We start from the raw sequence: 56,420 nt of genomic DNA, 5'->3' as shown, positions 1-56,420 counted from the left end.
GTGGACCTCTCCACCCGCCTGGACACCCTCGAGGACGCGATCCGCGTGGCCCTGGACCGTGAGCGCGAGGAGGCGAAGGCCCACAAGGCGGAGCAGCTCGCGCGGCGCACCGCCATCGTGGAGGAGGCCGAGAAGGTGGCCGGCCAGGATCCGGAGAAGACGCAGTGGAAGCACTCGTCCTCCCGCATGGCCGAGCTGTTCTCGCAGTGGCAGGAGCACCAGAAGTCGGGCGGGCGGCTGTCCAAGGCGGACGAGGACGCCCTGTGGAAGCGCTTCCGCAAGGCGCGCACCACGTTCGACCGGCACCGCAAGGCGTTCTTCTCGTCCCTGGACGAGACCAACGCCAAGGCCAAGCGCGTCAAGGAGGCCCTGATCGCGGAGGCCGAGGGGCTGTCCTCGTCCACGGACTGGGGCGAGACCGCCGGGAAGTACCGCGAGCTCATGGACCGCTGGAAGCAGGCCCCGCGCGCGTCCCGCAAGGACGACGACGCCCTGTGGGCCCGGTTCCGCGCCGCCCAGGACGTGTTCTTCGACGCCCGCACGGCCGCGAACGAGCAGATCGACAAGGAGTTCGAGGGCAACCTGAAGGTCAAGGAGCAGCTGCTCACGGAGGCCAAGCAGATCCTGCCCGTGAAGGACCTGGCCGCCGCCAAGAAGCAGCTCGCGTCCATCCAGCAGCGCTGGGAGGAGGCGGGCAAGGTTCCCCGCGCCCACATGCGCCGCGTGGAGAACGAGCTGCGCTCCGTGGAGGACGCCGTCAAGAAGGCCGAGGACGAGAAGTGGCGGCGCACCGACCCCGAGACCAAGGCCCGCTCGAACTCCATGCTGTCCCAGCTGGAGAACAAGATCGCGGACCAGCGGGCGGCTGTGGAGGCCGCCCGGGCCGCGGGCAACGAGAAGAAGGCCGCGTCCCTCGAGAAGGACCTCGCCACGAGTGAGCAGTGGCTCGCCACGCTGCAGGCCTCCGCGTCCGAACTGGGCTGAGCCCCGTCTCGACCTCGCATCACCAGCGCCCCCGCACCGTTCGGTGCGGGGGCGCTGCCCGTCCGTTCTCCACAGGTCCTCTCGTTCCCTGCCGCGACAGCCCGCCGTGCGGTGGGATGGGGGCATGACGTCCCTCGCACCCCCGCCGCCCGCCCCCGGCACCCGGCACGACGCCGCGGTCACCGTGTTCCTCCCGGGCCACCCGTTCAGCCGGGCCGAGCTGCACGCCATGACCGCGGACGGTGTGCTGCGCCGCGAGCTGCTGGGCGCGCACGTGCACGCGTGGCAGCCCGTCTCGCCCGCCCTGCGGGCCGCGGTCCTGGGACGGGTGCTGCCCGGACACCTGCAGCGCCGGGGCGTCCTGGGCCGATTGGGGGCCGCGTGGTTCTACCGGTGCGCGTCGGAACCGGACCCCGTGCCCGTGCTCGTGGACAAGTCCGCGCGCACCACCACCACGGTGCCCGCCGGGATCGTGCTGCACCAGACGAGCTTCGCCCCGGAGGACCTGGTGGTCCACCACGGCATCACGCTCACCACGCCGCGGCGCACCGCGCTGGACCTCGCGCTGCACGTTCCGGGTCCGCCCGGCGACGCCGCCCTGCTGGCCATGCTGGGGCACGACCGGCTGTCGTGCTCGTCCACCCAGCTCATCCGTGACCTGGAGACGATGCCCAAGACCCCCGGCCGCCGCGCCGCCCTGGCGAGGGTGCGCAAGCTCGACCGGGCGCTCGGCGGGCGCGCCCCGGCGTGAGGTGCCGCGGCCTGCGGGGTGCGCTCATCAGGGTGCGGTCAACAGGTCCCTGTGCGGGCGACGCTGCACCGTCAGCACCCCACGGGGTGCGGGCGCCCACCGCGCGTCCCCTCAGGAGGCGACGGGACGGTGGCCCGACACGCGGTACACGTCGTACACGCCGTCGATGCGCCGCACCTGGTTGAGCACGTGGTCCAGGTAGCGGGTGTCCCCCATCTCGAACGAGAACCGGGAGATTGCCAGGCGGGCACGAGAGGTGTGCACCTGCGCGGAGAGGATGTTCACGTGGTTCTCGGACAGCACCCGGGTCACGTCGTACAGCAGGGACTTGCGGTCCAGCGCCTCCACCTGGATCTCCACGCGGAACAGGGAGGACTGGGTGGGCGCCCAGGCCACGTCCTTGACGCGGTCGTCGCCCTCGGGGATCACCTTCATGTTCGCGCAGTCCCTGCGGTGCACGGAGATTCCGGAGCCGCGCGTCACGAACCCCACGATCTCGTCCGGCGGCACCGGGGTGCAGCACCGGGCGATCTTCACGTACACGTCCGAGGCTCCCTGGACCACGACGCCCGCGTCCGTGGCACCGGCGCGCACGGGCTGGGTGACCCTGGTGTTCTCGGCCAGGTCCTCCTCGGTCCCCTCGGCACCGCCCAGGTGCTCCAGCAGCTTCTCGACCACCTGGTGGGCGCTGACCGCGTCCGAGCCGAGGGCCTCGTAGAGCGCGGCCACGTCCCCGCGGTTGAAGTCCTGGGCCACCGCCAGCAGGGACTCGCTCGTCACGGTGCGCTGCAGCGGCAGGTGGTGCTTGCGCAGGGCCTTGGTCAGCAGCTCCTTGCCGCGCTCGATCGCCTCCTCACGGCGCTCCTTGGAGAACCACTGCCGGATCTTGGTGCGCGCACGCGGCGAGCCCACGAACTTGAGCCAGTCCTGGGAGGGCGCGGCCTGCTCGGACTTGGAGGTGAGGATCTCCACGCGGTCGCCGTGCTGCAGCTGCGAGGACAGCGGGGCCAGCTTGCCGTTGACGCGGGCGCCGATCGTGCGGTTGCCCACCTCCGTGTGCACCGCGTAGGCGAAGTCCACCGGGGTGGAGCCCGTGGGAAGGGCCATGACCTCGCCCTTGGGCGTGAACACGTACACCTCGGCCGTGTTGATCTGGTACCGCAGGGAGTCCAGGAAGTCCGAGGAGTCCTTGGCCTCCTCCTGCCACGAGACCAGCGAGCTGAGCCAGTTCAGCTCGCCCTCCTTGGCCTTGGGCGTGGCGGAGTTCGCCTGGTTGACCTTGTCCTTGTACTTCCAGTGCGCGGCCACACCGTACTCCGCGCGGCGGTGCATCTCGTGGGTGCGGATCTGGATCTCCACCGGGCGCCCGTTCGGGCCGATCACCGTGGTGTGCAGCGACTGGTACATGTTGAACTTGGGCATCGCGATGTAGTCCTTGAACCGTCCGGGCAGCGGCCGCCATTTGGCGTGCAGCACTCCCAGCGCCGCGTAGCACTCGCGCACCGAGTCCACGAGCACGCGCGCGGCCTGCAGGTCGTGGATCTCGTCGAAGTCCTTCCCGCGCACGATCATCTTCTGGTAGATCGAGTAGTAGTGCTTGGGTCGGCCCGTGATGGTGGCCTCGATCCCGGAGCCCTCCAGGGCCTCCGCGATCTGGCCCCGGATCTCCGCGAGGTGGCGCTCCCGCTCGGGGGTGCGCTCCCCCACCATGCGCACGATCTCGTCGTACACCTTGGGGTACAGCGCCGCGAAGGAGAGGTCCTCCAGCTCCCACTTGATGGTGTTCATGCCCAGCCGGTGGGCCAGCGGGGCAAAGATCTCCAACGTCTCCCGCGCCTTGCGCCCCGAGGACTCGGAGGACACGAAGCGCCACGTGCGCGCGTTGTGCAGCCGGTCCGCGAGCTTGATGACCAGCACGCGGATGTCCTTGGCCATGGCCACGATCATCTTCCGCACGGTCTCCGCCTGGGCGTTCTCCCCGTAGTGGATCTTGTCCAGCTTGGTCACCCCGTCCACGAGCGCGGCGACCTCCTCGCCGAACTCCTCGCGCAGCTCGTCCAGGGTGTAGGGGGTGTCCTCCACGGTGTCGTGCAGCAGCCCGGCCACGAGCGTGGCCCCGGTCATCCCGAGCTCCGCGAGGATCGTGGTCACGGCCACGGGGTGGGTGATGTACGGGTCCCCGGACTTGCGCTTCTGACCCTCGTGGTGGGCGTCCGCCACCTGGAAGGCGCGTTCCAGAACCGTGAGGTCCTCGTCCGGGTGCGTGCTCTGCACCGTGCGCAGCAGGGGCACCAGGATGGGCGAGCTGGGCACGGACTCCCCGCTGAGCACGGACAGCGTGGACCGTGTGCGCTCGCTGCGCCCGGGGAAGACTGCGCGCCCGAAGACCGGCCGCGATGCCGGCAGCACGTAGTGGGTGCCCCCCGTGGGGGTGCTTCCCGCCGTGCGGGGCGGCGTCGGGGCGCGGAGCGGCTCGGAGGCGCGCTCCGGTGCCCGGTCCGAGGTGGCGTGGTCGTCGCTGGAGGCGGACACGTCCACCGCGGCTCGGTCGACCCGGGGATCGGACTGGCTGGACATGATCCGTCGCCTCCTTAGCGTGGCCGCGGTGGCCGAGGACGTGGTGGGCCTGATCTGCGCGGCTGATGGTCCAGTCTAAGGCCGTGGCCCCCGTGCGCTGCGCACGGGGGCCACGGTCACCGCGCTCGCGGCGTCGAGGGGTCGGGGCGGAGGCCCGGGCTCACGCGGAGACCGGGTCCGAGCTGATCGGGGGTGCGTCGGTGGTGCGCTGCTCGAGCACCTCCCGGCTCTGCTGCTGCACAGCGAGCTCACGGTCCCGCAGCCACGAGTACAGCGGCGCCGCCACGAACAGGGTGGCCAGCGTGCCCACGATGATGCCCACGAACAGTGACAGCGAGAGGTCCTTGAGCGTTCCCGCGCCCAGCAGGTAGGCGCCGATGAACAGGATGGAGCCCACGGGCAGGATGCCCACCACGGACGTGTTGATCGAGCGCACGAGAGTCTGGTTCACGGCCAGGTTCACCTGCTCCGCGTAGGTGCGCTTCTTCCGCTCCTCCGGTGCGGTGCCGTCCAGCAGGCCGGCGGTGTTCTCCCGCACCTTGTCGAAGACCACCACGGAGTCGTACAGCGAGTAGGAGAGCACCGTGAGGAAGCCGATGATCGCCGAGGGCGTCACCTCGAAGTCCACGAGCGCGTAGATCCCCGCGGTGATCACGATCGTGGTCAGCATGGCCGCGATCGCGGAGACCGACATCTTCCACGTGCGGAAGTACAGTGCCATCAGCGCCAGCGCCAGCGCCACGAACACGAGCAGACCCCACAGCGCCTGCTGGGTGACACCCTGGCCCCACGTGGGACCCACGAAGGTGGAGGTGACCTGGTCCTCGCCCACCCCGTACGCGTCCTGCAGCTCGTGCTTCAGCGCAAGGGTCTGGTCGTCGTCCAGCTGCTGGGTCTGCACACGAACGGTGCCCGGGGCGATGTTGGTCACGGTGGCCTCCTGCGTGCCCGCCGTGTCCGCCACGGCCTGCTCCCCCACGGAGACGTCCGGGTTCTCCACACCGGAGACCGTGAACTCGGACCCGCCCGTGAAGTCGATGCCCAGGTTGAAGCCGCCCTTGACCACGGGAATCAGGATGGAGATCACGACCAGGGCGAGGCTCACGCCCAGCCAGAGACCACGCTTCTGCACGAAGGGGTAGGACGTGCGACCGCTGTGCAGGTCGTTGCCGAAACGCGCGAGACGGTTGCTCATCGCTGGTCCTCCTGGGGGTCGGTGCGAACGGCGGAGGAACCCGCCCGGTCGGTGTCCTCGGTGGGCGACGCCGCGTCGGCCGTGGGCGCCCCGGCCTCAGTGCCGCTGCCCGCACCACTCGCGCGCGCGGCCTCGTCGTGAGGGTCCGTGGCGTCGGTGGTGGGGTGCGCCGCGGTGTTCGTGGCGCTGTCCTGCTGGGCCGCGCGGCGGCGTCGTTCGGCGATCGTGAGACCGTCCGAGTCCTCCGGCGTGCGGATCCTGCCGGCGCCGCGGTAGAGCGGAACGGCGTCGAGGGCCTCGGGATCGAGCCCCGAGTTCTTGGCGCCCGAGCCGAAGTACCGGGTGCGTGCCAGCAGCACCAGCACGGGGTGGGTGAACAGGAACACGACCATGAGGTCCGCGATGGCCGTGAGGCCCAGGGTGAACGCGAAGCCGCGCACGTTGCCCACGGCCACGAAGTACAGCACCACCGCGGCCAGCAGGTTCACGGCCTTGGAGGCGAGGACCGTCTGCCGGGCCCGCTGCCAGCCGTGGTCCACGGCCGCGGGAATGCTGCGCCCGGCCCGGATCTCGTCGCGGATGCGCTCGAAGTACACGATGAACGAGTCCGCCGTCTGACCGATCGCGACCACGAGGCCCGCCACACCGGCCAGGGACAGCCGGTAGTTGGCGCCCCAGCCCAGAAGCGTGATGGCGAGGTAGGTGATGACACCGGCCACCAGGAGCGAGGCGATGGTCACCAGCCCCAGCCAGCGGTACTGGAACAGCGAGTAGATGCAGACCAGCGCCAGACCGATGAGACCGGCGATGATGCCCATCTGCAGCTGGTTGCTGCCCAGGGTGGCGGAGACCTGCTGCTCCGATTCGATCGTGAAGGAGACGGGCAGCGCGCCGTACTTGAGCTGCTCGGACAGGAACTTGGCCTCGTCCTCGGTGAAGTCACCCGTGATCTGGGCCTTGCCGTCGGAGATCACGGAGTTCATGGTGGGCGCGGAGACCACCGAGCCGTCCAGGACGATCGCGAACTGCGAGCGCGGGTCCTGCTGGCCGCCCTGGCTGTAGCCGTATAGCCGCTCCGAGAGCTGCTTGAACGTCTCGGTGCCCTGCTCGTTGAACTGCAGGTTCACCGCGTAGCCGCCCGTGGGGTTGCCCTGCGAGTTCGTGGCCGGGGCGTAGGAGGCGTCCTCGATGTCCGTGCCGGGGATCTCCACCGGGCCCAGGATGTACTTGGCGTTGCCCTGGGGATCGCACGCCACGGTGGCCTTGTCCTGGGGCTGGGTCTCCCGGTCCTCCTGCGGCTGGGGCGCGCTGCAGTCGAGGGCCTCGTACTGCGTGAACAGCTCGGGGGTGATCCAGCGGGGGTCCGAGGAGTTCTCGGGGGCGGACTTGGCCTTGGGCACGTCCTTGGGGTCCGTGCGCTGCTCCTTGGGGGTGGCCTCCCCCGGGCCCGTGATGATGACCGGCCGGAACGCCATCTGCGCCGAGGTCTGGATCAGCTCACGGGTCTCCGCGGACGGCGTGCCCGGCAGGGACACCACGATGTTGTTCCCGGACTGGGTGGTGATCTCCGCCTCGGAGACGCCCGCGCCGTCCACGCGCTGGCGGATGATCTCCACCGCCTGGTCCAGCTGCTCCTGGGTAATCTCCTCGCCCGCCTGCTCCCCCTGCAGGGACGGTGTGAGCACCATCTGCGTACCGCCCTCAAGGTCGAGGGCGAGCTTGGGTGCCCAGCCGGTGCGGTCGGTGGTGACACCGTAGACCAGCAGGCCGGCCAGCAGGGCGATGACCGCCACCAGGGCCACGAGGGACCCGCGGGCCCTGGCCGCCGCCGCGGCGGCCCCGGTGCGGGGCTTCCTGGTCCGCGGTGACGACGTGGACTTCCGGGCGGGACCGGAGTCCTCGGCGGAGCCCTTGCGCCGCCGCCGGGATGACGTCGAGGCCTTCGGAGACTCCGAGGCCTCCGAGCTCTTCTTCTGTGCTGCCATTGCCGTCCTTCGAGGAGACCGTGACCGGACGCGCACGCCGGTCACCACATGAGAAACGGGCCGAGGTCCTCGGCCCGTTCCTCATCGGGGGGATGTCAGATGGTGGGGTTGCCGTTCTCGCCGCGGCCGCGGGGGTCGGTCCCGTTCCCGGGCTCGGGGTGCTCCGCGCCGTCGAGCGCGGAAGCAGAACCGTCCGTCACGGTGCCGTGGGACGGAGCCTCGTCGAGCGGAGTGTCGTGATCGACCGCGGTGGCGTGGGTGGGAGCAGTGTCCTGCTCGGCGTGGGCGGCGGTGGAGCCGTCGGCGGGGAGCTGAGCGGCGTCCTGGTCCGCGGCGTCGGCCTCCGGGGTCTCGTCCACGACGGTGGTGACGGTCTGCGAGTGGACGGTCACGAGCTGGCCCGGTGCAATCTCCAGGACAGCCTTGTTGTTCTCACGGTCCATCTCCTGCAGGGTCCCGAACAGCCCGAAGCTCGTCATCACCTGCGTGCCGGGGCCCATGCTGGCCTGCTTGGTCTTCATCTCGGCCTGGGCCTTCTTCTGGCGCCGCATGGGCAGCCACAGCAGCAGCACCATGGCCAGGAGCATCACGGGAAGGAACCAGGCGCTTCCGCCACCGGTGGCTGCCTGCTGGGTCTCTGCGAGGATGGTCACGGAGGATCCGTTCTGTCGAGGGATGAGGGTCTCGGGTGCACGGGCCCCGGGACACATCGGTGCCGATCCGGGCCCACACACCAATTCCCCCCAGCTTAGGGGATGGATCTGGTCACCCGCTGGATGCATCTCCCGGTGACGGGTCAGCGGCGAGGGCGGACCGCAGGGCGGGGTCCTTGAACGCGGCGTGCTCGGGAACCTCCAGGTCCAGGTGCTCCCAGGCCGCGGCCATGGCGATCCTGCCCCGGGGCGTGCGTCCGAGCAGACCCTCGCGGACCAGGAAGGGCTCCGCGACCGTCTCCACGGTCTCGGTCTCCTCCCCCACCGCGATGGCCAGGGTGGACAGGCCCACCGGACCGCCGTTGAACTTGCCCACCAGCGCGGCGAGCACGTTGCGGTCGAGCCGGTCCAGCCCGCGGGCGTCCACCTCGTACATGTCCAGGGCGGCGCCGGCCGCACGGGCGTCGATGCGCTCCACACCGTGCACGAGCGCCCAGTCCCGCACGCGGCGCAGCAGCCGGTTGGCGATGCGCGGGGTGCCGCGCGAGCGCGAGGCCACTTCCGTGAAGGCCTCGGAGGTCATGGTGAGGTCCAGCAGGCCCGCGGAGCGGCGCAGCACGAGCTCGAGCTCCGATACCGAGTAGAACTCCAGGTGCCCGGTGAAACCGAAGCGGTCCCGCAGCGGCCCGGGCAGCAGACCCGCACGGGTGGTGGCGCCCACGAGGGTGAACGGCGGCAGGTCCAGGGGAATGGAGGTGGCACCGGCTCCCTTGCCCACCACGATGTCCACGCGGAAGTCCTCCATGGCCATGTAGAGCATCTCCTCCGCCGGGCGGGACATCCGGTGGATCTCGTCCAGGAAGAGCACCTCCCCGTGGGTCAGGGAGGAGAGGATGGCCGCGAGGTCCCCCGCGTGCTGGATGGCGGGGCCCGAGGAGATCCGCAGCGGGACCTCCAGCTCCTCGGCGATGATCATGGCCAGGGTGGTCTTGCCCAGGCCCGGCGGTCCGGAGAGCAGCACGTGGTCCGCGGTGCGCCCGCGCAGCTTTGATGCCTCCAGCACGAGCGAGAGCTGCGCGCGAACGCGTTTCTGCCCCACGAAGTCGTCCAGCGTGCCCGGACGCAGCGACGCCTCCAGCTGCTGGTCGTCGTAGTCCCCCTCGGCGCCCACGAGCCGTTGCGGTCCCGCGCCCCCGCGCTCCTCCACGGCCATGCTCAACGCCTCCCGGTGGGCGCGTGCGTGGTGCCCTTGGAGGTCCCGAGCCAGGACAGCACGGCGCGCAGGATCTCGGCCACGTTGCCGGAGTCACCGAGCTCGGGCTGGGTCTGCAGGGCGTCCTCGATGCCGCGGACGGCGTCCTTCTCGTTCCACCCCAGGCCCGTGAGAGCATCGACCACCTGGTCCCGCCACACCGGCATCTGCGGCTGGGCGGCCTGCTGGACGGGGGGTTCGGGGAGCACGAGCTTGTCCGCGAGCTCCAGCACGATCCGCCGCGCGGACTTCGGCCCGATGCCCGGGACGGACGTGAACGCCTTGTCGTCGCCGGCCGCGATGGCCCGGCGAGCGTCGTCGGGCCCGAGCACGGAGACGGCCGCGAGCGCGGTGCGCGGCCCCACGCCGGAGACCCCCAGCATGACCGTGAAGATCTCCTTCTCGTCCGCCTGGGCGAACCCGAACAGCAGCGGGGCCTCGTCCTTGCGGGCGATGTAGGCGGTGTGCAGCCGGGTGGTGGCTCCCACCCGCAGCCCGGACAGGGTGTGGGGGCTCGCGTGGACCTCGATGCCGAAGCCCGAGACCTCCACCACGGCCAGGGTGGCGCCCACGAAGGCCACCTCACCGGTCACCGAGGCAATCACGGCTGCTCCCCTCTTCCGGCCGGAGCCGGGCTCGTGCGCCCACCGGTTCCGGGGGGCTGGATGGTACAGGGGCGGCGCCCCTGTGGTCAGGCGGACGGGGCCCGCCGCATTCGAACACGTGTGCGAATGGTCCTGGGCCACTGTACCAACGGGGGCAGCCCTGCGGGGCTGGACCGAGGGAAACGGGCCACGGGCGCCGGTGCGGGCCGTGGCCCACGGGCGGATCAGCACGGCTCCGGAGGAGGAGCGCCCGGCGGTTCCGGCGCCTGCGACCCTCAGCCGCGTCCGCGTCGTGCGGGGCCGCCGCCCCGGGACCCCGGAGCGCGCGAGGCGGACTCAGCCCGCCGCCACGCCTGCTGGGCCGGTGTCAGAGCGGTGGTCCCGGTGGACCGTGACGGACGGGACCCGGAGTGGGTGGAGGTGGCTGCCACGGCGTTCATCCCGGCCACACCACCGCGCCAGCCGTGGCACACGGCCAGCGCGAGGGCGTCCGCGGCGTCGGCCGGGCGGGGCGGGGCGTCCAGTTTCAGGATGCGCACGACCATCCGGTTCACGGACTCCTTGTCCGCGGAGCCGTCCCCGGTGACCGCGGCCTTGACCTCGGACGGGGTGTGCCACGCCACCGGGATGCCGCGCCGGGCCGCTGCCGCGATCACCACACCGGTGGCCTGGGCCGTGCCCACGACCGTGGGGGCGTTGTTCTGCGCGAACACGCGCTCCACCGCCACCACGTTCGGGTGGAAGCGCTCCATGAGCTCGTCCGCGGCCTCCATGATGGTCAGCACTCGGTGCTCGAGCGCCTCGTGGGCGCGCGAGCCGCTCACCTGGACGTGCACGAACGTGCCCGTGCGCTGGGCGGACATGTCCACCACCGCGAACCCGCACCGGGTCAGTCCGGGGTCCACCGCGAGCACGCGCTGGGAGCCCGCCGCCTGCGAACGGGCCACGGGCCTACTCGTCGTCCTCGAGCTGGGCCATCACGTCCGCGGGGATGTTCGCGTTGGAGTACACGTTCTGGACGTCGTCCAGCTCCTCGATCGCATCCGCGAGCTTGAGGAACTTCCGGGCGCCCTCGGCGTCCAGGTCCACGCTCATGGTGGCCCGGAACTGGGGGTCGTCGTTGTTGTACTCCAGACCAGCCTCGTCCAGTGCCGCGCGGATCGCGGGCAGGTCGGTGGCCTCGCTGACCACCTCGAACACGTCCGACTCATCCAGGACCTCGTCCGCCCCGGCGTCGAGCACGGCCATCAGGACGTCGTCCTCGGTGAGGCCGTCCGTCTTGGCCACCTCCACCACGCCCTTGCGCTCGAAGAGGTACGCCACCGAGCCGGAATCCGCCATGGTGCCGCCGTGGCGGGTCACGGCCACGCGCACCTCGGACGCCGCCCGGTTCTTGTTGTCGGTCAGGCACTCTATGTAGAGGGCGGTGCCCTGCGGACCGCGGGCCTCGTAGAGGATCTCGGTGTAGTCGATCGTCTCGCCGGTCAGCCCCGCACCGCGCTTGACCGCGCGGTCGATGTTGTCGTTGGGCACGGAGTTCTTCTTGGCCTTGGAGACCGCGAGCTCGAGTGCCGGGTTGCCGGAGGTGTCCGCGCCGCCCATGCGCGCCGCGACCTCGATGCCCTTGATGTACTTGGCGAACGCCTTGGCGCGCTTGGCGTCGATCGCCGCCTTCTTGTGCTTGGTCGTGGCCCACTTGGAGTGACCTGACATGGATGACCTCCTCGAAAGAGTGCGTCCGGCCGCGAACGGGCCGGACGCGATGGTGGATTGACTGCCATGATACCGAGCGCACCCGGTGCCCTGTCACACCGGGCGTCCACCGGGTCACGACGCCGCACGGCCGGCCGGGCACGACGCCGCACGTCCGGCTCCCGCGGGAGAGCCGGGTCGCGCGGTGTGGACCTCGGCGTCCGCGGCGACGAGCGGCGGCGTCGTCAGCGGGGGCGGGAGGCGGCGACCTCGCGCGCGCGCTCGGCCAGAGTGTCGTCGGGGCCGACCTCCGGCAGGGACTCCCCGCGCAGGGCGAGAGCCTGGCCCAGCAGGAAGTCCGCGACGCGCGGGTTCTTGGGCAGCAGGGAGCCGTGCAGGTAGCTGCCGAGCACGTTGTGGGTGCGGGCGCCCTCCGTGCCGTCCTCGCCGTTGTTGCCGGCGCCGGAAACGACCGTGGCCAGGGGCTCCTGCCCCGCTCCCAGGTGGGTGAGACCGGAGTGGTTCTCGTAGCCCACGATCCGGCCCAGCTCGGGGGACTCGGTGACGATGTTGCCGATCAGCCGCTCGGTGCCCGCCACGGTCTCGAGGTCGAAGATCCCGATCCCGGACAGGGTCTCCCCCGCCCCGGTGCGGAAGCTGCGGCCGAAGAGCTGGTAGAGACCGCAGATCGCGAGCATGGGCACGCCGCGCTCCACGGCCTCGTGCAGCCGCGGTGCCACGGCCGCGAGGTCCTCGGCCACGCGGAACTGCCCCGAGTCCTGGCCGCCGCCGCCCACGAAGAGGTCGGCGTGCTCGGGCCACGGATCGCCCGGATCGTAGTCCACGATCTCGGTGTCCAGACCGTAGCGCTCGGCGCGGCGCTTGAGGGTCAGGGTGTTGCCCCAGTCGCCGTAGATGTTCATGTCCCGGGGGTAGAGCTGCACGATGCGCAGCGGCCCGGAGGTGTTCTCAGCCACGGTGTTCTCCTAGATGGCGGCCACGTGCGTCATGCCGCCCAGGATCTTGCGCAGGGACAGCATGGCCGTGTAGGTGCAGAAGATGCGCATGGGGCGGTCCCCGGACTGTGCGACGAACTGCTTCAGCGCGTCCTCCAGGTCCGGTTCCACCCCGCCCACGCGCACGAGGTCGTAGTCCAGGCGCAGGGCCATGTCCCACGCGCGCACTCCGGAGACGAGGTCCACCCCGCCCTCCCTGAGGCTGTCGAAGTCCACGTCCCACAGCCAGGAGACGTCCCGGCCGTCCGCGTACTGGTCGTTGATCGCGATCATGGTCGCGTAGTCCTGAGCGGACGCGGAGGCCAGGGAGAGCCGGAAGCCCGCGGGGTTCTTCACCAGCAGCAGCTGCAGGGGCTTGCCGTCCACCGTGATGGTCTCGCCGCGCCCGAAGGCGGGCGTCACGTTGCCGAGCTCGGCCACCAGGGCGGGGACATCGGCGTCGTCGCCCAGCACCCGCAGGCTCACGGCCAGGGCGGCCGCGGCGTTGTACTGGTTGTAGACGCCGTACAGGTCCACCGTGGCCTCGTGGCTCGTGCCGCGCACGTCCAGCTCCACGCTGCGGGCGTTGACGGCCTCCAGCACGACGTCCGCGTCCGGGCGCCGTGCCGAGGGCACCTGGGAGTCCTTTTCGCCCGGGTCCACCTGGCGCAGGCCTTCGCGCATGTCGTCGTCGGACGGAAACATGGGGCGCAGCGCGTCCGAGAGCCCGAACCAGGACACGGCCGTGCCCGCGGAGAGGTCCTCGGCGAGCCCCGCGATCCGGGGGTCCTCGCGGTTGAGCACCACGGTCTCCGTGGTGGCGCGGGCCACCTGGCGCAGCATCCGGCGCGTGGTGTCGATCTCCCCGAAGCGGTCCAGCTGGTCGCGCATCACGTTCAGCAGCAGGCTGATCCGCGGCTGCACCTGCTTCACGAAGTGCACCGCGTGGGCCTCGTCCAGCTCGAGCACCGCTACGTCCGCGTCCAGGCGGCCGAACGCGTCCATCTCCGCGAGCAGGGAGGCGGCCACACCGCGCACGAAGTTGGAGCCCGTGCGGTTGGTGAACACGCGCAGGCCCTGGGAGCGCAGCAGCTGCACGGTCATCTTGGTGGTGGTGGTCTTGCCGTTGGTCCCGCTGATCACCACCACGCCGCAGGGCAGCTTGGCGAGCTCCTCGGCCACGAAGCCGGGGTGCAGCTTCTCCATGAACAGGCCGGGGAACGCGGAGCCGCCGCCGCGCAGGCTGGACGCCCAGCGCACCCCCTGGCCGAGGACGCGTACGAGTGGTCGGGACATGGTCTCCATCCTAGTGAGCGGGTGCGGGCACCCGGGTGGTGAACGGGTGCACGCACCCGCGGTCGCGGACCGGTGGGCCCGCGGCCGTCAGTCCCCGGGCCAGGCCGCGGCGATGTCCTCGCGCGTGGCCCCCAGGGTCTGGATCAGCGGTTTGGTCTGCGCGAGCACGGGCATGAAGTTGGCGTCACCGGTCCACCGGGGCACCACGTGCTGGTGCAGGTGGGCGGCGAGCGACCCGCCCGCCGCGGAGCCCAGGTTGAGCCCCACGTTGAACGCCGCGGGACTCGCGACCTCCCGGATCACGCGCACCGCCGTGCGGGTCAAGGTGTTGAGCTCCCACAGCTCGTCGTCCGTGAGCTCGTCCAGGTCCGCCACGTGCCGGTACGGGCACACCAGCACGTGGCCGGGGTTGTACGGGAACAGGTTGAGCACCACGAAGCAGTGCTCACCGCGGTGGACGATCAGCGAGTCCTCGTCGCAGCGCTGCGGCGCGGTGCAGAACGGGCATCCCGGCGGCTGCTCCACCGAGGTGTCCTCCCCCCGCACGTACGCGAGCCGGTGCGGGGTCCACAGCCGCTGGAAGCTGTCCGGGACCCCCGGGACCTCGAACTCGTCCCGGATCACACCGTCCCCGTCCGGCGCCGCGGCGCCCCGCCCGGTCACGGCTGCTCCGGCGCCCGGGTCTGCTCCGACGACGCCGCCGCGGCCGGCTCCTTGACCACGGTGGCGTCCACCTCGACCTCCTCGGCCGGGGCCGTGGGGTCCTCGTTGGAGCGTGAGGCCACGTGGCGGGTGATGAGCTCCACGGCGTCGGCCTGGCTCACGCCGTTGTGCTGGGAGCCGTCACGGAAGCGGAAGGACACGGTGCCCGCCTCGGCGTCCTCCCCGCCGGCGATGAGCACGAACGGGATCTTGTCCTTGGACGCCGTGCGGATCTTCTTGGGGAACCGGTCGGAGGAGGTGTCCACCTCCACCCGGATCCCGCGCTCGCGCAGGGACTGGGCGAACTCGTCCAGGTAGTCGTTGAACGCCTCGGCCACCGGGATGGCCCGCACCTGCACGGGAGCCAGCCACGCCGGGAACGCGCCCGCGTAGTGCTCCGTGAGCACGCCCATGAAGCGCTCCACGGAGCCGAACAGCGCTCGATGGATCATCACGGGCCGCTGCCGGGTGCCGTCCGAGGCCTGGTACTCCAGGTCGAAGCGCTCGGGCAGGTTGAAGTCCAGCTGGATGGTGGACATCTGCCACGTGCGCCCGATCGCGTCCCGGGCCTGCACGGAGATCTTGGGACCGTAGAACGCGGCGCCCGCAGGGTCAGGAACCAGCTCCAGCCCGGAGTCCTGCGCCACCTCCCGCAGTGTGCGGGTGGCCTCGTCCCAGATCTCGTCCGAGCCCACGAACTTGTTCGGGTCCTTGGTGGAGAGCTCCAGGTAGAAGTCCTCCATGCCGTAGTCCTTGAGCAGGGACAGCACGAAGTTCAGGGTGTTCGTCAGCTCGCCCTTCATCTGCTCGCGGGTGCAGTAGATGTGGGCGTCGTCCTGGGTCATGCCGCGCACGCGCGTGAGTCCGTGGATCACCCCGGACTTCTCGTAGCGGTACACCGCGCCGAACTCGAACAGCCGCAGCGGCAGCTCACGGTAGGACCGCCCGCGGGAGCGGAAGATCAGGTTGTGCATGGGGCAGTTCATGGGCTTGAGGTAGTAGTCCTGGCCCGGCTTGGTCAGCTCGCCCGTCTCCGGGTCCCGTTCCTCGTCCACGTGCATGGGAGGGAACATCCCGTCGCGGTACCAGTCCAGGTGTCCCGAGACCTCGTACAGGTGACCCTTGGTGATGTGCGGGGTGTAGACGAACTCGTACCCGGCGCGGGCGTGGCGCTCGCGCGAGTAGTCCTCCATCTCCTTGCGGATGATCCCGCCCTTGGGATGGAACACGGGCAGGCCGGAGCCCAGTTCGTCCGGGAAGGAGAAGAGGTCCAGCTCCACGCCCAGCTTGCGGTGGTCGCGGCGCTCGGCCTCGGCCAGACGCTCCTTGTAGGCCTTCAGCTCGTCCTTGGAGGGCCAGGCCGTGCCGTAGATCCGCTGCAGCTGCTGGTTCTCCTGGTTGCCGCGCCAGTACGCGGCGGCGGAGCGCATGAGCGCGTAACCGTTGCCGATGTGCTTGGTGTCCGGCAGGTGCGGGCCGCGGCAGAGGTCGCGCCACACCACGTCCCCGCTCTTGCGGTCCACGTTGTCGTAGACCGTGAGCTCGCCTCCGCCCACCTCCACGGAGGCGCCCTCGGCGGACTCCTCCACGGCACCGGAGCCCGGCCCGCCGGCCAGGTCGATGAGCTCGAGCTTGTAGGGCTCGTCGGCCATCTCAGCGCGCGCCTCGTCCTCGGTGACCGTGCGGCGGCGGAAGATCTGGTTCCTGTTGACGATCTTCAGCATCGACTTCTCGAGCTGCTTGAGGTCCTCAGGGGTGAACGGCTCAGCGACGTCGAAGTCGAAGTAGAAGCCGTCCGTGATGTACGGGCCGATGCCCAGTTTGGCGTCCGGACGCAGCCCCTGCACCGCCTGCGCCATCACGTGCGCCGTGGAGTGGCGCAGCACCTCGAGCCCCTCGGGATCGCTCACCAGCACCCGTTCCACGACGTCCCCGTCCTGCAGGGGCGTGGAGAGGTCCTTGAGGACACCGTTGACGTGCGCCACCACCACGTCCCGCTGCTCGGCGTAGAGCTCGGCGGCAGTGGTCCCCGGCTCCGTGGTGCGGGGCTGGCCGTCCACGGTGAGCTGCAGTGCTGGGGCATCCGTCATGGTGTGTCTCCTCGTCAGGTCTGTGTGTGCCCGCCCGTACCGGGGGCGCGCGTCCCACGGACGTGCCGTGCACGCCCGTGACCTCCCCGATGCTACCGCCCACCTGCCGCGAACGGCACGGGGCGGCGCGCCCTGCGGGGGGATGGTGAGGCCGCTCACGCGCTTGCGCCGCGGGCACGACGAAGGGTGTGCCTCGAGCCGGAGCCCGGGGCACACCCTTCAGTGCTCACGCGAGGTCACTCGCGCGGACGGCTTCAGCGGCGGGGAGCCTCGCCGTTGCGGCCGAGGTCGTCACGGCCCAGGCCGTCACGGTCGACATCGGTCTCCACGTCGACCTGTTCCTTCTGGACGTCGGCCTCGACGCGCTGGGTCTCGCGGACGGTCTGCTTGTTCAGCCCGACCTCCTCGACGGCCACGGCTTCCTTCTCGACGACGGGGCGCTCCTCGTGCAGAGTCACGTCCACCTCTTCCTCGCCGATCCGGCCGGTGCCCGCGTGGGCCTCGGTGCCGTTGAGCGGGGTCCGCTCCACGGTGACCTCTTCGCGCTCGACCGGGACGTCAACCGTCTCGTGATCGGTCACGACGTACTTGCGCAGACGGGCGTGGCCGGCCTCGCGCTCCTGGGTGCCCACGTTGAGGCGCTCCTCGTGACGGGTCACGGAGGCGTTCTCACCGGCGGCCACGTGGCGGTCCTGGTCCACACCGGCGCGGTCGCGGTCGGCGAGGTCGCGGTCACGGTCCGCAGCGAGACGGTCACGGTCGGCGACGTCGCGGTCGGCGTTCGCGTGACGGTCACCGGCGGCGGCGCCGGCCACACCGGCGGTGCCAGCGGCGGCGGCGTTGCGGTCACGGTCGGTGCCCGTGGTGCGGCCGTCGTCGTAGTTCATCTCGTAGTAGCGGTACAGCTCCTCCTCCTCAGCGGGGGACAGGTGCTGGTCCGCGTCGACCTTCGGAGCGTCCTTGATGACGTCCTTGGTGTAGGGAAGGACCACGCGGTCGCCGTCCTGACGGGCGCCCTTCACGGGAACGAAGTTCTCCTTGGCGCCGAACAGACCGGTGTTCACGGTCAGGAAGGTGGGCTCGCCGGAGTTGTCGTCCAGGAACACCTGCTCGACCTTGCCGATCTTGTCGCCGTCGGAGCCGTAGGCCGTGCTGGACAGAATTGCATTCACGTCGAACGTGGACATCGCATTAACTCCTCAGTAAGTCTCTGCTGCCGGCGCACGGGTTGTGCACCGGAGGCCGCCGCACCCGCAGTGGGTGTGCGGTCTGGCTTCGTGACACATATTACGGCCATCAGCACACTGCGCTACCGATTTCTCTCACGGAAAAACCGGCGCGCCGCTGCGCGTGCGCGCGGCGCACCTGTGGTGGCCGAGCCGGGCGGACAGCGCCTGCGGGGTCGCCGGGGTGCTGTGGGGCACAATGGGCAGGACCAACTGGTGTGAGTTCCCCGGAACCGTTCGGGCGATTCACACGGAAACGGCAGCGCAACAGAGGACGGAGCTCCGACGTGTGGGATGCACTGGTCACCAATCCATGGATCTTCTGGCTGATCATCATGCTGGCCCTGGCGGCCATCGAGATGCTCACCCTGGACTTCCTGTTCCTGATGATGTCCCTCGCGGCCCTCGTGACCGCCGGCGTGAGTCTCGTGGTGGACAGCTTCACCGTCCAGGTGGTGCTCTTCGCGGTCGTCTCGGTGCTGCTCATCTTCGTCATCCGCCCCATCGCGCTGCGCCGCCTCAACCGCTCCACACCCACCACGCGGTCCAACACCGACCGGCTCATCGGGTTGCCGGCCACCGTCCTCGAGCCCGTCACGCAGCACAGCGGACTGGTCCGGCTGGAGGGGGACGTCTGGACGGCCCGCTCGTCCGCGGGATCGTCCCTGCCGGAGGGCCGCGAGGTGTTCGTCTACCGCATCGACGGTGCCACTGCCGTGGTCTCGGACGTGGCCCCGGCCCACGCACCGGGTGCCGACGGCGAGCGCGGCACCTACCGCTAGGGCCACTGCCTCACCACGGCCCGGCCGGGCCCGTGAGCGCGCAGCTCTCGCGAACAGGCTGCCCGCTGACACGCTCGAGCCCCCACCGAAAGGACATCATGTCAATCGTCATCCTCATTTTGCTGATCGTGGTGGTGCTCGCCGCGGTCATCGCCCTGATCAAGGCGGTGCGGATCGTTCCGCAGTCCCGCGCCGGCATCGTGGAGCGGCTGGGCAAGTACCAGTCCACCCTCAATCCGGGGCTGCACTTCCTGATCCCGTTCATCGACCGGCTGCTGCCCCTGATCGACCTGCGCGAGCAGGTGGTCCCGTTCCCGGCACAGTCCGTGATCACCGAGGACAACCTGGTGGTGGGCATCGACACCGTGGTGTACTTCCAGGTCACCGATCCGCGGGCCGCCACCTACGAGATCACCAACTACATCCAGGCCGTGGACGAGCTCACGAGTGCCACCCTGCGCAACGTGGTGGGCGGGCTGAACCTCGAGGAGACCCTGACCTCCCGCGACAAGATCAACGCGGAGCTGCGCGGGGTCCTGGACTCCACCACGGGGCGCTGGGGCATCAGGATCTCCCGAGTGGACATCAAGGAGATCACTCCCCCGCCGTCCATCCAGGATTCCATGGAGAAGCAGATGCGCGCCGAGCGCGACCGCCGCGCCGCGATCCTCACGGCCGAGGGCGAGAAGCAGTCCCAGATCCTCACCGCCGAGGGTGAGCGCCAGGCCGCCGTCCTCTCCGCCGAGGGCGACGCGAAGGCCGCCATCCTGCGCGCGGATGGCGAGGCCCAGGCCATCGCCAAGGTGTTCGACTCGATCCACCGCGCCAAGCCCACCCAGAAGCTTCTGGCCTACCAGTACATCCAGACGCTGCCCAAGGTGGCGGAAGGCACGGCCAACAAGGTCTGGATGATCCCCGCCGAGCTCAGCACCGCCCTGCGCGGCGTGGGCTCCTACCTCAACCCGGGAGCCTCGGACTCTCCCGAGGACGACGCCTGGGAGGAGGAGAACGCCGCCGCCCACAGCGCGCGGCAGGAGGAGCCGATCGTGGCGCACGAGACCGTGAAGGTCACGGAGGAGGACCTCGAGCCCGATCTCACCCTCACCGACCCCAGCGAGTTCGAGATGCCCGACTCCCGCTACGCCTCCCCCATTGCCGAGCAGGCACGGGACCCGCACGTGGGTGAGACCCCGGCCTCCGACTCCCCGTCGGACCAGCAGCCGGGTTCCACGGCCCGCCACGCGCAGCCCGAATCCCCCGAGGATCCGCGCGCCGGGGAATGAATCGGACGGTCCAGCGGTTGTGGCTCGTGAAGAAGTCGATCCGGCCCCGGGACCGCGCGCTCGCGGAGGTCTCAGCCGGTCGGATGTCCGTTCGTCAGGAAGGATCGTTGCGTGAGTGATCGCAGCCTACGAGGCATGCGCCTGGGTTCCCAGTCCATGGAGACCGAAGCCGGTGTGGAGCCCGCCCCGCGCCAGCGCGTGGAGTACCGCACGGCGGACGGCGAGTCCGTCTCCGTGATGTTCGCCGCCGAGGCCGAGATCCCGCCGGTGTGGACCACCAAGACTGGCCAGGAGGCCATCCTGGTCAACGGTGAGAAGCCGGAGAACCCCAACGAGAAGCACCAGCGCTCGCACTGGGACATGCTGCTCGAGCGACGCAGCGTGGAGGAGCTGGAGGAGACGCTCCAGCAGCGCCTGGAGTTCTACAAGGAGCAGCACGCGCTCTGAGCCGGCACCCGTGCACGACTGTGGCCCCCGTCCTCCGACGGGGGCCACAGTCGTTCATGTCAGGCCACGGCGCAGTCCGACTCGGCAGCACAGGATCGGCGCGGGAGACGGAGCGCGGAGCAGACCGTCACGGCCGCGTCCTCGCCCGTTCGTGTGGAGCCGAGGAGACCGGGCGGAGACGTGGTCCGCGCACTGGTCAGATGACCGGCGCGCTGACCGGGAGTCCTCAGCCGCGGCGGCCGAGCTTGCGGGCGAGCGTCTGCGCGCGGGCGGTGAGCCCCCACTTCGCCACGTTCGTGGCCGCCTCGATGGTGACGTCGTTGCTCATCTTGGACACACCCTCCTCACGCTCCACGAACGTGATGGGCACCTCCACGATCCTGAACCCCAGGCGCTCGGCACGCCAGCCGAGGTCGATCTGGAAGCAGTAGCCGCGTGATCGCACGGAGTCCAGGTCCAGGGCACGCAGGGTGGTGTCGCGGTAGGCGCGGAAGCCGCCCGTGATGTCGTGGATGCCGGTGCCCAGCAGGATCCGCGAGTACAAGTTTCCGCCGCGGGAGATCAGCTGGCGCTGCAGCGGCCAGTTCTCGGTGCGCCCTCCGGGGACGTAGCGGGAGCCGATGGCCATGTCCGCGCCGCGCTCGACCGCGTCCAGCAGCAGCGGGAGCTGCTCGGGCTGGTGGGAGCAGTCCGCGTCCATCTCCACGAGCACGTCGAAGCCGTGCTCCAGCCCCCACGCGAAGCCGGCGAGGTACGCCGGACCCAGGCCCTCCTTGCGGGCACGGTGCAGCACGTGGATGTTGGCGTCCCGCGCTGCGAGGGAGTCCGCGAGGTCCCCGGTGCCGTCGGGGCTGTTGTCGTCCGCGATCAGGACGTGGGCGTCCGGCACCGCCGCTCGCAGCCGCGTGATGACCGTGGGCAACGACTCACGTTCGTTGTACGTGGGAATGATGGTGAGAACTCGCACCGGGCGTCCTTTCATGCCGCAGGTAGCCGGGCACCGGGCCCGGACAGACCACTGGGCAGGCCCATCCGCCTTCGGACCAGAGAGGACACGAGGTCGATCTCTGTTTTCTAAGGACGGATGGACCCACCCGGCAGTAAGAACTCAGTCTAACCTCAGGGGAGGTCAGGGCCAACACGGCACCCCCCTTTCTCAGGGGCGCGGCTCGTCCCCGCTCACCAGGGCCCCGGCGACCACCGTGGCCTCGCACCGGGGCAGCCGGGCGTCGTCGAGCGCGGGCAGCACGGGTGTGCGCGCCCGCGGATCCGTGCTCCACGAGGACCCGGTTCCCTGGGCCTGCTGCACCATCACGGACTCCGCGTCCCAGACCGCGAGGGTCGCCTCCGATCCCGGCGCGAGCTGCCCCGCCAGCGGGGTCTCCCCCGGCTGGACGCGCCAGGCGCCCCGGGTCAGCGCGAGGAACGCGGCCCGCGCCGAGGTCCGCAGCCGCTCGTGGGGTGCCTCCAGAGCGGCCTTCACGGCGGACCAGGGGTTCGCCGCGTCCGTCATCAGCGTCACGGGCACCCCCGCGCGGGAGAGTTCGCGCAGGGGCGCCACCCCGGCGTGGCAGGACACCGCGAGGCCCAGGGTCGCGAGCCGTTCGCACTGTACGTCGTCGAGTGCTCCCACCCCCACGAGACGGTGCCCGCGTGCCCGGAAGGCCCGCTGTCCCGTGCTCTCCTGTGCCTCGGCGGCCGCGTCCAGCAGTGCGTCCACGCGCGCCCCGGCCGACGACGCCGCCTCGCTCGCCGCCATCTCCCCCGGGGACTCCACCGGCCCGGGGCAGGACGGGAGAACGAGAACCGCCTGCAGCCCGGCACGTGTGCAGGCCACGAGGTGCTCCCGAGCGGCGGCGCGCAACGAGTCCGTGTCGTCCTGGGCCGCGGCGTCGAAGCCGAGTGAGGACGAGGGCAGGGTGGAGGGATCGAGGTCCTCCTGCGACGAGGCTGCCCTGACCAGGATGGGCAGGGGCCGGGCCCCGTCGGCCGTGACGCGTGCCGCAGCCTGGTCCAGTGCGCGGAGATCGCAGCTCACGAGCTCCACGGCTCCGTAGCCCTGGCAGGCCCGGGGCAGTGCGTGCGGGTCCGGGATGCCCTCGGCAGCTGGAAGGGCCGGGGCGCCCTCGGAAGCAGGGCGGGCCGGTCCACCCGCGCCGGTAGCACCATCGGCTCCGTTCCGACCGTCACTGCCCTGCGCGGCAGCACCTCCGGTGTCCTCCCCCCGGTCGTCCACGCCGGACGTGTCTCGCTCCAGCGGTGGGACGCGGTGGTGCCCCACGAACGCCGGGGTGACCACGGCCGCCCTCAGGTCCCCCGGGGTGGCGTCCGGGCCCGCCATGGCCCGGGCGGCGTCGTCGGAACCGACCCACGCCACGGTGGGACCGGAGATCAGGATGGCGGTGGCGAACGGGTCCGCCGGCGAGTACACCGAGCCGTTGGTCCAGACACGGGTACGGGGTTGTGGTGCGGTCACGTGATTCCCTTCGGAACGGCGCGGAGGGTGGCCCGGCGCCGGACGCTGGTTACTGTTCGAAGACGCTGTACTCGACCACGCCGCGGCGCACGGACTCGATGGCCTCGTGGGCCGTGTCCCGCAGCACGGGGTCCAGCCCGTGGACGCCTCGCAGCTGGTCCAGGACGTCGATGGTCTGTTTGGCCCAGCGGACGAAGTCACCGGCCGCGAGGTCGGTGCCCGTGAGGGTCCGCGTGAGGGTCGCGCCCCGGGCCCACCGGTACATGGCCTCCGCGAGTCCCAGCTCGGGGGCCGCGGTGACGGGCAGCCGGTGCTCGGCCTCCTGGGCGGAGAGCACGGACCAGTTGTTCAGCAGGGTTTGAACGGCGGCGTCCATGTGGGCGGTGGGCAGCTGGGGGCGTGCCCCCTGGTCCTCTCGCCGGGGCTGGTACACCAGGGCCGTCATGACCCCGGCGAGTCCGGAGGCGTCGAGCCCGTCCAGGAATCCGTCCCGCAGGGCGAGCGCGAGCAGCAGGTCACGCTCGCCGTACAGGCGCCGCAGCTGCTCTCCCGCCGCGGTGGGCTGCAGCTGACCGGACTCGTCCTCCCGGAGGTACGCGAAGTGCGAGAGCACCGCGCACACCCGGTCGAACGTTGCTGCGATGCTGCCCGTTCGCCCGGCGATCTGCCGGCGCAGACCCTCGGTCTCCCGCTCCAGCTTCCACGCACGCTCGGCCCAGCGAGCATGGTTCTCCCGGTCCGAGCAGCCGTGGCACGGGTGGGCGCGCAGCCGGCGCCGCAGGTCCTCGATGCGGTGGTCCCGCGCGGAGGTCCCGCGGTCGAACCGGATGGAGTGGCCCCCGGAACCGGTCCGGGCGGGGCGGTGCTCGCGCAGTGCGGCCCGCACCGTGGAGGCGAGGTCCTTGCGCTCCTGGGGCGACTTGCCCGAGAAGTTCTTGGGGATCCGGATCCGGGACTCGGGCTGCAGGGAGCCGTCGAGGTCGTTGACGCCCACGCGTCGCAGCTTGCCGTCCACCGTGAGGATGTGCGGCCGGGGGTCGAACGGGTGGGCGTCCGCCCGCAGCACCACGGCCCAGCCCGCATTGCGGCCCTGGGGGATGTCGATCACGTCGCCCGGCAGCAGGTCCTGCAGGGCCACCGCGGCGTCGTTGCGCTCCCGTGCGGTGCGGGACCTGCTCGCGGACTTCTCCTCGGCGGCGAGCTCGCGGCGCAGCGCGGCGTACTCCCCGAAGTCCCCCAGGTGGCAGTCCATGGCCTCGCGGTAGGCCGTCAGGGTCTTCTCCTGGGAGCGCACACGCCGGGCGATGCCCACCACGGAGCGGTCGGCCTGGAACTGGGCGAACGAGGTCTCCAGGATCGAGCGCGAGCGCTTGGTGCCGTAGCGCGCGATCAGGTTGGTGGACATGTTGTACGTGGGACGGAAGCTCGAGTTCAGGGGGTAGGTCCGGGTGGAGGCGAGCCCCGCGACGGACTGGGGGTTCATGCCGTCGCGCCACAGCACCACGGCGTGGCCCTCGACGTCGATCCCCCGCCGACCGGCGCGACCCGTGAGCTGGGTGTACTCCCCCGGGGTGATGTCCACGCGGGCCTCGCCGTTGAACTTGTCCAGCCGCTCGAGCACCACGGAGCGGGCGGGCATGTTGATCCCCAGCGCCAGGGTCTCGGTGGCGAAGACGGCCTTGATCAGCCCCTCCGAGAACAGCTGCTCCACCACTTCCTTGAACACCGGCAGCATGCCGGCGTGGTGGGCGGAGACACCGCGGATCAGCCCGTGGTACCAGTCCTCGTAGTTGAGGGCCGCGAGGTCCGCGGTGGACATGTGGGCGGTGGCCTCCGCCGCGTAGGCCTTGATGGTGCGCTGCTCCTGGGGCGTGGTGAGCCACAGGTCCGCGGCCACGCACTGGCCCACGGCGGCGTCGCACCCGGCACGGGAGAAGATGAAGGTGATGGCGGGCAGCAGCGCCTCCGCGTCCAGCCGGCGCAGCAGGTGCGGGCGCGAGATCCGGTCCTGACGGCCGGTGCGCGGCTCCTGCCGGTGCCCGCCGCGACGGCGGTTGCGGTGTCCCGGGCCCCGGCCCCCGGAACGGCCGCCGCGGGGGTGCTGGGTGCGGAAGAGCCGCAGCAGCTCGGGGTTCACCGCGGGCTCGTCCCGGTTCTTGTCCGAGTGGCGCTGGGCGGCCTCCTCCACCGTGGTGTCGTCGACGAACAGATCCATCAGCTGCGGGCCCACCTGCACGTGCTGCCACAGCGGGACCGGGCGGTGCTCTGAGACCACCACGTCCGTGCTGCCGCGGACATCGTCCAGCCACGCGCCGAACTCCTCGGCGTTGGAGACCGTGGCGGACAGCGACACCAGCTGCACGTGCTCGGGGAGGTGGATGATGACCTCTTCCCACACGGCACCCCGGAAGCGGTCCGCGAGGTAGTGGACCTCGTCCATGACCACGAAGCCCAGGTTGCTGAGCGTGGCCGAGCCGCCGTAGAGCATGTTGCGCAGCACCTCGGTGGTCATGACCACCACGTCCGCCTCGGAGTTCACGGAGGTGTCCCCGGTGAGCAGGCCCACGCGCTCGGAGCCCCAGCGGCGGGAGAACTCGTGGAACTTCTGGTTGCTCAGCGCCTTGATGGGCGTGGTGTAGAACGCCTTCTTCCCCTGCTGCAGGGCCAGGTGGATGGCGAACTCCCCCACCACGGTCTTGCCCGCACCCGTGGGTGCGGCCACGAGCACGCCCCGCCCTTCCTCGAGGGCCCTGCACCCCTGGAGCTGGAACGGATCCAGTTCGAAGTCCAGGGTGTGCTCGAAGGCCGAGAGTTCGGTGCTGGCGTGGGCCGCGCGAGCCTTGGCGGCCGTGTACCGGTCGGCGGGGGAAGACATGGCCCCAGCCTACGCGGTGACCCCGACACCCTTGCGGCGGGAGCGGGAGCCGTGGGAGCTCTCAGCCCTCGACGGCGGTGCTGCCCAGGGAGCGCAGCTCCTCCGCGGAGGTGCCGCGGTCGGCGCTCGCCCCCGTGGCCTCGGCCTGCCGCGCCTGACGCTTGACCTTGCGCCGGTCCAGGTAGAGGCACAGTCCGGCGGCCACGAAGAACAGCGCGAGCAGCGGCACGGCCAGGTACACCATGGTGATGGGGTCCGGCCCCGGTGCCGCCATGGCCGCGATCACGAGCACGATCACCACCACGATCCGCCAGGACCTGATCACGGAGCGCCCGGAGAGCAGGCTCATCATGTTGAGGCCCACCAGCAGGACCGGGATCACGCACGAGATGCCGAACGTGAGGATGAGCTGGAGGAAGAACCGCAGGTAGGTTCCGGCCTCCACGAAGTTGGCGCCGCCTTCAGGGGTGAACGCCGTGAGGGCGTAGACCGCGGTGGGCAGGGTGATGATGGCGATCGCGCAGCCGCCCAGGAACAGGGGGATGGCCGCCGCCAGGAACCCCAGGGCGTAGCGGCGCTCCTTCTGGTGCAGCGCCGGGGTGATGAACGCCCACAGCTGGTAGAGCCACACGGGTGAGGCGATGATCAGCCCCAGCACGATGGAGACCTCGACCATGGTGTTGAAGGAGCCGCCCACCGACGAGTAGTTGATGGTGGCGGTGCGCCCGGACTCGGCGAGGCGTTGCAGCGGCTCCGTGATGTACCGCATGAACGGCTCGTACACCATGAAGCCGAGGACGGCCCCCACCACGGTGGCCGCCGCGGACTTGAACAGCCGGTTGCGGAACTCCCGCAGGTGCTCCTTGAGGGCCATCTGGGCCTGGGGGTTGTGCCGCCGGGACGTGACCTTGCGGCGGTCACGGCGCGACGGACGCGCCGCGCGTGCCGGGGTCTCGGAGTCCGTGCTGGACATGGGTCCCTGCCTTTTCTGCCGGGCCGTCCACCCGGGCTGCCGAAGCGTTCTGGTCATGCACACGGGGCCGAGCCGTGCGGCCCGGCCCCGTGACCTGCGAGGCTGCGCCTCAGGCGGTGGGCCGCTGGTTCTGGTCCACCACGGGCGCCTGCTGGGTGGGCTGCGGCTGGACCGGTGCGGCCGGCTGGGCGGGAGCCTGCGGCTGCGAGGGAGCGGCCTGCTGGGCCGGAGTGCCGGCCACGGGCTGGCCGTCCGCGGCGGGCTGGCCGTTGACGGTCACGTTCGGGTCGCCGTCCTTCTTCATCTCCTTGACCTCGGACTTGAAGATGCGCATGGACTGGCCCAGGCTGCGCGCCATCCCGGGGAGCTTGGGCGCACCGAAGAGGAGCAGGACGACCACGAGGATCAGGATGATGGTAATGGGGCTGTCAGCCAGACGACCGAACATGGCGGAGTCCTTTCTGTTCGGCTCGCAGGACGTCCCGGTAGCGCTGTGGCAGTCCCTGGGCGTCCTTGCGCTGCATCCGGCGGATGAGGCGAGCCGTCTGTCGTTGGTCCCGGCCGCTGCGGTACGCGGCGCGGGTGTCGTTCACCGGGGTGAACATGGCGGGTGGTGCGGGTGCGCGCAACGGCGCGGGCTGGCCCTGGGAGGCGGAGTTCCAGTGCTCCGAGAACTCGGAGGCGCTGCGTTCCAGCTCGTCCAGGGTGGGCACCACGTGCCGCGTGAGCAACCGGTAGAGCAGTCCTGCGACGAATGCGGCGCTGGCCAGGACCACCACGGTCCACAGCACGATCCACATCCACCAGAGCATGCTCCCCAGTATAGGCACCCCGGTGTCAGCCCTGCTCCGTGGTGCCGCCCGGACCACTGCTGTTCAGCCACTGTTCAACAGCGGCCACGGCCTCGGGCGGGGACACCACTCCCACGTGGCCGGCGTGGCGGGTGACCAGGGACGACAGCGCGTCCAGCGTGGGGAAGTCCACCTCAGCCGCCACGTACTCCGGCAGCGGACGCGGTCCCCGGGGTGCCCGCGGCCGTGCCGTGTCCCCCGGCTGGGAGTTCGCCGTGGACGCCGTGGCGGCACGTGCGGCCTCCTCCCCGGGCGCTCCGGCGGCCGCGGGTCCGTCAGTCGAGGCGGGCACCGGCACCGAGACCTCCACGTAGCGTTTGGCGTGGTAGTGCTCCACGATCCACCGGCCCCGGCGGTCGGTGACCACCACGGCCTGCACGGGGCGCCGTTTGGCGGGCTGGATGCTCGAGCGCACCTCGGACTCCATGCGGGGGTGCGCCTCGGCCTCCCCCGCGTCCTCGCAGCCCACGATCCGGTCCGCCCGGAAGGTGCGCGGCCCGTTGGCCTGCAGGCACCACCCGCGCAGGTACTGGTGACCGTCCGAGAAGATCATCCGCACCGGGTCCACGAGGCGCTCCGTGACCTCGTCGCGCGAGGCCACGAGGTAGCGCAGCCGCACCCGCCGGCCCTCGGCGATTGCGCGGCGCAGCTGGGCGACGAGCGCGCTGTCCCGCGGCTCCGCGGCGGCGTCGCCCTCCGGTGCCGCGAGGGCGTCCGCGAGCGGAAGGGCATCCGCGGCCGTGGCGACCTTCTGCATGGCCGAGCGCACCACGCGGCTGTCGCCGCCGGGCACCGCCTGCAGGGTCTGCAGGCCCATGAGCAGGGCGCTCGCCTCGGGAACCGTGAGCCGCACCGGCTCGGAGAGCTCCTGCGCGTTGCCCAGGTAGATGTGGCCGTCGTCCCACGAGGCGTCGATGAGCTGGTCCGGCAGGTGCCCGGGACGGCCGCACACGAACAGGGTCTGCAGGTCGTTGACCAGCTCGGCGTCCGTGATGCCGAAGTGCCGGGCCGTCTCCTCGAGCTCCGCCCCCTGGTGCGCGTAGACGTGGCGCACGATGTGCAGCAGCCGCGCGAGGTGGTGCTCGGTGCTGGCCTTGGCCGCGCCCTGGCGGCGCTGCTTGCCCCAGTGCACGGACACGCCGCCCATGCGGGCCTGGAACGCGCGGGCGTCCTCGAGCCGTCGCGCCACGGCCTCCGCCACCACGGCCTGGGTCTCCTCGTCCACGGTGCACGCGGCGTCCTCGGGCGCGGAGGAGGTGCGCGGAACCCACGCGTCCGGGCCGGCGGCGCACACGTGCTCGGCGGCGGACTCGGTGTCGTGGACGGCCAGCTCCACGGCGTCGAAGCCCTCGGGTGCCCGCCAGCACGACGCCGCCGCGGGAGTGGCGATCCGGCGCAGCAGCTGACCCGCGCCCTGCCGCACGAACACGACCACGCGCAGCTGCGGCGGCTGGCTGACCATCCGGGCCAGCTGCCCACCCATCGAGAAGTCACGGGGCGGCTCGAACCCCTCCCGGGTCACCGCGACCTCGGAGATGATCCGTGAGAGACGGAACGTGCGCTGCGCGCCGCGGTCCGTGTCCCAGCCCGCGAGGTACCACGCGCCGTAGCGCGAACCCACGCCCCACGGCTGCACGGTGCGCCGCGAGTAGGCGCCCGTGCGGTCCACGTAGTCGAAGCGCACCGTCCGGTGCGCGAGCACCGCCGAGAGCAGCGGCTCGAACGCTGGGTCTGCGACCGCCACGGTGGGCTGGACGTCCCTCCCCGGGGTGACCTCCGCACTCAGCGCGGGTTCGAGCTTGTCCAGGGCGCGCCGCGCGAGCCGGTCCTGGGCGGCGTCGTTCCAGGCGTCCGCGGCGACCGCGAGCACCGCCGACTCCTCCGCGCTGAAGCGCACCTCGGGGAGGTTGTAGGAGCCGCGGGGCACGCGGTAGCGCGGGGTGAGCTGGGCGTCGGAGGCCCAGGGGTCGTCGTCGGGGATCTCCTCGACCGGGTACCCCAGGGACCGCAGGTGGGCCTTGTCGCGCTCGAACATGCGCTCGAACGCGTCCTGGTTGCCCGCACGGTCGTAGCCGGGCACGATGGCGCGCAACTGCTCACGCGTGTAGCCGGACTCACGGTCCAGCAGCGCGATCAGCAGGTTCAGCAGACGCTCGGCGGACGCCGTGGTCGAACGGCGTGCCGCCTCGCCGGTGTGGCGCGGCATTCAGCGGACGTCGAGCAGGTCCACCACGAAGATCAGGGCCTCGTCGGGGCCGATCTGCGCCCCCGCGCCGCGCTTGCCGTACGCCATCTCGGAAGGGATCTCCAGACGACGCCGCCCGCCCACCTTCATGCCCAGCAGACCCTGGTCCCAGCCCTGGATGACCTGGCCGATGCCCACCGTGAAGTCCAGGGGCTCACCGCGGTTCCAGGAGGCGTCGAACTCCTCGCCGCCCGAGTAGGTGACACCCACGTAGTGGCAGGACACGGTGGCGCCGGGGGTGGCCTCCTTGCCCGTGCCCTGGATCTCGTCCACGATCCGCAGCTCGGTGGGCACGGGGTCCTGGGGGAAGTCGACCTCGGGCTTGGAACGATCAAGCTTGCGCTGTCCGAATGACACGGGCTCTACCTTTCGTCGAGGACCCCGGCGGTGCGGGGCGTTGCCGAGGGCCTAGTGTAGCGGCCCTCACTTGCCGGAGGAGGACGCCCCCGCGCTGGGAGCCGAGCTCGCGGACGGGGCCTCGCTCGGCGACTGCTTCGCGGGATCCGGCGTGTCCGTGCGTCCGAGGATGTCCACCACGAACACGAGGGAGCCAGCCGGGTACTGCGCGTCCTTCCCGAGCTCCTCCTCCGTGCCGTAGGCCTTGGACGTGGGGATCACGATCTCCACGCGGGAGCCCACCTTCTGGCCGGCGAGCCCTTCCTTCCAGCCCACGATCACGTTGTCCAGGGGGAAGGACACGGGGGTGCCCTTCTCGTAGGAGGAGTCGAAGGGCTTGCCGTCCTCCCATCGCACTCCCACGTAGTTGGCCACCACGGTGTCGGAGGCGGAGACGGTCTCGCCGTCGCCCTCGATCAGCACGTCCGTGGCGAGCTTCGTGGGCTCGGGGCCGGAGGGCTTCTGGATGGTGGGGGTGCCCTTGTCGTCCTGCGTGACCTTGGGCATGCCCTTGGCCGGGGTCTTCATGTCCTCGTTGAGGGGCGGCAGCAGCTTCTTGGTCACCTCGTAGACCTCGACCGAGGTGGAGTCGTCGCCGTCCTCCGCCTTGCCGCTCGTCTCGGGCGAGCTGTAGGCGATGACCTCGCCCTCCTGCGCGTTGGACAGCGCGTCGTACATCTGCGGCAGGGACTCCTTGAGCTGGTCGTTGACCGTGAGCACCTGACCGGCGCCCTTGCTGTAGGTGTCCCCCAGGGAGGAGCCGTCCGAGCCCTTGTAGAGGGCGGCCTGGAGCATGATGTTGTCCCCGGCGTCGATCTCGGACCCGCCGCCCTCCTTGAGCACCTTGGTCTGCGTCTCCTCGACCTTCATGGGGGTCTCGAAGGTCACGGCGGGGGCCTTGCCCGGGGCGGGCTCCTCGGTCATCTCCACGGAGTCCCAGCCGGAGGAGCCGCAACCGGTGAGCAGCAGTGACATGGCGACGGCGGTGGCGCCGACGGGGATGATCTTTCGCAAGACGGGGTGACCTTTCGTCAACGGGGTGTGGCTGCGGTCCAATGTAGAGGACTCGTGTGGTGCGTGGCTGGGAACGCGCACGGAACGCGGCCGCGGGCGTGGCGCGGGGTGCTCAGACGGACCCGGTCCCGAGGTCCCGGATCATCTCCTCGACGTCCGGCTGCGTGGTGGCGAACGGGTCCTTGCACGTGCTGGTGCGCTGCGAGTTCGGCCCGTTGAGCTTGAGGTGCACCCAGTCCACCGTGTGGTTCACGTCCGCGGCGTGGGCCGCGGCCACGAAGCGCCCGCGCAGCCGGGCCCGGGTCTGCGGTGCCTGCTCCACGGCATGCGAAACGTCCTGCGGGGTCACGAAGGACTCCACGGCACCCCGGCGCTCGAGCATGTGGAACAGCCCGTGCGTGGCGGAGGTGTCGTGGTAGGCCAGGTCCAGCTGCGCGATGCGCGGGTGGGACAGGTCCATGCCGTGGGCGGCCGCGTAGGAGTCCAGCAGCTTCTTCTTCACGGCCCAGTCCAGCTCCCGGTCCACGAGGCCGGGGTTCTGCTCGGACACGGCCCGCAGTCCGCGTTCCCAGAGCTCCAGCACCCAGCCCAGACGGTCGTGGTGCGCCCCGTGCCGGTCCACGAACCGGGTCACGGCCTCCAGGTACTCGTGCTGCAGCTCGAGCGCCGAGCGGGTCGAGCCGTCCGCGAGCTCCAGCCGGGCGGTGCCCGTGAGGTCGTGCGAGACCTGGCGCAGCGCCGAGGCCGGATCCGCGAGCGTGCGGTCCGGGAGGATCTGCCCCGCCTCGATCATGCGCAGCAGTGCGTCCGTGGCGCCGATCTTCAGCGCCGTGGTGGTCTGGGACATGTTCGAGTCGCCCGTGATCACGTGCAGCCGGCGGTAGTGCTGGGCGTCCGCGTGGGGCTCGTCCCGGGTGTTGATCATGGGCCGCGAGCGCGTGGTGGCGGAGGACGACCCCTCCCAGATGTGGTCCGCGCGCTGCGAGAACGAGTAGCTCGCGGAGCCGTCCCCCGGTGCGAACGCACCGAAGGCCGGGGGGCCGGACGGGTGCACCTTCCCGGCGCCCACGAGGATCTGGCGGGTCACCAGGAACGGCAGCAGGTGCTGGAGCAGGCGCGAGAACTCGGTGCTGCGCGCGATCATGTAGTTCTCGTGGGAGCCGAAGGCGTTGCCCGCGGAGTCCACGTTGTTCTTGAACAGGTGCACGGTCCCGGCCACGCCCTCGCCGTCCAGGGATTCCTGGAGCTGGGCGCGCAGGTCGTCCACGATGCGCTCCCCCGCCGCGTCCTGGGCCACGACGTCGTGCAGCGTGGCGGCCTCGGCGGTCGCGTACTCGGGGTGGGAGCCCACGTCCAGGTAGAGCCGCCCGCCGTTGGGCAGGAACACGTTGGAGGCCCTCCCCCACGCGAGCACGGGCGCGAACAGGCGCCGGGCGGCGTCGTCGGCGCTCAGTGCTGGCCCCTCGGGGGCGCTGTGGGTCAGGCCGAACTCGGTCTCGATGCCGTAGATCCTGCGGTCCACGGCGTCACTGACCGCCCTTCTGCACGAAGCCCTTGACGAAGGCCTCCGCGTTGGTCTCCAGCACGCCGTCGATCTCGGCGAGCAGGTCGTCCGTGCCCTGGGTGTCCCGCTGCGCCTGCGCGGCGCCGGAGACGGGCGGGTCCACCGGGCCCGGGGTCTCGGGCTCCTCCTCGCGGCGCGAGCCGGTGCCGAAGATGCGTTCCTGTGCCATGTGTCCTCCTGGATTGCTGGTGGTCGTGGGTGGCCGGGGGGTCTCGCGGGCGCCCCGGGCCCGGGGCCTCGAGCTCCGCGCCGCCGCGCCCCGTGCGGAGCCGCAGTCCCTGCCGCGTGGCGTCCCCCCCTGTGCAGCGGGCCGGCCGGGTGACGGTCGGTCCGCGGGCTACCCGCCCGGCGGGCCGATGTCGCTGCCCGTGACGAGCGTGGGCCGGTGGCGGGCCACCGTCCGGGCCCACTGCTCGGCGTCCGGTGCGGCGAACCACTGCTCGCTGACCGCGCGGGTGAGGTCCCGGGGTTCGGGCATCGCGATCCGCGCACCGCGCCGGATGCCGGGGAAGGTGACGTTGACGGTGTCCCAGCCCACGCCCGCCAGGGCCTCCGGGTACCGCGCGACCGCGGTGCCGCGGAAGTACGCGCGGGTGTCCGCGGGTGGGGTGTCCGCCGCCGCCTCGATCCGCTCGGCGGACACGAGGGTGCGCATCCTCCCGGAGGCGACCAGCCGGTGGTGGAGCCCCTTGTCCGGGCGCACATCCGCGTACTGCAGGTCGATGGCCACGAGGCGCGGATCGTCCCACGCCAGCCCGTCCCGCGTGCGGTAGGCGTTGAGCAGGGCGTACTTGGCGGCCCAGTCGAGCCGGTCGGCCAGGCGGGCCGGGTCCGCGGCGAGGTCCGTGAGCACCTCGTCCCACAGCTCCAGCACCTGGGCCGTGTCCGGGTCCAACCCCTCGGGGGCCAGTTCGTGCTCCAGCCGCGTGCAGGCCTCCAGATACGCGCGCTGCAGCGCCATCCCCGTGAGCTGCCGGCCGTCCCGCAGCGCCACGGTGGTGCGCAGCGTGGGGTCGTGGCTGATGGCCTGCAGCGCGGCCACGGGGTCCACGAGCTCGAGGTCCGGGACGCGGTCGTGCTCCACCAGGTTCAGCACCAGGGACGTGGTCCCGAACTTCAGCAGCGTGGCCGTGTGGGAGAGGTTGGCGTCCCCGATGATCACGTGCAGCCGGCGGTAGCGGGACTCGTCCGCGTGGGGCTCGTCCCGGGTGTTGACCATGGGGCGGTGGATCGTGGTCTCCAGGCCCACCGTGCGCTCGAAGAAGTCGGCGCGCTGGCTCAGCTGGAAGCCCGGGCGGGAGCCGTCCACGCCGAGGCCCACGCGCCCGGCACCGCAGAGCACCTGGCGGGACGCGAAGAACGGCAGCAGCGCCGCCGTGATGCGCTCGAAGGGCACGGCACGGTCCACCGTGTAGTTCTCGTGCGCACCGTAGGACACGGACTTGTTGTCGGTGTTGTTCTTGTAGAGGTTCACGGGCGCGGACCCCGAGCCCGTCGCCTGCTCCGCGAGCAGCTGCACGGCACGGTGCGCCACCACGTCCCCGGCGGCGTCCCACGTGAGCGCGTCCAGCGGGCCGGTGACCTCCGGGGACGAGTACTCGGGGTGGGAGTGGTCCACGTAGACCCGTGCGCCGTTGGGGATCACGGTGTTCATGACCACGCGGCGCCAGTCCATGTCCTCGGTGTAGAGCGCGGACTCGCTGATGGCCTCCGCCGCGATCTGCTCCGCGGTCAGCTCGGGCGCCTCGTCCGTGAGCTGCGAGGGGTGGGCGTCCTCGCGGGCCACCGTGAAGCCCCGGGCGTCCGCGAGCGGGGTCTCGGAACCGTAGTCCCACCCCGTTCCCACGACGCCGCCCGGCCCGGCCCCGCGCGTTCCCGCACCGGCGCGCGCGGTCTCCGAGCGGCGTCGTGCCACCCAGGAGGCGTAGCCGGTGACCACGCGCGTGGAGAGCACCGTGGCGTTCGCGTCCGGCTGGCCCTGCGCGAGCACACCGAACTCGGTCTCGCTGCCCATGATCCGCCGCACCGTCATGCCGCTTCCCCCGCCCCGTCCGCGCGGTGGGTGACCATGCGCACGCTCTCGATCGAGTCCGCGCGGCGCCCGGTGAGCCGAGCACGGTCCTCGGGGTCCTCGGTGTTGGGCAGGTCCTGCTGCTCGTGGAACTCCTCGTCCACGGCCGCCACCAGGTGCTGGGCGGTGATCCCCCGCCGGCCGGTGGTCAGCAGCGTCTTGACGGCCTGCTTCTTGGCGCGGTCCACCACGTTGCGGATCACCGCGCCGGAGGCGTAGTCGGCGAAGTAGAGGGTCTCGTGAGTGCCGTCACGGTAGGCGATGCTCAGGAACTCGGTGCCCGGCTCCCGGGCGTACATGCGCTCCACCGCGGCGCTCACCAGCTCCTGGGCCGCCCGGGCGCGCGAACCCGCCCGGGCCACGTCCTCGTCGCGCAGCGGCAGGTCCTCGGTGAGGTAGAGGGAGAAGATCTCCCGCGCCCCCTCGCGGTCGGGGCGGTCGATGCGGATCTTCACGTCCAGTCGGCCGGGACGCAGCACGGCGGGGTCGATCATGTCCTCGCGGTTGGTGGCACCCACCACCATGACGTTGTCCAGCTGTTCCACACCGTCGATCTCGGTGAGCAGCTGCGGCACGATCGTGGTCTCCACGTCCGAGGAGAGCCCCGAGCCGCGCACGCGGAACAGCGAGTCCATCTCGTCGAAGAACACCACCACGGGCACCCCGCGGGCGGCCTGCTCACGGGCGTTGGCGAAGATCGAGCGGATCTGGCGCTCGGTCTCCCCCACGTACTTGTCCAGCAGCTCGGGGCCCTTGATGTTCAGGAAGTAGCCCTCGGCCCGCGAGCGCCCGGCCTTCGCGGCGCTGCGCTCGGCGAGGGACCGGGCCACGGCCTTGGCGATCAGGGTCTTGCCGTTGCCCGGGGGGCCGTAGAGCAGGATGCCCTTGGGCGGGCGCAGCCCGTGCTCGCGGAAGATCTCGGGATGCACGTAGGGCAGCTCCACGGCGTCGCGGATCGCCTCGATCTGGGGTCCCAGCCCGCCGATGTCCGTGTAGCGCACCTCCGGGACCTCCTCGAGAACGAGCTGCTCCACGTCCGTGCGGGTGATCGGCTCCAGGGCGAAGCCGGTGCGGTGGTCCACGGTCACGGCGTCCCCGGGTTTCGGGCGCTCGCGCCGCAGCCGGCCGGAGAGCAGCAGCACGCGCTCCTCGTCCGAGCGGCCCACGGTCAGCACGCGGTCGTGGTCCACGACCTCCTTGACGGTGGCCACCTCGCCGGTGCGCTCGTAATCGAGCAGCGCGACCACCACGTAGTTCTCGTTGAGCAGCACCCCGAGACCGGGCTCGCACGCGCCGAACGAGACGAGCGGGCTCACGGCCACGCGCATCCGGCGCCCGGCGGCCAGCACGTCCAGCGTGGGTCCCGTGACCACGGGGCCGTCCCCGGTGGCCTCCCCCACGGGTCGACGGCCGTGGTTGACCTGCAGGACCACGGCGTACGTGGCGGGCGGCTCCGCCTCTGCGGCCAGGGTCTTCTTGAGGCTGACGATCTCCTGCCGGGAGGCGTTGAGCAGCCGCACGAGCTTCTGGTTCTGCGAGCTCAGCTCAGCCGCCTGCTTGTCCAGGTTCCGCTTCTGGTCCCGCAGCAGGTTCACCTGCCGCTGGGTGACCTCCGCGCCCTGCTGCGGGGCCGCTGCTCCACCCGTGTCCCGGGGCTCAGTCATCGCCGCTCCGTTCGCTCTGGGACTCCCGTCCGTCCGTCGGGTCCCGGTCACTCCTGAGGCCCTGCGCGTCCACGGCGGACGGGGTTCCCGTGCCCGCCGTCGTTGCGGAGTCGGTCGCGGGCGCGGCGCTCGGTGCGGGCCGGGCGGCGTCGTCGTCCGCGGCGTCGATCTGCTGGTGCGCGCGGGCGGCGTGCTGCGCCAGCGACGCCGCGTCCCGGCCCGCGCGGCGCAGCTTGCGGTCCGAGACGATCCGCTCACCCAGTGCCACCGGGGTCCAGGCCTGCAGGTCCTCCTCGGTGTACTCGCTCTTGGAGGCGCGGCGCTTGGGTGCCAGGCGCGGCGAGCCGTCCGCGAGACGGCGGGACTGGATGAGGAACCCGGTGTGGGCCACCATGCGGTGGTCGGGGCGCACCGCGAGACCCTCCACGTGCCAGCCGCGCACCATGGTCTCGGACGCCTCCGGCTCGGTGAACCGGCCGTCGGCGCGCATGGCCTCGGCCACGCGGGAGAGCTGCGGCACGGTGGCCACGTAGCAGATCACCACGCCACCGGGGGCGAGCGCGGTGGCCACGGCGTCCAGGCACTCCCACGGTGCGAGCATGTCCAGGATCACGCGGTCCACGGAGCCGGGCTCCTCGGTGGCGCCGAGCTCCTCCGCGAGGTCCCCGAGGCTCAGCTCCCACGCCGGGTGCGGGCCACCGAACATGGTCTCGATGTTGCCGCGCGCGATCTCCGCGAACTCCTCACGGCGCTCGAACGAGTGCACGCGGCCCTCGTCCCCCACCGCGCGCAGCAGGGAGATGCTCAGCGCACCCGAGCCCACCCCGGCCTCGACCACGCGGGCGCCCGGGAAGATGTCCGCCATGGTGACGATCTGGCCCGAGTCCTTGGGGTAGATCACCGCGGCGCCGCGGGGCATGGAGAGCACGAAGTCCTTGAGCAGCGGGCGCAGCGCCTGGTACTGGATGCCGGCCGTGTTGCTCACCACGGTGCCCTCGGGGTGCCCGATCAGCTGGTCGTGCGTGAGCACCCCGCGGTGCGTGTGGTGCTCCCCGCCGTCCACCAGGGTGATGGTGGTCATCTTCCCGCTCTCGTCCGTGAGCTGGACGCGCTCCCCCGAGCGGAACGGCCCGCGCCGGTTGGCCGCGCCGCGCACGGGCGCTGCGGTGGAGGGGGTGGCGGTCTCGTGGGGTCGCTGCTCGGTCATCTGCTCGCTTTCGCGCGGGGTCGACAGGGATGCTGTCCGGTCTGTGGCGCGGTCCCCCGCGTGGGGGCCGCCTCTGCTGCCATTCTCCCACCGTAGCCCGACGCCGCACGCCACCTCCACGCCACCCGGGAACCGCTGCCGGGTGCGCACCGCCGCCGCAGGGTCGTCTCAGGAGCGCAGGGCGTAGCGCGCGACGTCCTCGTGGTGGACCACCCCGCTCACGTGCCCCGCGCCGTCCAGCACCACCAGCCAGGGGAAGTGGCGGGACTCCATGAGACGCACCAGCTGACCCCCGGCCTCGTGCGGCGTGGCGCACGCGGCCTCCGGGAACCAGTCGGCCACGTCCCCCACGGCCACCCGGGTGCGGTCCGGGCCCTGCACGTCCGCCGAACGGGCGGGGCTGAGCACGCCGACGGCGCCGCGGGCGGGGTCCCGCACCACCACGTCCGGGGTCCAGCCGCGGTAGCCGTCCGAGGTGGCCGCGTGCACCGTGGCGTCCACGAGCGACAGTGGCGTGGCGGGGGCGAACTCGAGGGCGGGACGGGCGATGCCACCGGCCCGCACGGCGTCGAGAACCCCCAGGAGCCGGGCCTGCTTCAGGGCCTGCCCCGCACCCAGGACGATGAAGCCCGCCACGAGCAGGATGACCGCGAGCACGAGGGGATCGCGCCACTGCCCGGTCCACAGGGCCCACAGCACCACGAGCACGGCGATGATGCGTCCGCACCACGCGGCCACCACGGTGCCCCGGGTCTCCGAGCCCGTCACGGCCCACACCAGGGACTCGACCACGCGCCCACCGTCCAGCGGCAGACCGGGGAGCAGGTTGAACAGTCCGAGCACCCAGTTGGCGAGCACGAGCAGCTGCAGCAGCGCCCACCCGGGACCCGCGGCGGTGGCCGGCGCGAAGGACATGGCGACCTCCCCCAGCAGCGCCACCGCCACGTTGGACAGCGGTCCCACCAGGGACACGAGCGCCGTGGGCAGGGCGCGCGTGTGCACGGTGCCGAACGCGGTGTGCCCGCCCATGAGCGTGAGCACGATCCGGGACACGGGCCATCCCGCCGCCCGGCCGGCCACCGCGTGGGCGAGCTCGTGCACGAGCACGCTCAGCGCCAGCCCCACCGCGAACCCGAGGGCGAGCACCAGGTTCAACCACCCCAGCCCGGGGTACAGCCGCCACAGCACGGGGCCGTACATCGCCACGGTCAGCACCGCGATCACGAACCACGAGCGGTCCAGGACCAGGTCCACCCCCGCGATGCGGCCCAGCCGCACCCCGCGAGCCCGCGGCCCGCCGTCGCGGCCGGGAACGGGGGCGGGGTTGCCGGAGCGATCGGAGTCGCCGGGGTGGCCGGGGTGCGGGGAAGCGGACATGGTGCTCATGGTAGGGCGCGGGCCCGGCTGGGCGCTGGGGGCGGGCGCGTGGAGCCGGCGGGGACGGGCACCGTACAGTAAGACGGGTGAGCACGTTGGACAGCAATTCGCAGCAATCCGGCACCGGTCCGTTCGGCGTGGTGCGCGACGGCCAGGACCAGGAGACCGTCACGGTCCTGGTCGCGGCGTTCGAGGGCTGGAACGATGCCGGGGACGCGGCCACCGACTCCCTCAAGCTCATCCGCGAGCACCTGGGCGCGCGCGAGGTCTTCGAGGTGGCCTCCGACGACTACTACGACTACCAGTACTCCCGCCCCGTGATCCGTCGCTCCCTGACCGGGGAGCAGAAGCTGCACTGGCCCTCCACACGGCTGTCCCGGGCCTCCGTTCCCGGCACCAACCTGGAGCTCGTGCTGCTGCACGGCTGGGAACCCTCCTACCGCTGGCGCACCTTCACCGCGGAGCTGCTGGAGCAGGCCGCCGCCCTGGAGGTGGACTTCGTGATCATGCTGGGCTCCTTGCTCGCGGACGTGCCGCACACCCGGCCCATCCCCGTGACCCTGACCTCGGACACCGAGGAGCTGCGCGCGGAGCTGGACGCGGAGGCACCCCAGTACGAGGGCCCCACGGGCATCGTGGGGGTGCTCTCCCACATGGCCGCGCTCGCGGGCCTGCCCACGCTCAGCATGTGGGCGGCCGTCCCCCACTACGTGGCCCACTCCCCCTCGCCCAAGGCCCAGCTGGCGCTGCTGCGCCGCCTCGAGGACCTGCTCGGGCTGTCACTGCCCCTGGATCCGCTGATCGAGGACGCCGAGGCGTGGGAGCGCGGCGTGGACGAGCTCGCATCCGAGGATCCCGAGGTGGCGGACTACGTGCTGCAGCTCGAGGAGGCCAAGGACACGGTGGACCTCCCTGAGGCCACCGGGGACGCGATTGCGCGTGAGTTCGAGCGCTACCTGCGCCGCCGCGACGACCGGGACTGAGTCCGGCCCGCCAGCAGCCTCAGAGCACGATCCCCAGCAGAGCCTCGACGGTGTCCCGCGCCAGGCGCGTGTCCCCCGACGACGCCGCTCGGCCGCGTGCCGCCGCCCCACCCAGGTTCCGCGCGGCCCACGCATCCACCGCGATCAGCGCGGCCGGTGCGTTGAGGTCCTCGCCCAGGGCGGCGCGCACGGCGGAGAGCATGGCGTCCGCGCCGGCCGTCTCCGGCTTTGCCGCCGCCTCGCGCCACGTGGCGAGCCGTCGTCGCGACTGCTCCAGCAGGTCCTCGGTCCAGAACCAGTCCGTGCGGTAGTGGTGGGAGAGGATCGCCACGCGGATGGCCGCGGGGTCCACCCCCTGCTCCCGCAGTGCGGACACCAGAACCAGGTTGCCCTTGGACTTGGACATCTTCTCGCCGTCCAGACCCACCATGGCCGTGTGCACGAAGTGCTCCGCCATGGGCTCGCCGGACAGGGCGTACGAGTGTCCCGCTCCCATGTCGTGGTGCGGGAACGCCAGGTCCGAGCCGCCGCCCTGGACCGTGAACGGGCGGGGCAGGTGCCGCAGGGCGATCACGCTGCACTCGATGTGCCAGCCGGGGCGTCCCGCACCCAGCGAGCCGCCGTCCCACGCCGGCTCGCCCGGGCGCTCCACGCGCCACAGCAGCGGGTCCAGCGGGTCGCGCTTGCCCGTGCGGTCCGGGTCCCCGCCGTGGCCGGTGAACAGGGGCAGCATGCGCTCCCGGTCGCCCTCCAGCCGGCACGTGCTGCCCACGACCCACGCGTCCGGGTCCTCGGCACGCAGCGCATCAGCCGCGGCGACGTCGAAGTACACGTCCCCGGCGGGGGCCGGCTCCCCGTCCTGTCCCGTGCCGGCGGGGACGCGGTAGGCCAGACCTCGTTCGACGAGGCCCTCGACCGCCTCGACGATCCACTCGACGGCCTCGGTGGCACCCACGTAGTGGTCCGGGGGGAGGACGTTGAGCGCCGACATGTCGGTGCGGAAGAGCTCGGTCTGGGACGCGGCCAGCTCGCGCCAGTCCACCCCGGTGGCGTTCGCACGCTCCAGGAGAGGATCGTCCACGTCCGTGACGTTCTGGACGTAGTCCACCTCGTGGCCTGCGTCGCGCCACACGCGGTGGAGCAGGTCGAAGTTCACGTAGGTGGCGGCGTGGCCCATGTGGGTCGCGTCGTACGGGGTGATCCCGCAGACGTAGAGACTGGCCCGGCCGTCACGGGCCGCAAGGGGCTCGGCGGCGCCGGTTCTCGTGTCGTGCACCCGGGGAGTGCCGGATGTGCCGGGCAGAGCGGGCACCGGGCGGGAGGTCCAGGACTTCATGGTCACCTTCGTGTCGACGGGCGGGTGTTCTCGTGTGCGGCAACCGGTGGGCCGGGGCGGCTGTTCCCGTTCCGGGACCGGCTCCCCCACCCCGGGGTCGGCGGCGTGGGGCGGGCGCGGGGCACTCGTGGTGGTGCTCAGGGTGTGAGGACGCCCATGCCGAGCAGCACGAAGACCAGGGCGCCCAGGGCGATGCGGTACCAGACGAACAGACTGTAGCTGCGCTCCGAGATGTAGTGCATGAACCAGCCGATGATCAGGTAGCCCACCGCAAACGCGATCAGCGTTGCCACCGCGGTCTGCCCCATGGTGTACATCCCCGCGGGAACCTTGCCCGCCAGGACCTTGTACAGCTCGTAGAGGCCCGAGGAGAACACCGCCGGGATGGCCAGCAGGAACGCGTAGCGAGCGGCGGCCGCACGGGTGTAGCCCATGAGCAGTCCCGCGGTGATCGTGCCACCGGAGCGGGAGACCCCGGGAATCAGGGAGAGCGCCTGCGCGAAGCCGAAGCCCACCGCGTGCTTCATGGTGAGGTCCTCCAGGTGGCGCTCCTGCTTGCCCACGTGGTCCGCGACCGCCAGGAAGATGCCGAAGAGCACCAGCATGGTGGCGGTGATCCAGAGGGAGCGGAACTGGGTCTCGATGAAGTCCTGCAGCAGCAGGCCCAGGATGCCGATCGGCAGCGAACCCAGGATGATGAACCACCCCATCCGGGCGTCGGGGTCCCTGCGGTCCATACGGCCGGCCAGGGACAGCGCCCAGTGCTTGATGATGCGCACGATGTCCCGCCAGAAGAAGATGATCACGGCGGTCTCCGTGCCCAGCTGAGTGATGGCGGTGAACGCCGCTCCGGGGTCGCCGCCGCCGGGCAGGAACTCCCCCACGATGCGCAGGTGCGCGGAGGAGGACACCGGGAGGAATTCGGTCAGGCCCTGCACGAGGCCGAGAATTATCGCTTCGATCCAGTTCACGCGACAACTGTACGGCACGCGAACCCCACCCCGACCGGTGCAACCGCTGGGAGGGGGCTGGACACGAGCAGGGCCCCCGTCCGTGGACGAGGGCCCTGCGTCACGTGGTGAGGGGGTGGCTCAGCGGGTGCCGGAGCGCCCGTCCGCCGCGTCGTCCTCGTCGTCGAAGTCGTCCTCGTCGATGAGGTCCTCGTCCATCATCTCGTTGTCCTCCAGGAGGTCGTCATCGTCCTCCTCGTCCTCGTCCTCGTCGTAGTCGAGGTCGTCGTCGTCATCGTCGTCGGCGAAGACGGTGAGGGGGGTGACCTCGTCGTGCGCGTCGTACAGCGCTTCCTCGTAGGCCTCGAAGGCGTTGGCGATGGCCACGTAGGCCTTGTCCACCGAGGGGTCCTCGTCCGAGCGCCGGTTGGCGGCTGCGGCGAGGTGCTCCTCGAGGGCGTTGACGAGCGATTGCAGGGCGGCGCGAGGATCGGTGCTCATGGAGTAGACGTTAGCCGTTATCGGAGCAGAATGGGAGCAATGAGAGAACAACGACTCAAGCGCACGACCGTCCCCGGGCACCCCACCATGACGGGCCGCGACGAGCGCTACGAATACCTGTCCCTCACGGTGGACCCCCGCGAGAAGCCCGCCGACGCGCGCACCCGCGTGGCGGAGCACGCCGAGTACGGCAAGTGGGAGCTCATGCGCTCCGCGGTGCTCTACGGCGGGGCCCGCCGCTTCGTGCTGCGTCGCCGGATCATACGCGTGGATCGCACGTTCTGAACGGGCGTTCCACCCGTCAGTCGGTCACCGGGCCCAGCAGGGAGGTGGCGGTGGCCGCGTGCACGGACTCCTCGTCCGAGGGGTGGTACATCCCGGCCAGCACGTCCCGGTACAGCCGCTCCAGCTCGGAGCCCCGCCTGTACTGGGACCCGCCCGAGGAGCGCAGCGCCAGGTCCACGACCTCCCGGGCGGCCTCGGTGGCGCGGTGCTTGACCCCGGAGAACAGGATGAACCAGCGCGGCCCGTGGGCGACCTCCCGGTCCGAGCCGAGGGCGTCCACGTCCGCGCACAGCTGCCGCAGCTGCAGCTCGATCCCGTCCCGCAGCACGCCCGCCCGGGCGATGTGGCGGCGGATGTCCGGATCCTTCGCGTACACGGCATCCTTCGCGAGTGAACGCCGGGTGCTCGTGATCTCCGCGGCCACCTCGATCGCCCGGTCCGCGATCCCGGTGTAGACCGCGGCGAGCAGCAGCTCGAAGCACCCGAAGATCCCCCACACCACGGGATCGGGGTTCGGACCCACGGGGGTGGTGGTCAGCAGGTCCGCCTCCCGCAGCGGGGCACCGTCCAGCACGGTGGTGCAGGACTGCGAGGCGCGCATCCCCAGCGCGTCCCAGTCCGCGCGGGTGCTGACCCCGGGGGCAGGGCTTCGGTGGTCCTCCCGGGTGAGGAATCCCACGAGGAGCCGCGCGGCGTCGTCGTCCTCCGTGGGTGCACCGCCGGGGGCGTCCGGTCCCTCGGCGCGGGCGTGCACGAGCAGCCGCGTCCAGCGCGGCGAGAGGGACGTGAAGATCTTGGTCCCGTGCAGCGCCCAGCCCCCGGTGGTGGGCTCGGCACGGGTGGTCGCGTCGAAGAGCACGGAGTCGTTGCCGGCCTCCGAGATGCTGAACGCGAAGACCTCCCCCGCCACGGCGTCCTCGAAGATCCGGCGCGCCCGCTCGTCCCCGCGCAGGTGCAGCGTGTAGCCGATGCCCACGATCACGTGGTGCATGTTGATCCCCAGGGCCGTGGCCGGTGCGGCCGTCGCGAGCCGCCGCTGGGCGCGGGCCGCCTGCTCCAGCGTGAAGCCCAGGCCGCCGAACTCCCGCGGCACCAGCATGAGCGGGTAGCCGATCTGCCGCAGCGCCTCGAAGTCCTCGTCGAAGAAGCGGTTCTCTCGGTCCACGTCCGCGGCGCGGCGGCGGATCTCGGCCAGCAGGTCCTCGGGGAGCAGGTCGGTCACGGGGTCCATCACGTGGTCCATCTCAGGGTCCTTCGGATCGGGGGTGTGTGCGGGTGTCGGTGCCCGGGGCGGGCGGGTGCGCGCGGTGCGCGGTGCGCCGGGGGACGACGACGGGCGGGAGCGTCGAGCGCGGACGGGAGCGTGCGGCGGCGTCGTCCCCGCTCCGTGCCGTGCTCAGTAGGTGCGCAGCAGCCGGTCCAGCACGCGGGAGCCGAATTCGAGCGAGGCCACGGGAACGCGCTCGTCCACGCCGTGGAACATGCCCGTGAAGTCGAGCTCGTCCGGCAGCTGCAGCGGCACGAAGCCGTAGCCGGTGATCCCCAGCGTGGACAGGGACTTGTTGTCGGTGCCGGCACCCAGCATGTAGGGCAGCACCACGGCGTCGGGGTCCTCGGCCTCCAGGGCGTCGACCATGACATCCACCACCGTGCCGGAGAACGGGACCTCCAGGGCGATGTCCTCGAACTCCGCCTCGATGCGCACCTTGTCCCCGGCGAGCTCCTGCAGCGTGGCGAGCACGTGCTCCTTCTGCTCGGGCAGGAAGCGCACGTCCACCGCGCCCTGGGCGGAGCCGGGGATCACGTTGGTCTTGTACCCGCCCTCGAGCACCGTGGGGTTCGACGTGTTCTGCAGGGTGGCTCCCACGAAGCGGGACACGGCGCCCAGCTCCCGCAGCAGCTGCTGCGGGTTCTGCGGGTCGAACTCCACGCCGGTGAGCTCCGTGACCTGGTCCAGGAACGCCCGCGTGGTCTTGGTGAGCTCCACCGGCCACGTGTACTGGCCGATGTTCGCCATGGCCCGGGACAGGTGCGTCACGGCGTTGTCCTCGTGCAGCCCGGAGCCGTGGCCCGCCTGGCCCTGCGCGTGGAGCTTGAGCCACAGCAGCCCCTTCTCCGCGGTCTGCAGCAGGTACGCCCGGCGCCCGCCGATGTTCGCGGAGAAGCCGCCCACCTCGCTGATCGCGTCCGTGACGCCCTCGAAGACCTCGGGGTGCTCGTGCACCATGTACTTGGAGCCGTAGCGCATGCCCGCCTCCTCGTCCGCGAAGAACCCGAAGACGATGTCGCGCCTGGGCACCGCCCCGGTGCGGCGCATGTGGCGCAGGACGGACAGCATCATGGCGTCCATGTCCTTCATGTCCACCGCGCCGCGGCCCCAGATCATGCCGTCCTTCAGCTCGCCGGCGAACGGGTCCACGGACCAGTCCTGGGCCATCGCGGGCACCACGTCCAGGTGGCCGTGCACCAGCAGGGCGTCCGCCGTGGGGTCCGAACCCTCCAGCCGGGTGAACACGTTGGCGCGGCCCGGGGCGGACTCGAAGTACTGGGTCTCCAGCCCCACCTCCTGGATCAGCTCGGCCACGTACTCGGCGGCCGCACGCTCCCCCTCGGCCTCGCCGCTGGAGTAGTTGGAGGTGTCGAAGCGGATGAGCTCCTGGCAGATCCGCGCGGTCTCCGCCTCGGGGGTGGAGGTGGTCTCGGTGGTCTCGCCCATGGCGCGGCTTCTCCTCACTCGTCGTGGACGACGCCGCCGCGCGGCCTTCCCGGGCCGTGCTCGCTCCCGGCACCGGCGGCGTCGCTGCTGCTCCCCACGGTAGTCCCCCGTGGAATTGGCAGGGTTCTCGGTTACCCTGAGTGGCACGAACCCCTGTGTTTCATGAGGACCCGTTGGAGGACACGATGACTGGAAACATCACGCTGATCGCCCGGACCGTGCCCAACCGCCGGGAGGTCACCGCGCCGAGCCGGCCCGTGACGGAGAGCGACTCCGCCGCCCTGGCCCAGCTGCTGGTGGAGGCCTACGGCACGCGGGTGGAGGGTGAGCAGGAGAAGGCTGAGGCCCTCGTGCGGGACGCATTCGACGGCAAGTACGGACCGTTCCTCGCGGAGCAGTCTCAGCTGATCGAGGACGAGGACGGCCATCCCGTGGCCGCCGCCATGGTCCTGGAACGCCGCAAGGACGACCGGCTCCCGGACGTGCCCTACCTCTTCGAGCTGTTCACGGCGTCGTCGCACCGCCGCCGCGGACTCGCGGAGCAGCTCGTGCGCCAGGTCATGGCCTCGCTGCACGAGAACGGCTACGAGGAGGTCTGCGTGCGCATCCCCGAGGACAACTCCGCGGCGCTCGCGCTGTACCTCACACTCGACTTCAACCGCTGGTCCCCCGAGCAGGACGAGATCTGAGCCGAGTGCTCGGACCGTGCGTCCGCCTGACCCGCGCCCTCAGCGCAGGTCGAGCTCCCTGCGTGCCGGAGGCTGCTGTGTCACATCCGTGTGCAGCGCCCACCGGACGGCCACCTCGACGAGCCGCAGACTCTGGGGGTCGTGCGTGGCAGTGGCGCCGGGGTGCCGGGCGTCCAGGACCTCGCCGGCGGCCGCGGCCTCGGCGTCCTCCAGGACGCGGGCCTCGCCCTCCAGCTGGACCTCCTCGGTGCCGTCCCGCATGAGGACCATGGAGATCCGCGGGTCCGAGGCGATGTTGGAGCACTTCCGGGAGGCCACGTTGGTCCCGAGCACAAGGTGTCCGGCCTCCGTGCCGGCCACGTGCACGTAGGCGGACTCCGGGTACCCGGTCCCGCTGTTGCTGGCCACCACGGCCGAGCCGGCGTCGGCCACGAAGCCCATCAGCCAGCGTGCATCCTCGGTGAGGTTGTTGCCCAGTTCGACCATCTCTGCCCCCGGTGGGTCGTCGCGGTTGCCGGTGCGGCACGTCCACCACCCACTGTAGGGCCGCGGTCCTGGGAGGTCACCGGGTGGGCACCGTGTCGTTCGAGGCCGCGCAGGCACTCCGGCGCCGGGCGTGCCGCTCCGGGGTTGACGGACGCCGACCAGGACCGCGGCCCGCCGGCCAGAACCGGGGCGCGGCAACCGGAATCCGAACGGCTCCCGTGGTGCGGGCACGACCTCCGGATGCTCAGAGCAGCGTTTGGACGGGCTCCACCAGGTGTGCGCCCTGTGACCGCACCGAGCCCACGTCCGTGCTCACGGGGTGCATCCGCCACTGGCCGGCCACGTCCAGGCTGTGCGCCACGGCGCGCTCCAGCAGGGCGCGAGTGTGGTCCTTGTCCTTCTCCGGCGCGATCCACTCGCGGGCAAAGTCCTCGCCCATGCCCATCGGGAGCCTGTTGTGCAGGGCGCCGAGCGCGGTGAGGTTCGGGTCCGCGGAGTCGGGGTCCGGTGCCTCACGGGTGAGGATCGAGCACGACAGCAGCCACTGCCCCGGGGCATCATCCTGGGCGGCCCGGCCGGGGCGCGACTGTCCCGGACGGGCGGCGTCCTCGGAGCCCGCGGGGATCCGCCACCACTCGTAGATCCCGGCGAACCAGATCGCGGAGCCGTCCTGCGGGTGCACGAAGTACGGCTGCTTCCGGCCCCGCCCCGAGGCGGGGGCCTGCCACTCGTAGTAGCCGTCCGCGGCGATCGCACAGCGCCGGGCGGTGATCGCCGCGCGGAACGAGGGCTTCTCCATCACGGTCTCCGACCGGGCGTTGAACATCTTGGAACCCATCGAGATCTGCTTGGCCCACGAGGGCACCAGGCCCCACCGGGCGGCGTGGATCTCCGGGAGCAGCTGACCGTCCTCGGTGAGGCGCTCGAGCAGGACGGGCACGGTGTGGGTGGGGGCCACGTTCCAGTTCGGCTCCGCCCCCTCGCCGATCGAGTCGTCCACCCGCGCGTCGAAGGGCAGGGCCAGCTGGCCGGGGGTCCTGGCGATCACATAGCGCCCGCACATGCCGCGCTCCTCTCCGTGGAGGTCATCGAGAGCCCGACGACCGCGTCACCGGGCCGTAGCCCATGTACGTGGCATAGCGGTCGTAGACCCCCATGAGGGCCTCCTCGACCTCGGCCACCGTGGTCCCGGGACGCACGTCCGCCACGCAGCCGGCCGTGGCCGGTTCCCACGGCACGTCCAACGCGGCGTAGACCTCCTCGAGCACGCTGCGCAGCGGTTCCGACTCCTCGACCACGAGCACCGTGGAGAAGTACCACGCTCCGGCCACCACGCGCTGCGCGGTGCCCGCGAGCTTCACGGGCCGCGCTGGATCCGCCGCGGTGCCGGGCGCGTGCACGCTGTACTCCCCGGCGCAGTACTCGCCCGGGATCTCCCCCACCTCGGCAGGGATCTCCAGCTCCTCCAGAGCCGCCACGATCATGTCCCCGAACAGCCGGTAGCGGTCCTGGATGCCCGTCTTGGGGTCCGGGTCCGGTTCCACGTGGTCGATGACCAGGCACCCGCCGTGGTAGGCCGCCGCACGGCCGCCCACGCGGCGCACCAGAGGGGTGAAGGCGGCGTCGTGCGCGGCCTGGCTGGCCCGGGAGAAGCCCGGGTTCAGCTCGTCGCGGCGCCCGAACGCCACCGTGGGACGCGGCTGGTACACGCGCAGCACGGGTTCGGTGGTGCCGCCGCGGGCGGCGTCGAGGATGGAGAGGGCGCGGCGGTAGTCCTGCTCGGCGCCCAGGGACTCGCGCTGACGTATGAGTTTCATGCTGCCGCCAACTCTAGTGCAGGCGTGCGGCGAGCCGCCGGTCCCGAGCGGGGCGGGCTCAGGCGCCGGTGTGGACCAGGCGCGCCCCCGCAGTGGCACCGGACGCGCGAGCCGGCGTCTCCGCGGCTACCCGGGATGCTGCGGCCAGAGGTCCGTGCGCCGCGGCCGCGACGATCGCGGTCTTGAGGACGTGCGGGTCCTCGAGCAGGTCCCGGGACTGGTTGAGGGACGTGAGCACCCGCCACGCCATGGGCACGCCCCCGCGGGACATGTACCGGTTGACGTGGCGGACGGCGGCGTTCCACCGCCGGCGCTGGTCCCGGGTCAGCTCGTGGCCCTCCAGCTCGTCGAGCCACCCGCGGGCACCCGCGTAGACGCGCGTGACGAGCTCGCGCTCGAACGCCTCCACGGTGCCGGTCCCCCGCACCAGACGGTTCAGTGCGGTCAGTTCTGCCACGGACATCGCGGCTTTCACGGTGGTTGCAGTGCGCATGACGTCTCAGCCCCCCTGAGATTGTGACCGTGGTGAGGGCGCGTCAGGGCGCCCTCACCACGGTTGTCGAACCAGCCCTGCCGGCCGGACGCTCCCCCCGGATCGTCCTGCGGCCAGCGGTCTCTCCCCTTGCGTACTCAGTGTAGGCAGGTCCGCGCGGGGCTTCACAGTCGCACATTGGGGGACGACGCCGCACGGTTGTCCCCCGGAGGGCACCCGTCCGCGGCGGGGCGGGGACGACGGAGGCCGCGACGGTCATCCGTCGCGGCCTCCGCTCGAGGGGTCATCCGAGAGGGCTCAGAAGTCCCAGTCCTCGTCCTCCGTGTTCACGGCCTTGCCGATCACGTAGGAGGAGCCGGAGCCGGAGAAGAAGTCGTGGTTCTCGTCCGCGTTCGGGGACAGGGAGGAGAGGATCGCCGGGGAGACGTCCGTCATCTCCCGCGGGAACAGCGCCTCGTAGCCCAGGTTGTTCAGGGCCTTGTTCGCGTTGTAGTGCAGGAACTTCTTGACGTCCTCGGTCCAGCCCACGGAGTCGTAGAGGGCCTCGGCGTAGGCCACCTCGTTGTCGTAGAGCTCGTCCAGCAGGTCGTAGGTGTAGTCCTTCAGCTCCTGCTGGCGTTCCGGCGTCTCCTGCAGCAGCCCCTTCTGGTACTTGTAGCCGATGTAGTAGCCGTGCACGGCCTCGTCGCGGATGATCAGCCGGATCAGGTCCGCGGTGTTGGTCAGCTTGGCGTGCGAGGAGAAGTACATGGGCAGGTAGAAGCCGGAGTAGAAGAGGAAGGACTCCAGCAGCGTGGAGGCCACCTTCTTCTTCAGCGGGTCGTCACCCTTGTAGTAGCGCAGGACGATGTCCGCCTTGCGCTGCAGGTGCTCGTTCTCCTTGGACCAGCGGAACGCCTCGTCGATCTGCTTCATGGAGGACAGCGTGGAGAAGATCGAGGAGTAGGACTTCGCGTGCACGGACTCCATGAACGCGATGTTGGTGTACACCGCCTCCTCGTGCAGGGTCTTCGCGTCCGGGATGAGCGAGACGGCCCCCACGGTGCCCTGGATGGTGTCCAGCAGGGTCAGACCCGTGAAGACCTTCATGGTGAGGTCCTGCTCCTCGGCGGTGAGGGTCTTCCAGGACTGCACGTCGTTGGACAGCGGCACCTTCTCCGGGAGCCAGAAGTTGGAGGTCAGACGGTCCCAGACCTCGGTGTCCTTCTCGTCCTGGACGCGGTTCCAGTTGATGGCCTCCGCCGGGTGGCGGAGCAGCTCGACCTGTTCGGTGGTCATGGCGGCGCAGACTCCTTCGTAGCTGGCTGTTTCCCGGTGCGCACGTGGGAAGACCGTCCCGCGGTCTCGTACCACAAGGGGCTGGCGGGGGCCGTGCAGGGGGATCTCCCAGGGTACTCCACCCGCACGCGGGTCCATGCCGCGTTTCCGGAGTCGATGCCAGGGCTGTTTTCTGAGGGCGAACTCCCCCGCGAACCTCTTCCCCCGGGGTGGTCACGGCATGCAGGATGGCTCACATGCCTACCCGCAACCGGGATGGCGACTCGAGCGAAAGGATTCTGATCATGCCTGATTTCGGAGGACTCGCAGACAAGGCCAAGGACATGGCCGGTGGCCACGAGGACCAGGTCAACCAGGGCATCGACAAGGCCGGCGACACCGTGGACGAGAAGACCGGCGGCAAGTTCGAGGGCCAGGTCGACCAGGGTCAGGACGCCGTGCGCGGCCACCTCGGCGGCAACGAGTAGTTCCCGCCCACCCACCAAGAACGGGGTCCCTTCCGATCGGAAGGGACCCCGTTCTTCGTGCCGACCCGGCAGCTCGGATCAGGCCTCGTCGGCCTCGCGTGCCAGGGCCGTGAGGCGTGAGACCGCGCGGTAGTACTTCTTCTGGTACCCGCCGGCCATCATCTCCTCGGTGAAGACCTGGTCGAACGGCACGCCCGTGGAGAGGATCGGCAGGTCGCGGTCGTAGAGCCGGTCCGCGAGCACCACGAAGCGCAGTGCCACGGCCTGCTGGTCGATCGTGCGCACACCGCGCCACGCGATCGCGTCCAGATCCTGGATGAGGGCCCGGTAGCGGGAGGGGTGCACGCGGGAGAGCTGGTCCACGAGCGCGTCGAAGTCGTCCACGGCGACCCGCCGACCCGCGAAGTGCTGCTCCACGGCGGCGTCGAGGGCGGCGTCGTCGGCCAGGGGGGACGGCGCCTCCGGCAGGCCGCGGTGGCGGTAGTCCTCGCCGTCGATGCGCACCACCTCGAACTGCGAGGACAGCACCTGGATCTCGCGCTGGAAGTCCTGCGCCGCGAACCGACCCTCTCCCAGGGAGCCCGGAAGCGTGTTGGACGTGGCCGCGAGCTTGACACCGGCGTCCGCGAGCTCGCGCATGAGCCGGGACATCAGCACGGTGTCCCCGGGGTCGTCCAGCTCGAACTCGTCGATGCACACGAGCGAGTACTCCTTGAGGGCGTCCACCGTGCGCCGGAACGTGAGCGCGCCCACCAGGTTGGTGTACTCCACGAACGTGCCGAACGCCTTGGGGCCGGGCACCGCGTGCCACAGGGACGCCAGCAGGTGGGTCTTGCCCACGCCGAAGCCGCCGTCCAGGTAGATGCCCTGGGCCGCGGTGGGGGCCTTCTGTCCGCCGAAGAACTTGGAGAAGAAACCGCCGCCGCCCCCGGCACTGCGCCCGGAGACACCCGCCGCGAAGGCCTGGAGCTTCTGCACGGCCTCCGCCTGCGAGGGCTGGGAGGGATCCGGGCGGTAGGTGTCGAAGGACACCTCCCCGAAACGCTCCGAGGGCCGGAAGCCGTCCAGCAGTTCATCGGCCGAGACGCGCGGGTTGCGGTCGACGAGGTGTTCGATCTGAGTGCTCACGTGTGCAGGGCCTCCCGACCGGGACCCGGTGCGCCGACCACCGCGGCGCGTCCGGAGCCGGTCCTGTAGCGGACGGACGACGGCGAGGTGCCCGAGCACCCCGTTTCACCCCCGATGCTACCGCTCAGCCCGTGGTGAACACCGTGACCGCGCGTGACCTGCCCGGCAGGCCCGGTATGCGCGCGGTGCGCGCCCAGCACTACGCTGGGGACCGAGAAGCGCCCGGGACTCCGGGCGTCACGCGCACGACAGCACGAGGACAAGGAGAACCCTCCCCATGGCTGCAGATGCAGAGCACAACGAGGCCTTCGCGCAGTACGCGCACCCCGAGCGGCTGGTCTCCACCCAGTGGGTGGCCGAGCACGCGGGCGAGCCGGGCGTCGTCGTCGTCGAATCCGACGAGGACGTCCTGCTGTACGAGACCGGTCACGTTCCCGGCGCGGTGAAGGTGGACTGGCACACCGAGCTCAACGACCCCGTGACCCGCGACTACGTGGACGGCGAGGGCTTCGCGCGGCTCATGAAGGCCAAGGGCATCCACCGCGAGGACACCGTGGTGGTCTACGGGGACAAGTCCAACTGGTGGGCGGCCTACGCCCTGTGGGTGTTCACGCTGTTCGGCCACCAGGACGTCCGTCTCATGGACGGCGGCCGGGACAAGTGGATCGCCGAGGGCCGTGAGCTCACCACCGAGCGCACCGAGGTGACGCCCGCGGACTACCCGGTGGTCGAGCGGGAGGACGCCCCGATCCGCGCGTACCGCGAGGACGTGCTGGCGGCGCTGGGCACCACCCCGCTGATCGACGTGCGCTCCCCGCAGGAGTACACGGGTGAGCGCACGCACATGCCGGACTACCCCCAGGAGGGCACGCTGCGCGGCGGGCACATCCCCACCGCGGCGTCCGTCCCGTGGGCCCGGGCCGCCGCCGAGGACGGCACGTTCCGGTCCCGCGACGAGCTCGAGGCCATCTACCGGGACGAGGTGGGGCTGACCCCCGGCGAGGACGTGATCGCGTACTGCCGCATCGGCGAGCGCTCGTCCCACACGTGGTTCGTGCTCACCCACCTGCTGGGCTTCGAGAACGTGCGCAACTACGACGGCTCGTGGACCGAGTGGGGCAACGCCGTGCGCGTTCCCGTGGCCCAGGGCGAGGAGCGCGGCGAGGCCCCGGGAGCCGCCCGATGAGCGCCCAGGACCTTCCCGCCCAGCTCGCCGAGCTCGTCACCGAGTTCCACGAGGTCCCCGAGCCCGACAAGCTGCAGCTGCTGCTGGAGTTCTCCCGCTCCCTGCCCGAGCTGCCCTCCCGGCTGGGTGAGCACCCCGAGGAGCTCGAGCAGGTCACGGAGTGCCAGTCCCCGCTGTTCCTCACCGTGGAGCTGGACGGCACCGGTCCCCAGGCCCCGGTGCAGCTGTTCTTCTCCGCCCCGGCCGAGGCGCCGACCACGCGCGGCTTCGCCTCGATCCTGCACGAGGGTCTCAACGGGCTGCCGGCCGATCAGGTGCTGGCCGTCCCCGACGACCTCCCGGAGCGTTTCGGGCTGACGTCGCTGGTGTCCCCCCTGCGCATGCGGGGGATGTCCGCGATGCTCGGGCGGATCAAGCGCCGGATCACGGCCCTGCAGGCCGCCTGAGCCGACTGCCGTCCCACTGCGCGAGCCGCCCCGGTCCAGGGGCGGCTCGCGCCGTGTCCGGGTGCGTTCCCGCGGGGTCGCACACCCTGCCGTGCGCTCAGGCGCCCCCGGGGTCCTGCCTCAGGACCGCGCCCAGCCAGTCGCTGATCGCCCGCTCGTAGCGCTTGCGGTCGATGTTCCACTCCTTGGTGTGCCGGGCACCGGAGAAACCCACGAAGTCCACGTGCGGACTCAGGTTCGCGAGCTTCACCGAGCCCGCCACGGGCACCACCTCGTCGTCCGTGGAGTGCAGGATCAGGGTGGGCGTGGTGATGTCCTCCCAGCGGGAGAGCCAGTCCAGGGCGTGCAGGTCCAGGGGTGCCGCCAGGCCCGTGATGCGAGGGCCCATGCGGTGGGAGATCATGTCGGCGGCCAGGCGACCCACCCGGCGCGGGATCCGGTGGATGCGGGTCTGGTGGGCCAGCAGCTCGTACCAGTCCACCACGGGCCCCGTGAGCACCAGAGCGCGGATGCGGTCACGGTACCGGGTCAGCTCGGTGGTGCGCAGCACGATCGCCCCGCCCATGGACCAGCCGAAGAGCACCACGTCCGAGGCGCCGTGCTCCAGGGCGTACTCGATGCCCGCCTGGATGTCCTCCCACTCCGTGAACCCGAGCCCGTACCTGTTGTCCTCGGTGGCCGGAGCCTCCTGGTCGTTGCGGTAGGAGAGGATCAGGCAGTGCAGGCCCAGCTGGTGGGCCACGCGCGCTCCGCGGATGCACTCGGGGCGCTGGGCGCCGCGTCCGTGGACCATGACCGCCCACGTCCCGCCGTGCTCGGCCCGTGCGGTGTCCCCGTCCGCGGGGATCACCCACGCCGGGGCGGGGCCGAGGTCCGTGGGGATCCGCACCTTGCTGTAGGCCAGGCCGGCGTCCGACGGGCGCGCGTACACGGTGCCCGTCCAGAACCCGCGCTTGCCCACCGCGAGCTCACCGCGGTAGACGCGCTCCACGATGCGTGTGACCGTGCCACCGGTCTGCCGCACCACGAAACCGATCCGGGCCAGCCCCGCGCCGTCGTCGAAGCGCAGTGCGTAGGTGCCGGCCACACGGGTGTCGGAGGTGGCGGGCAGCGTGATCAGCTGCTGCTCCGAGTTCGGATCGCGCTCGAGCTTGAGCACCGTGACGTTTCCCGGCCGTGTGGACGTGGTGACCACGTGGCGGGCCACGAGGGCCGCGGCGCCCCCGGACAGGGCGAACGTGGCCGACGCCGCGCCGATGCCGACACCCGCTCCGACCAGCGCACCGTGGCGCCAGGATCGTGAGGACTCGGTGTCGTGGGTGCTCCGCAGGGCCATGGCGCCATTCTGGCACGCCCGCTCTCCCGGCCCACCCCCGCGCGCGGCGGGCATAACGGGCGCGGCGTCGTCGTTGGAACGAGCGACCACCACACCCAGGAGAGGGAGGTACACCGTGGACGCGAATCACGAGACCCAGCACGAGGAGACCGGGACGGCGTTGACGCCGGAGGCGGCGGCGGCCCGCACCGACGCCCAGTGGCGGGAGCTGCTGAGCCCCGCCGAGTACCACGTGCTGCGCCAGGCCGGCACCGAGCCGCCGAACTCCGGCGAGTACGTGGAAACCACCACCGAGGGCGTCTACGAGTGCCGCGCGTGCGGGGCGGAGCTGTTCCGTTCCGAGACCAAGTTCGCTTCCCACTGCGGCTGGCCCTCGTTCTTCGCGCCGCTGGCCGAGGACAGGGTGCGCTACATCGAGGACACCACGATGGGCATGAAGCGTGTGGAGGTCCGCTGCGCCACGTGCGACTCCCACCTGGGCCACGTGTTCGAGGGCGAGGGCTACGGCACGCCCACCGATCTGCGGTACTGCATGAACTCGGTGTCGTTGCGCCTGGTCCCCGGGCGCTGAGACGCCCGGGCCACTGCGCCCGGACCCGCAGCGACCCGCGCGCACGACACGACACCAAACGCGCTGTCACGTCCGGCGGTGTGGTTACTGTGACCTTGTGGGAGCGGTGACCGAGCTGATGAGCACTCCGGACGTGTTCCGCGCAGTCGTGCGGGCCCTGGAGACTGCCCGGTTCCGCCCGGAGATCACCCTGAGCAGGATCGCGCCACCCAGGGGTTTGGCCCCGCACGCCATCTCTTTCGCCGCAGAGGTCGGGCACCCGCCCACTGCGGGCGGAACCGAGTTCGACGCCGCGCCGCGCGAAGCACCGGCCTCCGGGCGCTTCGTGGTGCTGTACGACGAGTCCTGCCCGGAACCCTGGCAGGGGCCCTTCCGGATCGTGAGCTGGTTCCGGTCCCGGATGGACACCGAGATGGGCCGCGACGAACTGCTCACGGACGTCAGCTGGTCCTGGCTCACGGACACCCTGTCCGAGCACGGGGCCCAGTTCACCGCCGAGGGCGGCACCGCCTCCCGGATCGTGG

Annotated in this window: 53 protein-coding genes (2 of these 53 running past the window's edge); 13 read left to right on the top strand and 40 right to left on the bottom strand. The window is 71.3% G+C overall.

Going from position 1 to position 56,420, the window contains the following annotated elements; all coding sequences use genetic code 11:
* Together AABM36_RS07475 and AABM36_RS07470 are read left to right on the top strand one after the other, a co-directional pair.
* On the top strand, positions 1-984 hold the 3' portion of the coding sequence (locus AABM36_RS07475) for a DUF349 domain-containing protein (RefSeq protein WP_423445593.1). The gene continues 267 nt to the left of window position 1, outside the view; only the last 984 of its 1,251 coding nucleotides appear in the window; the start codon falls outside the window, past its left edge; the stop codon is at positions 982-984.
* Between the two features lie 124 nt (positions 985-1,108).
* The gene (locus tag AABM36_RS07470) at positions 1,109-1,735 is read left to right on the top strand and encodes a type IV toxin-antitoxin system AbiEi family antitoxin (RefSeq protein ID WP_423445591.1); all 627 of its coding nucleotides are present in this window, start codon (positions 1,109-1,111) and stop codon (positions 1,733-1,735) included.
* Between the two features lie 111 nt (positions 1,736-1,846).
* On the opposite strand, the gene AABM36_RS07465 is transcribed toward AABM36_RS07470, so the two are convergent.
* From AABM36_RS07465 to AABM36_RS07405, 13 genes are all read right to left on the bottom strand, one after another.
* Positions 1,847-4,312: a RelA/SpoT family protein gene (locus tag AABM36_RS07465; RefSeq protein ID WP_423445589.1), complete on the bottom strand. Its 2,466-nt coding sequence runs from the start codon at positions 4,310-4,312 to the stop codon at positions 1,847-1,849.
* Positions 4,313-4,472: 160 nt separating this feature from the next.
* Positions 4,473-5,507, bottom strand: coding sequence for a protein translocase subunit SecF (gene secF, locus AABM36_RS07460; protein ID WP_423445587.1), 1,035 nt, complete (start codon positions 5,505-5,507; stop codon positions 4,473-4,475).
* A complete protein-coding gene (gene secD / locus AABM36_RS07455) occupies positions 5,504-7,492 on the bottom strand; it encodes a protein translocase subunit SecD (protein WP_423445585.1) in 1,989 nt (662 codons plus the stop codon). Before secD ends, secF begins: the two co-directional genes overlap by 4 nt.
* A 95-nt stretch (positions 7,493-7,587) precedes the next feature.
* Positions 7,588-8,145, bottom strand: a complete 558-nt coding sequence (locus tag AABM36_RS07450; RefSeq protein ID WP_423445583.1) for a preprotein translocase subunit YajC — start codon at positions 8,143-8,145, stop codon at positions 7,588-7,590.
* A 112-nt stretch (positions 8,146-8,257) separates the two neighbouring features.
* Positions 8,258-9,358, bottom strand: a complete 1,101-nt coding sequence (gene ruvB / locus AABM36_RS07445; protein WP_423445582.1) for a Holliday junction branch migration DNA helicase RuvB — start codon at positions 9,356-9,358, stop codon at positions 8,258-8,260.
* A gap of 2 nt (positions 9,359-9,360) precedes the next feature.
* A complete protein-coding gene (gene ruvA / locus AABM36_RS07440; RefSeq protein WP_423445580.1) occupies positions 9,361-10,002 on the bottom strand; it encodes a Holliday junction branch migration protein RuvA in 642 nt (213 codons plus the stop codon).
* A gap of 275 nt (positions 10,003-10,277) precedes the next feature.
* Entirely contained in the window at positions 10,278-10,949 is a 672-nt protein-coding gene (ruvC, locus tag AABM36_RS07435; RefSeq protein WP_423445578.1) for a crossover junction endodeoxyribonuclease RuvC, read from the bottom strand.
* 4 nt (positions 10,950-10,953) lie between these two features.
* Positions 10,954-11,715 carry a YebC/PmpR family DNA-binding transcriptional regulator gene (locus AABM36_RS07430; RefSeq protein WP_124109707.1) on the bottom strand — a complete coding sequence of 254 codons (762 nt, stop codon included), beginning with the start codon at positions 11,713-11,715 and terminating at the stop codon, positions 10,954-10,956.
* 224 nt (positions 11,716-11,939) lie between these two features.
* On the bottom strand, positions 11,940-12,671 hold the full coding sequence (locus tag AABM36_RS07425; RefSeq protein WP_423445576.1) for a type 1 glutamine amidotransferase: 732 nt from the start codon (positions 12,669-12,671) through the stop codon (positions 11,940-11,942).
* Between the two features lie 9 nt (positions 12,672-12,680).
* On the bottom strand, positions 12,681-13,994 hold the full coding sequence (locus tag AABM36_RS07420) for a MurT ligase domain-containing protein (protein ID WP_423445574.1): 1,314 nt from the start codon (positions 13,992-13,994) through the stop codon (positions 12,681-12,683).
* Positions 13,995-14,072: 78 nt separating this feature from the next.
* Positions 14,073-14,648 carry an HIT family protein gene (locus AABM36_RS07415; protein WP_423445572.1) on the bottom strand — a complete coding sequence of 192 codons (576 nt, stop codon included), beginning with the start codon at positions 14,646-14,648 and terminating at the stop codon, positions 14,073-14,075.
* Positions 14,645-16,777: a threonine--tRNA ligase gene (gene thrS, locus AABM36_RS07410; RefSeq protein WP_423445570.1), complete on the bottom strand. Its 2,133-nt coding sequence runs from the start codon at positions 16,775-16,777 to the stop codon at positions 14,645-14,647. Before thrS ends, AABM36_RS07415 begins: the two co-directional genes overlap by 4 nt.
* Before the next feature lie 254 nt (positions 16,778-17,031).
* A complete protein-coding gene (locus tag AABM36_RS07405) occupies positions 17,032-17,964 on the bottom strand; it encodes a PRC and DUF2382 domain-containing protein (RefSeq protein WP_423445568.1) in 933 nt (310 codons plus the stop codon).
* Between the two features lie 326 nt (positions 17,965-18,290).
* Between AABM36_RS07405 and AABM36_RS07400 the strand changes: the two genes are divergently transcribed.
* The 3 genes from AABM36_RS07400 (at position 18,291) to AABM36_RS07390 (ending at position 20,515) form a co-directional block, all read left to right on the top strand.
* Positions 18,291-18,785 (top strand): NfeD family protein, encoded by a 495-nt coding sequence (locus AABM36_RS07400; protein ID WP_423445566.1) that lies wholly within the window; start codon positions 18,291-18,293, stop codon positions 18,783-18,785.
* Between the two features lie 98 nt (positions 18,786-18,883).
* Positions 18,884-20,068 (top strand): SPFH domain-containing protein, encoded by a 1,185-nt coding sequence (locus AABM36_RS07395; protein ID WP_423445564.1) that lies wholly within the window; start codon positions 18,884-18,886, stop codon positions 20,066-20,068.
* A gap of 111 nt (positions 20,069-20,179) precedes the next feature.
* Complete coding sequence (locus AABM36_RS07390) at positions 20,180-20,515, top strand: RNA polymerase-binding protein RbpA (protein WP_019310634.1); 336 nt, start codon at positions 20,180-20,182, stop codon at positions 20,513-20,515.
* Positions 20,516-20,741: 226 nt separating this feature from the next.
* Here the strand turns inward: AABM36_RS07390 and AABM36_RS07385 are convergent, their stop codons facing one another.
* From AABM36_RS07385 to AABM36_RS07315, 15 genes are all read right to left on the bottom strand, one after another.
* Positions 20,742-21,482, bottom strand: coding sequence for a polyprenol monophosphomannose synthase (locus tag AABM36_RS07385; protein ID WP_423445561.1), 741 nt, complete (start codon positions 21,480-21,482; stop codon positions 20,742-20,744).
* A 189-nt stretch (positions 21,483-21,671) separates the two neighbouring features.
* The gene (locus tag AABM36_RS07380) at positions 21,672-22,991 is read right to left on the bottom strand and encodes a hypothetical protein (protein ID WP_423445560.1); all 1,320 of its coding nucleotides are present in this window, start codon (positions 22,989-22,991) and stop codon (positions 21,672-21,674) included.
* Between the two features lie 49 nt (positions 22,992-23,040).
* The gene (locus AABM36_RS07375) at positions 23,041-25,866 is read right to left on the bottom strand and encodes a DEAD/DEAH box helicase (protein ID WP_423445558.1); all 2,826 of its coding nucleotides are present in this window, start codon (positions 25,864-25,866) and stop codon (positions 23,041-23,043) included.
* 61 nt (positions 25,867-25,927) lie between these two features.
* Positions 25,928-26,839 (bottom strand): twin-arginine translocase subunit TatC, encoded by a 912-nt coding sequence (gene tatC / locus AABM36_RS07370; RefSeq protein WP_423445556.1) that lies wholly within the window; start codon positions 26,837-26,839, stop codon positions 25,928-25,930.
* Positions 26,840-26,948: 109 nt separating this feature from the next.
* Positions 26,949-27,287 carry a Sec-independent protein translocase subunit TatA gene (gene tatA, locus AABM36_RS07365; RefSeq protein ID WP_423445554.1) on the bottom strand — a complete coding sequence of 113 codons (339 nt, stop codon included), beginning with the start codon at positions 27,285-27,287 and terminating at the stop codon, positions 26,949-26,951.
* Positions 27,268-27,651 carry a hypothetical protein gene (locus AABM36_RS07360; protein WP_423445552.1) on the bottom strand — a complete coding sequence of 128 codons (384 nt, stop codon included), beginning with the start codon at positions 27,649-27,651 and terminating at the stop codon, positions 27,268-27,270. Before AABM36_RS07360 ends, tatA begins: the two co-directional genes overlap by 20 nt.
* Positions 27,652-27,676: 25 nt before the next feature.
* Entirely contained in the window at positions 27,677-29,896 is a 2,220-nt protein-coding gene (locus AABM36_RS07355) for a WYL domain-containing protein (RefSeq protein WP_423445550.1), read from the bottom strand.
* The gene (locus tag AABM36_RS07350) at positions 29,897-30,292 is read right to left on the bottom strand and encodes an FKBP-type peptidyl-prolyl cis-trans isomerase (protein ID WP_039101113.1); all 396 of its coding nucleotides are present in this window, start codon (positions 30,290-30,292) and stop codon (positions 29,897-29,899) included.
* A 66-nt stretch (positions 30,293-30,358) separates the two neighbouring features.
* Complete coding sequence (locus AABM36_RS07345) at positions 30,359-31,345, bottom strand: FKBP-type peptidyl-prolyl cis-trans isomerase (protein ID WP_423445548.1); 987 nt, start codon at positions 31,343-31,345, stop codon at positions 30,359-30,361.
* Between the two features lie 112 nt (positions 31,346-31,457).
* The gene (gene pafA / locus AABM36_RS07340) at positions 31,458-32,867 is read right to left on the bottom strand and encodes a Pup--protein ligase (RefSeq protein WP_423445546.1); all 1,410 of its coding nucleotides are present in this window, start codon (positions 32,865-32,867) and stop codon (positions 31,458-31,460) included.
* 4 nt (positions 32,868-32,871) lie between these two features.
* On the bottom strand, positions 32,872-33,078 hold the full coding sequence (locus AABM36_RS07335; RefSeq protein WP_029603423.1) for a ubiquitin-like protein Pup: 207 nt from the start codon (positions 33,076-33,078) through the stop codon (positions 32,872-32,874).
* A 168-nt stretch (positions 33,079-33,246) separates the two neighbouring features.
* The gene (dop, locus tag AABM36_RS07330; RefSeq protein ID WP_423445544.1) at positions 33,247-34,941 is read right to left on the bottom strand and encodes a depupylase/deamidase Dop; all 1,695 of its coding nucleotides are present in this window, start codon (positions 34,939-34,941) and stop codon (positions 33,247-33,249) included.
* Positions 34,938-36,644, bottom strand: a complete 1,707-nt coding sequence (gene arc, locus AABM36_RS07325; RefSeq protein ID WP_423445542.1) for a proteasome ATPase — start codon at positions 36,642-36,644, stop codon at positions 34,938-34,940. The genes dop and arc overlap by 4 nt, the downstream gene beginning before the upstream one ends.
* Positions 36,637-37,851 carry a tRNA (adenine-N1)-methyltransferase gene (locus AABM36_RS07320; protein ID WP_423445541.1) on the bottom strand — a complete coding sequence of 405 codons (1,215 nt, stop codon included), beginning with the start codon at positions 37,849-37,851 and terminating at the stop codon, positions 36,637-36,639. The genes arc and AABM36_RS07320 overlap by 8 nt, the downstream gene beginning before the upstream one ends.
* 168 nt (positions 37,852-38,019) lie before the next feature.
* Entirely contained in the window at positions 38,020-39,228 is a 1,209-nt protein-coding gene (locus tag AABM36_RS07315) for a site-2 protease family protein (RefSeq protein WP_423445539.1), read from the bottom strand.
* Positions 39,229-39,314: 86 nt separating this feature from the next.
* Here AABM36_RS07315 and AABM36_RS07310 point away from each other — a divergent pair, with 86 nt between their 5' ends.
* Positions 39,315-40,211 (top strand): PAC2 family protein, encoded by an 897-nt coding sequence (locus tag AABM36_RS07310; protein ID WP_423445537.1) that lies wholly within the window; start codon positions 39,315-39,317, stop codon positions 40,209-40,211.
* 19 nt (positions 40,212-40,230) lie between these two features.
* On the opposite strand, the gene mshC is transcribed toward AABM36_RS07310, so the two are convergent.
* The 3 genes from mshC to AABM36_RS07295 all read right to left on the bottom strand — a co-directional run bounded on the left by mshC (position 40,231) and on the right by AABM36_RS07295 (position 42,998).
* On the bottom strand, positions 40,231-41,547 hold the full coding sequence (gene mshC / locus AABM36_RS07305; protein ID WP_423445535.1) for a cysteine--1-D-myo-inosityl 2-amino-2-deoxy-alpha-D-glucopyranoside ligase: 1,317 nt from the start codon (positions 41,545-41,547) through the stop codon (positions 40,231-40,233).
* Positions 41,548-41,684: 137 nt separating this feature from the next.
* Complete coding sequence (locus AABM36_RS07300) at positions 41,685-42,518, bottom strand: undecaprenyl-diphosphate phosphatase (RefSeq protein WP_423445533.1); 834 nt, start codon at positions 42,516-42,518, stop codon at positions 41,685-41,687.
* 120 nt (positions 42,519-42,638) lie between these two features.
* A complete protein-coding gene (locus AABM36_RS07295) occupies positions 42,639-42,998 on the bottom strand; it encodes a primosomal protein (protein WP_423445531.1) in 360 nt (119 codons plus the stop codon).
* 39 nt (positions 42,999-43,037) lie between these two features.
* Here AABM36_RS07295 and AABM36_RS07290 point away from each other — a divergent pair, with 39 nt between their 5' ends.
* Positions 43,038-43,283 (top strand): DUF5703 family protein, encoded by a 246-nt coding sequence (locus AABM36_RS07290; protein ID WP_039101104.1) that lies wholly within the window; start codon positions 43,038-43,040, stop codon positions 43,281-43,283.
* Positions 43,284-43,299: 16 nt separating this feature from the next.
* Here the strand turns inward: AABM36_RS07290 and AABM36_RS07285 are convergent, their stop codons facing one another.
* Positions 43,300-44,526, bottom strand: coding sequence for an acyl-CoA dehydrogenase family protein (locus tag AABM36_RS07285; RefSeq protein WP_082019263.1), 1,227 nt, complete (start codon positions 44,524-44,526; stop codon positions 43,300-43,302).
* 153 nt (positions 44,527-44,679) lie between these two features.
* Positions 44,680-45,999, bottom strand: a complete 1,320-nt coding sequence (locus AABM36_RS07280) for a M20/M25/M40 family metallo-hydrolase (RefSeq protein WP_423445528.1) — start codon at positions 45,997-45,999, stop codon at positions 44,680-44,682.
* Between the two features lie 185 nt (positions 46,000-46,184).
* On the opposite strand from AABM36_RS07280, the gene AABM36_RS07275 reads away from it, so the two are divergent.
* Positions 46,185-46,688, top strand: coding sequence for a GNAT family N-acetyltransferase (locus AABM36_RS07275; RefSeq protein ID WP_423445527.1), 504 nt, complete (start codon positions 46,185-46,187; stop codon positions 46,686-46,688).
* A gap of 39 nt (positions 46,689-46,727) precedes the next feature.
* Here the strand turns inward: AABM36_RS07275 and AABM36_RS07270 are convergent, their stop codons facing one another.
* From AABM36_RS07270 to nrdF, 5 genes are all read right to left on the bottom strand, one after another.
* Positions 46,728-47,174, bottom strand: coding sequence for a pyridoxamine 5'-phosphate oxidase family protein (locus AABM36_RS07270; protein WP_423445525.1), 447 nt, complete (start codon positions 47,172-47,174; stop codon positions 46,728-46,730).
* A gap of 244 nt (positions 47,175-47,418) precedes the next feature.
* Positions 47,419-48,237 (bottom strand): SOS response-associated peptidase, encoded by an 819-nt coding sequence (locus tag AABM36_RS07265; RefSeq protein ID WP_423445523.1) that lies wholly within the window; start codon positions 48,235-48,237, stop codon positions 47,419-47,421.
* Between the two features lie 22 nt (positions 48,238-48,259).
* Positions 48,260-48,991, bottom strand: a complete 732-nt coding sequence (locus tag AABM36_RS07260; RefSeq protein WP_423445521.1) for a lipoate--protein ligase family protein — start codon at positions 48,989-48,991, stop codon at positions 48,260-48,262.
* Positions 48,992-49,049: 58 nt separating this feature from the next.
* A complete protein-coding gene (locus AABM36_RS07255; RefSeq protein WP_423445519.1) occupies positions 49,050-49,484 on the bottom strand; it encodes a hypothetical protein in 435 nt (144 codons plus the stop codon).
* A 297-nt stretch (positions 49,485-49,781) separates the two neighbouring features.
* Complete coding sequence (gene nrdF, locus AABM36_RS07250; protein WP_019310658.1) at positions 49,782-50,762, bottom strand: class 1b ribonucleoside-diphosphate reductase subunit beta; 981 nt, start codon at positions 50,760-50,762, stop codon at positions 49,782-49,784.
* Between the two features lie 284 nt (positions 50,763-51,046).
* Here nrdF and AABM36_RS07245 point away from each other — a divergent pair, with 284 nt between their 5' ends.
* Positions 51,047-51,229, top strand: coding sequence for an antitoxin (locus AABM36_RS07245; RefSeq protein WP_191872155.1), 183 nt, complete (start codon positions 51,047-51,049; stop codon positions 51,227-51,229).
* A gap of 78 nt (positions 51,230-51,307) precedes the next feature.
* Here the strand turns inward: AABM36_RS07245 and zapE are convergent, their stop codons facing one another.
* Entirely contained in the window at positions 51,308-52,357 is a 1,050-nt protein-coding gene (gene zapE / locus AABM36_RS07240; protein ID WP_423445517.1) for a cell division protein ZapE, read from the bottom strand.
* Positions 52,358-52,634: 277 nt separating this feature from the next.
* On the opposite strand from zapE, the gene AABM36_RS07235 reads away from it, so the two are divergent.
* The gene (locus tag AABM36_RS07235) at positions 52,635-53,543 is read left to right on the top strand and encodes a sulfurtransferase (RefSeq protein WP_423445515.1); all 909 of its coding nucleotides are present in this window, start codon (positions 52,635-52,637) and stop codon (positions 53,541-53,543) included.
* Positions 53,540-53,989, top strand: a complete 450-nt coding sequence (locus tag AABM36_RS07230) for a SufE family protein (protein ID WP_423445513.1) — start codon at positions 53,540-53,542, stop codon at positions 53,987-53,989. The genes AABM36_RS07235 and AABM36_RS07230 overlap by 4 nt, the downstream gene beginning before the upstream one ends.
* A 97-nt stretch (positions 53,990-54,086) precedes the next feature.
* Here AABM36_RS07230 and AABM36_RS07225 read toward each other — a convergent pair whose 3' ends face one another.
* Complete coding sequence (locus AABM36_RS07225) at positions 54,087-55,325, bottom strand: alpha/beta hydrolase family protein (protein ID WP_423445511.1); 1,239 nt, start codon at positions 55,323-55,325, stop codon at positions 54,087-54,089.
* Positions 55,326-55,440: 115 nt separating this feature from the next.
* On the opposite strand from AABM36_RS07225, the gene msrB reads away from it, so the two are divergent.
* Both msrB and AABM36_RS07215 read left to right on the top strand, forming a co-directional pair.
* Positions 55,441-55,896, top strand: coding sequence for a peptide-methionine (R)-S-oxide reductase MsrB (gene msrB / locus AABM36_RS07220; protein WP_423445509.1), 456 nt, complete (start codon positions 55,441-55,443; stop codon positions 55,894-55,896).
* Positions 55,897-55,993: 97 nt separating this feature from the next.
* On the top strand, positions 55,994-56,420 hold the 5' portion of the coding sequence (locus AABM36_RS07215) for a DUF3000 domain-containing protein (RefSeq protein ID WP_145000602.1). The gene runs 185 nt beyond the window's last position; the window shows 427 of its 612 coding nt (coding positions 1-427); it begins with the start codon at positions 55,994-55,996; its stop codon lies off the right edge, out of view.

This window comes from Kocuria sp. KSNUG, assembly GCF_049532735.1.
Lineage (GTDB): Bacteria > Actinomycetota > Actinomycetes > Actinomycetales > Micrococcaceae > Kocuria > Kocuria rhizophila.
Note: the sequence above shows the minus strand (reverse complement) of the source record. Positions and strands in the feature narration are given on the sequence as shown.

Excerpts from the sequence above, each read along its gene's own strand:
- AABM36_RS07245 (WP_191872155.1), top strand. The coding sequence starts at position 51,047 with ATGCCTGATTTCGGAGGACTCGCAGACAAGGCCAAGGACATGGCCGGT.
- ruvB (WP_423445582.1), bottom strand. The coding sequence starts at position 9,358 with ATGGCCGTGGAGGAGCGCGGGGGCGCGGGACCGCAACGGCTCGTGGGC.
- AABM36_RS07280 (WP_423445528.1), bottom strand. The coding sequence starts at position 45,999 with ATGGGCGAGACCACCGAGACCACCTCCACCCCCGAGGCGGAGACCGCG.
- AABM36_RS07225 (WP_423445511.1), bottom strand. The coding sequence starts at position 55,325 with ATGGCCCTGCGGAGCACCCACGACACCGAGTCCTCACGATCCTGGCGC.
- tatA (WP_423445554.1), bottom strand. The coding sequence starts at position 27,287 with ATGTTCGGTCGTCTGGCTGACAGCCCCATTACCATCATCCTGATCCTC.
- secD (WP_423445585.1), bottom strand. The coding sequence starts at position 7,492 with ATGGCAGCACAGAAGAAGAGCTCGGAGGCCTCGGAGTCTCCGAAGGCC.
- nrdF (WP_019310658.1), bottom strand. The coding sequence starts at position 50,762 with ATGACCACCGAACAGGTCGAGCTGCTCCGCCACCCGGCGGAGGCCATC.
- AABM36_RS07270 (WP_423445525.1), bottom strand. The coding sequence starts at position 47,174 with ATGGTCGAACTGGGCAACAACCTCACCGAGGATGCACGCTGGCTGATG.
- AABM36_RS07405 (WP_423445568.1), bottom strand. The coding sequence starts at position 17,964 with ATGTCCACGTTCGACGTGAATGCAATTCTGTCCAGCACGGCCTACGGC.
- AABM36_RS07470 (WP_423445591.1), top strand. The coding sequence starts at position 1,109 with ATGACGTCCCTCGCACCCCCGCCGCCCGCCCCCGGCACCCGGCACGAC.
- mshC (WP_423445535.1), bottom strand. The coding sequence starts at position 41,547 with ATGAAGTCCTGGACCTCCCGCCCGGTGCCCGCTCTGCCCGGCACATCC.
- AABM36_RS07265 (WP_423445523.1), bottom strand. The coding sequence starts at position 48,237 with ATGTGCGGGCGCTATGTGATCGCCAGGACCCCCGGCCAGCTGGCCCTG.
- AABM36_RS07295 (WP_423445531.1), bottom strand. The coding sequence starts at position 42,998 with ATGAGCACCGATCCTCGCGCCGCCCTGCAATCGCTCGTCAACGCCCTC.
- AABM36_RS07395 (WP_423445564.1), top strand. The coding sequence starts at position 18,884 with ATGTCAATCGTCATCCTCATTTTGCTGATCGTGGTGGTGCTCGCCGCG.
- AABM36_RS07360 (WP_423445552.1), bottom strand. The coding sequence starts at position 27,651 with ATGCTCTGGTGGATGTGGATCGTGCTGTGGACCGTGGTGGTCCTGGCC.
- AABM36_RS07375 (WP_423445558.1), bottom strand. The coding sequence starts at position 25,866 with ATGTCTTCCCCCGCCGACCGGTACACGGCCGCCAAGGCTCGCGCGGCC.
- AABM36_RS07430 (WP_124109707.1), bottom strand. The coding sequence starts at position 11,715 with ATGTCAGGTCACTCCAAGTGGGCCACGACCAAGCACAAGAAGGCGGCG.
- AABM36_RS07355 (WP_423445550.1), bottom strand. The coding sequence starts at position 29,896 with ATGCCGCGCCACACCGGCGAGGCGGCACGCCGTTCGACCACGGCGTCC.
- AABM36_RS07235 (WP_423445515.1), top strand. The coding sequence starts at position 52,635 with ATGGCTGCAGATGCAGAGCACAACGAGGCCTTCGCGCAGTACGCGCAC.
- AABM36_RS07230 (WP_423445513.1), top strand. The coding sequence starts at position 53,540 with ATGAGCGCCCAGGACCTTCCCGCCCAGCTCGCCGAGCTCGTCACCGAG.
- arc (WP_423445542.1), bottom strand. The coding sequence starts at position 36,644 with ATGACTGAGCCCCGGGACACGGGTGGAGCAGCGGCCCCGCAGCAGGGC.
- AABM36_RS07275 (WP_423445527.1), top strand. The coding sequence starts at position 46,185 with ATGACTGGAAACATCACGCTGATCGCCCGGACCGTGCCCAACCGCCGG.
- AABM36_RS07320 (WP_423445541.1), bottom strand. The coding sequence starts at position 37,851 with ATGACCGAGCAGCGACCCCACGAGACCGCCACCCCCTCCACCGCAGCG.
- AABM36_RS07335 (WP_029603423.1), bottom strand. The coding sequence starts at position 33,078 with ATGGCACAGGAACGCATCTTCGGCACCGGCTCGCGCCGCGAGGAGGAG.
- AABM36_RS07315 (WP_423445539.1), bottom strand. The coding sequence starts at position 39,228 with ATGTCCGCTTCCCCGCACCCCGGCCACCCCGGCGACTCCGATCGCTCC.
- AABM36_RS07285 (WP_082019263.1), bottom strand. The coding sequence starts at position 44,526 with ATGGACCACGTGATGGACCCCGTGACCGACCTGCTCCCCGAGGACCTG.
- thrS (WP_423445570.1), bottom strand. The coding sequence starts at position 16,777 with ATGACGGATGCCCCAGCACTGCAGCTCACCGTGGACGGCCAGCCCCGC.
- AABM36_RS07255 (WP_423445519.1), bottom strand. The coding sequence starts at position 49,484 with ATGCGCACTGCAACCACCGTGAAAGCCGCGATGTCCGTGGCAGAACTG.
- tatC (WP_423445556.1), bottom strand. The coding sequence starts at position 26,839 with ATGTCCAGCACGGACTCCGAGACCCCGGCACGCGCGGCGCGTCCGTCG.
- AABM36_RS07420 (WP_423445574.1), bottom strand. The coding sequence starts at position 13,994 with ATGGAGACCATGTCCCGACCACTCGTACGCGTCCTCGGCCAGGGGGTG.
- secF (WP_423445587.1), bottom strand. The coding sequence starts at position 5,507 with ATGAGCAACCGTCTCGCGCGTTTCGGCAACGACCTGCACAGCGGTCGC.
- dop (WP_423445544.1), bottom strand. The coding sequence starts at position 34,941 with ATGACGGTGCGGCGGATCATGGGCAGCGAGACCGAGTTCGGTGTGCTC.
- AABM36_RS07290 (WP_039101104.1), top strand. The coding sequence starts at position 43,038 with ATGAGAGAACAACGACTCAAGCGCACGACCGTCCCCGGGCACCCCACC.
- AABM36_RS07260 (WP_423445521.1), bottom strand. The coding sequence starts at position 48,991 with ATGAAACTCATACGTCAGCGCGAGTCCCTGGGCGCCGAGCAGGACTAC.
- AABM36_RS07465 (WP_423445589.1), bottom strand. The coding sequence starts at position 4,312 with ATGTCCAGCCAGTCCGATCCCCGGGTCGACCGAGCCGCGGTGGACGTG.